This window comes from Flectobacillus rivi, from assembly GCF_030056655.1.
Taxonomy (GTDB): Bacteria; Bacteroidota; Bacteroidia; order Cytophagales; family Spirosomataceae; genus Flectobacillus; species Flectobacillus rivi.
Window position 1 is genome coordinate 230,686 of sequence record NZ_JASHIE010000010.1, and the last position, 57,671, is coordinate 288,356.

The 57,671-nt window shown below is 37.4% G+C and carries 58 protein-coding genes (2 of these 58 only partly in view); 37 read left to right on the forward strand and 21 right to left on the reverse strand.

Annotation, left to right across the window (positions count from 1 at the left end):
- From QM481_RS15305 to QM481_RS15320, 4 genes are all read left to right on the forward strand, one after another.
- On the forward strand, nucleotides 1-356 hold the 3' end of the coding sequence (locus QM481_RS15305) for an FKBP-type peptidyl-prolyl cis-trans isomerase (RefSeq protein WP_283382354.1). It extends 517 nt beyond the left edge of the window; only the last 356 of its 873 coding nucleotides appear in the window; its start codon lies off the left edge, out of view; the stop codon is at nucleotides 354-356.
- Nucleotides 357-566: 210 nt separating this feature from the next.
- Nucleotides 567-1,457, forward strand: a complete 891-nt coding sequence (locus QM481_RS15310) for an FKBP-type peptidyl-prolyl cis-trans isomerase (protein WP_283382355.1) — start codon at nucleotides 567-569, stop codon at nucleotides 1,455-1,457.
- Nucleotides 1,458-1,583: 126 nt separating this feature from the next.
- Complete coding sequence (locus QM481_RS15315; RefSeq protein WP_283382356.1) at nucleotides 1,584-2,165, forward strand: non-canonical purine NTP diphosphatase; 582 nt, start codon at nucleotides 1,584-1,586, stop codon at nucleotides 2,163-2,165.
- Nucleotides 2,166-2,571: 406 nt separating this feature from the next.
- On the forward strand, nucleotides 2,572-5,130 hold the full coding sequence (locus tag QM481_RS15320) for a DUF5686 and carboxypeptidase-like regulatory domain-containing protein (RefSeq protein WP_283382357.1): 2,559 nt from the start codon (nucleotides 2,572-2,574) through the stop codon (nucleotides 5,128-5,130).
- A gap of 482 nt (nucleotides 5,131-5,612) precedes the next feature.
- Here QM481_RS15320 and QM481_RS15325 read toward each other — a convergent pair whose 3' ends face one another.
- The 8 genes from QM481_RS15325 to QM481_RS15360 are packed head-to-tail and all read right to left on the reverse strand — an operon-like array spanning nucleotide 5,613 to nucleotide 7,510.
- Nucleotides 5,613-5,798, reverse strand: coding sequence for a hypothetical protein (locus tag QM481_RS15325; protein WP_283382358.1), 186 nt, complete (start codon nucleotides 5,796-5,798; stop codon nucleotides 5,613-5,615).
- A 59-nt stretch (nucleotides 5,799-5,857) separates the two neighbouring features.
- Nucleotides 5,858-6,043, reverse strand: coding sequence for a hypothetical protein (locus QM481_RS15330; protein WP_166550015.1), 186 nt, complete (start codon nucleotides 6,041-6,043; stop codon nucleotides 5,858-5,860).
- Between the two features lie 58 nt (nucleotides 6,044-6,101).
- Nucleotides 6,102-6,287 carry a hypothetical protein gene (locus QM481_RS15335; RefSeq protein ID WP_166550014.1) on the reverse strand — a complete coding sequence of 62 codons (186 nt, stop codon included), beginning with the start codon at nucleotides 6,285-6,287 and terminating at the stop codon, nucleotides 6,102-6,104.
- 59 nt (nucleotides 6,288-6,346) lie between these two features.
- A complete protein-coding gene (locus tag QM481_RS15340) occupies nucleotides 6,347-6,532 on the reverse strand; it encodes a hypothetical protein (RefSeq protein WP_166550018.1) in 186 nt (61 codons plus the stop codon).
- 58 nt (nucleotides 6,533-6,590) lie between these two features.
- A complete protein-coding gene (locus QM481_RS15345) occupies nucleotides 6,591-6,776 on the reverse strand; it encodes a hypothetical protein (protein WP_166550014.1) in 186 nt (61 codons plus the stop codon).
- Nucleotides 6,777-6,835: 59 nt separating this feature from the next.
- Nucleotides 6,836-7,021, reverse strand: coding sequence for a hypothetical protein (locus QM481_RS15350; protein ID WP_166550018.1), 186 nt, complete (start codon nucleotides 7,019-7,021; stop codon nucleotides 6,836-6,838).
- 58 nt (nucleotides 7,022-7,079) lie between these two features.
- Nucleotides 7,080-7,265: a hypothetical protein gene (locus QM481_RS15355; protein WP_166550014.1), complete on the reverse strand. Its 186-nt coding sequence runs from the start codon at nucleotides 7,263-7,265 to the stop codon at nucleotides 7,080-7,082.
- A gap of 59 nt (nucleotides 7,266-7,324) precedes the next feature.
- Nucleotides 7,325-7,510, reverse strand: a complete 186-nt coding sequence (locus QM481_RS15360) for a hypothetical protein (protein ID WP_166550019.1) — start codon at nucleotides 7,508-7,510, stop codon at nucleotides 7,325-7,327.
- Nucleotides 7,511-7,685: 175 nt separating this feature from the next.
- Here QM481_RS15360 and QM481_RS15365 point away from each other — a divergent pair, with 175 nt between their 5' ends.
- The 7 genes from QM481_RS15365 to QM481_RS15395 all read left to right on the forward strand — a co-directional run bounded on the left by QM481_RS15365 (nucleotide 7,686) and on the right by QM481_RS15395 (nucleotide 14,585).
- Nucleotides 7,686-8,828, forward strand: a complete 1,143-nt coding sequence (locus tag QM481_RS15365; protein WP_283382359.1) for a sensor histidine kinase — start codon at nucleotides 7,686-7,688, stop codon at nucleotides 8,826-8,828.
- Nucleotides 8,825-9,607 carry a LytR/AlgR family response regulator transcription factor gene (locus tag QM481_RS15370; RefSeq protein WP_166550021.1) on the forward strand — a complete coding sequence of 261 codons (783 nt, stop codon included), beginning with the start codon at nucleotides 8,825-8,827 and terminating at the stop codon, nucleotides 9,605-9,607. The genes QM481_RS15365 and QM481_RS15370 overlap by 4 nt, the downstream gene beginning before the upstream one ends.
- Nucleotides 9,608-10,121: 514 nt before the next feature.
- Nucleotides 10,122-10,763: a glycerol-3-phosphate 1-O-acyltransferase PlsY gene (plsY, locus tag QM481_RS15375; protein ID WP_166550022.1), complete on the forward strand. Its 642-nt coding sequence runs from the start codon at nucleotides 10,122-10,124 to the stop codon at nucleotides 10,761-10,763.
- Between the two features lie 161 nt (nucleotides 10,764-10,924).
- Complete coding sequence (locus QM481_RS15380) at nucleotides 10,925-12,286, forward strand: dipeptidase (RefSeq protein WP_283382360.1); 1,362 nt, start codon at nucleotides 10,925-10,927, stop codon at nucleotides 12,284-12,286.
- Nucleotides 12,287-12,616: 330 nt separating this feature from the next.
- Nucleotides 12,617-13,453 (forward strand): N-acetylmuramic acid 6-phosphate etherase, encoded by an 837-nt coding sequence (gene murQ, locus QM481_RS15385; protein WP_166550024.1) that lies wholly within the window; start codon nucleotides 12,617-12,619, stop codon nucleotides 13,451-13,453.
- A gap of 336 nt (nucleotides 13,454-13,789) precedes the next feature.
- Nucleotides 13,790-14,113 (forward strand): c-type cytochrome, encoded by a 324-nt coding sequence (locus QM481_RS15390; protein WP_095161374.1) that lies wholly within the window; start codon nucleotides 13,790-13,792, stop codon nucleotides 14,111-14,113.
- A gap of 181 nt (nucleotides 14,114-14,294) precedes the next feature.
- Nucleotides 14,295-14,585 (forward strand): hypothetical protein, encoded by a 291-nt coding sequence (locus tag QM481_RS15395; RefSeq protein WP_166550025.1) that lies wholly within the window; start codon nucleotides 14,295-14,297, stop codon nucleotides 14,583-14,585.
- Between the two features lie 62 nt (nucleotides 14,586-14,647).
- Here the strand turns inward: QM481_RS15395 and QM481_RS15400 are convergent, their stop codons facing one another.
- Both QM481_RS15400 and yihA read right to left on the reverse strand, forming a co-directional pair.
- Nucleotides 14,648-15,076, reverse strand: coding sequence for a DUF5606 family protein (locus QM481_RS15400; protein ID WP_166550026.1), 429 nt, complete (start codon nucleotides 15,074-15,076; stop codon nucleotides 14,648-14,650).
- Nucleotides 15,077-15,178: 102 nt separating this feature from the next.
- Nucleotides 15,179-15,781 carry a ribosome biogenesis GTP-binding protein YihA/YsxC gene (gene yihA, locus QM481_RS15405; RefSeq protein WP_283382361.1) on the reverse strand — a complete coding sequence of 201 codons (603 nt, stop codon included), beginning with the start codon at nucleotides 15,779-15,781 and terminating at the stop codon, nucleotides 15,179-15,181.
- Between the two features lie 360 nt (nucleotides 15,782-16,141).
- On the opposite strand from yihA, the gene QM481_RS15410 reads away from it, so the two are divergent.
- The 3 genes from QM481_RS15410 to hemE all read left to right on the forward strand — a co-directional run bounded on the left by QM481_RS15410 (nucleotide 16,142) and on the right by hemE (nucleotide 20,110).
- Nucleotides 16,142-18,358 carry a peptidoglycan-binding domain-containing protein gene (locus QM481_RS15410; protein ID WP_283382362.1) on the forward strand — a complete coding sequence of 739 codons (2,217 nt, stop codon included), beginning with the start codon at nucleotides 16,142-16,144 and terminating at the stop codon, nucleotides 18,356-18,358.
- A gap of 147 nt (nucleotides 18,359-18,505) precedes the next feature.
- Nucleotides 18,506-18,955 (forward strand): thioredoxin family protein, encoded by a 450-nt coding sequence (locus QM481_RS15415; protein WP_283382363.1) that lies wholly within the window; start codon nucleotides 18,506-18,508, stop codon nucleotides 18,953-18,955.
- A 123-nt stretch (nucleotides 18,956-19,078) separates the two neighbouring features.
- Nucleotides 19,079-20,110, forward strand: coding sequence for a uroporphyrinogen decarboxylase (gene hemE, locus QM481_RS15420; RefSeq protein WP_166550030.1), 1,032 nt, complete (start codon nucleotides 19,079-19,081; stop codon nucleotides 20,108-20,110).
- Between the two features lie 202 nt (nucleotides 20,111-20,312).
- On the opposite strand, the gene guaB is transcribed toward hemE, so the two are convergent.
- Nucleotides 20,313-21,782 (reverse strand): IMP dehydrogenase, encoded by a 1,470-nt coding sequence (gene guaB / locus QM481_RS15425; RefSeq protein ID WP_166550031.1) that lies wholly within the window; start codon nucleotides 21,780-21,782, stop codon nucleotides 20,313-20,315.
- A 668-nt stretch (nucleotides 21,783-22,450) separates the two neighbouring features.
- Here guaB and QM481_RS15430 point away from each other — a divergent pair.
- Complete coding sequence (locus QM481_RS15430; RefSeq protein ID WP_283382364.1) at nucleotides 22,451-23,440, forward strand: FAD:protein FMN transferase; 990 nt, start codon at nucleotides 22,451-22,453, stop codon at nucleotides 23,438-23,440.
- A 56-nt stretch (nucleotides 23,441-23,496) separates the two neighbouring features.
- Here the strand turns inward: QM481_RS15430 and QM481_RS15435 are convergent, their stop codons facing one another.
- The 3 genes from QM481_RS15435 to QM481_RS15445 form a co-directional block, all read right to left on the reverse strand.
- Nucleotides 23,497-25,689: a PepSY domain-containing protein gene (locus QM481_RS15435; RefSeq protein WP_283382365.1), complete on the reverse strand. Its 2,193-nt coding sequence runs from the start codon at nucleotides 25,687-25,689 to the stop codon at nucleotides 23,497-23,499.
- Between the two features lie 217 nt (nucleotides 25,690-25,906).
- A complete protein-coding gene (locus QM481_RS15440) occupies nucleotides 25,907-26,395 on the reverse strand; it encodes a DUF2271 domain-containing protein (RefSeq protein WP_166551723.1) in 489 nt (162 codons plus the stop codon).
- 4 nt (nucleotides 26,396-26,399) lie between these two features.
- On the reverse strand, nucleotides 26,400-27,959 hold the full coding sequence (locus tag QM481_RS15445) for an ankyrin repeat domain-containing protein (protein ID WP_283382366.1): 1,560 nt from the start codon (nucleotides 27,957-27,959) through the stop codon (nucleotides 26,400-26,402).
- Between the two features lie 559 nt (nucleotides 27,960-28,518).
- Between QM481_RS15445 and QM481_RS15450 the strand changes: the two genes are divergently transcribed.
- The 17 genes from QM481_RS15450 to QM481_RS15530 all read left to right on the forward strand — a co-directional run bounded on the left by QM481_RS15450 (nucleotide 28,519) and on the right by QM481_RS15530 (nucleotide 45,351).
- The gene (locus QM481_RS15450; protein WP_283382367.1) at nucleotides 28,519-29,523 is read left to right on the forward strand and encodes an FAD:protein FMN transferase; all 1,005 of its coding nucleotides are present in this window, start codon (nucleotides 28,519-28,521) and stop codon (nucleotides 29,521-29,523) included.
- 409 nt (nucleotides 29,524-29,932) lie between these two features.
- Complete coding sequence (locus QM481_RS15455) at nucleotides 29,933-30,877, forward strand: formylglycine-generating enzyme family protein (protein WP_283382368.1); 945 nt, start codon at nucleotides 29,933-29,935, stop codon at nucleotides 30,875-30,877.
- 207 nt (nucleotides 30,878-31,084) lie between these two features.
- A complete protein-coding gene (locus tag QM481_RS15460; RefSeq protein ID WP_166551719.1) occupies nucleotides 31,085-32,398 on the forward strand; it encodes a Gfo/Idh/MocA family protein in 1,314 nt (437 codons plus the stop codon).
- A gap of 210 nt (nucleotides 32,399-32,608) precedes the next feature.
- Nucleotides 32,609-33,112, forward strand: a complete 504-nt coding sequence (locus tag QM481_RS15465) for a hypothetical protein (protein WP_283382369.1) — start codon at nucleotides 32,609-32,611, stop codon at nucleotides 33,110-33,112.
- A 257-nt stretch (nucleotides 33,113-33,369) separates the two neighbouring features.
- Nucleotides 33,370-34,080 carry a Bax inhibitor-1/YccA family protein gene (locus QM481_RS15470; protein WP_374760913.1) on the forward strand — a complete coding sequence of 237 codons (711 nt, stop codon included), beginning with the start codon at nucleotides 33,370-33,372 and terminating at the stop codon, nucleotides 34,078-34,080.
- A 136-nt stretch (nucleotides 34,081-34,216) separates the two neighbouring features.
- The gene (locus tag QM481_RS15475) at nucleotides 34,217-35,593 is read left to right on the forward strand and encodes a neutral/alkaline non-lysosomal ceramidase N-terminal domain-containing protein (RefSeq protein WP_283382370.1); all 1,377 of its coding nucleotides are present in this window, start codon (nucleotides 34,217-34,219) and stop codon (nucleotides 35,591-35,593) included.
- 372 nt (nucleotides 35,594-35,965) lie between these two features.
- Entirely contained in the window at nucleotides 35,966-36,334 is a 369-nt protein-coding gene (locus tag QM481_RS15480; RefSeq protein ID WP_095161391.1) for an NADH-quinone oxidoreductase subunit A, read from the forward strand.
- Nucleotides 36,335-36,421: 87 nt separating this feature from the next.
- Complete coding sequence (locus QM481_RS15485; RefSeq protein WP_095161392.1) at nucleotides 36,422-36,970, forward strand: NADH-quinone oxidoreductase subunit B; 549 nt, start codon at nucleotides 36,422-36,424, stop codon at nucleotides 36,968-36,970.
- Between the two features lie 64 nt (nucleotides 36,971-37,034).
- Nucleotides 37,035-37,535, forward strand: a complete 501-nt coding sequence (locus QM481_RS15490; protein ID WP_166551715.1) for an NADH-quinone oxidoreductase subunit C — start codon at nucleotides 37,035-37,037, stop codon at nucleotides 37,533-37,535.
- Between the two features lie 52 nt (nucleotides 37,536-37,587).
- Nucleotides 37,588-38,823, forward strand: coding sequence for an NADH dehydrogenase (quinone) subunit D (gene nuoD / locus QM481_RS15495; protein ID WP_283382371.1), 1,236 nt, complete (start codon nucleotides 37,588-37,590; stop codon nucleotides 38,821-38,823).
- Between the two features lie 107 nt (nucleotides 38,824-38,930).
- Nucleotides 38,931-39,425 (forward strand): NADH-quinone oxidoreductase subunit NuoE family protein, encoded by a 495-nt coding sequence (locus tag QM481_RS15500; RefSeq protein WP_166551713.1) that lies wholly within the window; start codon nucleotides 38,931-38,933, stop codon nucleotides 39,423-39,425.
- 49 nt (nucleotides 39,426-39,474) lie between these two features.
- Nucleotides 39,475-40,500 carry a phytanoyl-CoA dioxygenase family protein gene (locus QM481_RS15505; RefSeq protein ID WP_283382372.1) on the forward strand — a complete coding sequence of 342 codons (1,026 nt, stop codon included), beginning with the start codon at nucleotides 39,475-39,477 and terminating at the stop codon, nucleotides 40,498-40,500.
- Nucleotides 40,501-40,557: 57 nt separating this feature from the next.
- Nucleotides 40,558-41,898 (forward strand): NADH-quinone oxidoreductase subunit NuoF, encoded by a 1,341-nt coding sequence (nuoF, locus tag QM481_RS15510; protein ID WP_095161397.1) that lies wholly within the window; start codon nucleotides 40,558-40,560, stop codon nucleotides 41,896-41,898.
- A gap of 92 nt (nucleotides 41,899-41,990) precedes the next feature.
- On the forward strand, nucleotides 41,991-43,007 hold the full coding sequence (locus tag QM481_RS15515; RefSeq protein ID WP_166551711.1) for an NADH-quinone oxidoreductase subunit G: 1,017 nt from the start codon (nucleotides 41,991-41,993) through the stop codon (nucleotides 43,005-43,007).
- A 50-nt stretch (nucleotides 43,008-43,057) separates the two neighbouring features.
- On the forward strand, nucleotides 43,058-44,224 hold the full coding sequence (gene nuoH / locus QM481_RS15520) for an NADH-quinone oxidoreductase subunit NuoH (RefSeq protein ID WP_283382373.1): 1,167 nt from the start codon (nucleotides 43,058-43,060) through the stop codon (nucleotides 44,222-44,224).
- A gap of 41 nt (nucleotides 44,225-44,265) precedes the next feature.
- On the forward strand, nucleotides 44,266-44,784 hold the full coding sequence (locus tag QM481_RS15525) for a NuoI/complex I 23 kDa subunit family protein (protein ID WP_095161400.1): 519 nt from the start codon (nucleotides 44,266-44,268) through the stop codon (nucleotides 44,782-44,784).
- A gap of 57 nt (nucleotides 44,785-44,841) precedes the next feature.
- Nucleotides 44,842-45,351 (forward strand): NADH-quinone oxidoreductase subunit J family protein, encoded by a 510-nt coding sequence (locus tag QM481_RS15530; RefSeq protein WP_166551708.1) that lies wholly within the window; start codon nucleotides 44,842-44,844, stop codon nucleotides 45,349-45,351.
- Between the two features lie 90 nt (nucleotides 45,352-45,441).
- Here the strand turns inward: QM481_RS15530 and QM481_RS15535 are convergent, their stop codons facing one another.
- Nucleotides 45,442-46,269, reverse strand: coding sequence for a hypothetical protein (locus QM481_RS15535; protein ID WP_283382374.1), 828 nt, complete (start codon nucleotides 46,267-46,269; stop codon nucleotides 45,442-45,444).
- A 369-nt stretch (nucleotides 46,270-46,638) separates the two neighbouring features.
- On the opposite strand from QM481_RS15535, the gene QM481_RS15540 reads away from it, so the two are divergent.
- Together QM481_RS15540 and QM481_RS15545 are read left to right on the forward strand one after the other, a co-directional pair.
- A complete protein-coding gene (locus tag QM481_RS15540) occupies nucleotides 46,639-47,052 on the forward strand; it encodes a hypothetical protein (protein ID WP_283382375.1) in 414 nt (137 codons plus the stop codon).
- Nucleotides 47,053-47,070: 18 nt separating this feature from the next.
- Nucleotides 47,071-47,553, forward strand: coding sequence for a hypothetical protein (locus tag QM481_RS15545; RefSeq protein ID WP_283382376.1), 483 nt, complete (start codon nucleotides 47,071-47,073; stop codon nucleotides 47,551-47,553).
- A gap of 116 nt (nucleotides 47,554-47,669) precedes the next feature.
- Here QM481_RS15545 and QM481_RS15550 read toward each other — a convergent pair whose 3' ends face one another.
- The 5 genes from QM481_RS15550 to QM481_RS15570 form a co-directional block, all read right to left on the reverse strand.
- The gene (locus tag QM481_RS15550) at nucleotides 47,670-49,241 is read right to left on the reverse strand and encodes a vanadium-dependent haloperoxidase (protein WP_283382377.1); all 1,572 of its coding nucleotides are present in this window, start codon (nucleotides 49,239-49,241) and stop codon (nucleotides 47,670-47,672) included.
- A gap of 80 nt (nucleotides 49,242-49,321) precedes the next feature.
- The gene (locus QM481_RS15555; RefSeq protein ID WP_283382378.1) at nucleotides 49,322-50,317 is read right to left on the reverse strand and encodes a transporter family protein; all 996 of its coding nucleotides are present in this window, start codon (nucleotides 50,315-50,317) and stop codon (nucleotides 49,322-49,324) included.
- 96 nt (nucleotides 50,318-50,413) lie between these two features.
- Nucleotides 50,414-51,382 carry a hypothetical protein gene (locus tag QM481_RS15560; protein ID WP_283382379.1) on the reverse strand — a complete coding sequence of 323 codons (969 nt, stop codon included), beginning with the start codon at nucleotides 51,380-51,382 and terminating at the stop codon, nucleotides 50,414-50,416.
- 240 nt (nucleotides 51,383-51,622) lie between these two features.
- On the reverse strand, nucleotides 51,623-52,123 hold the full coding sequence (locus QM481_RS15565; protein WP_283382380.1) for a hypothetical protein: 501 nt from the start codon (nucleotides 52,121-52,123) through the stop codon (nucleotides 51,623-51,625).
- Nucleotides 52,124-52,377: 254 nt separating this feature from the next.
- Complete coding sequence (locus QM481_RS15570) at nucleotides 52,378-53,772, reverse strand: vanadium-dependent haloperoxidase (RefSeq protein WP_283382381.1); 1,395 nt, start codon at nucleotides 53,770-53,772, stop codon at nucleotides 52,378-52,380.
- 309 nt (nucleotides 53,773-54,081) lie between these two features.
- On the opposite strand from QM481_RS15570, the gene dnaG reads away from it, so the two are divergent.
- From dnaG to QM481_RS15585, 3 genes are all read left to right on the forward strand, one after another.
- Complete coding sequence (dnaG, locus tag QM481_RS15575; RefSeq protein ID WP_283382382.1) at nucleotides 54,082-56,151, forward strand: DNA primase; 2,070 nt, start codon at nucleotides 54,082-54,084, stop codon at nucleotides 56,149-56,151.
- A gap of 70 nt (nucleotides 56,152-56,221) precedes the next feature.
- The gene (locus tag QM481_RS15580) at nucleotides 56,222-56,722 is read left to right on the forward strand and encodes a SixA phosphatase family protein (protein WP_166551698.1); all 501 of its coding nucleotides are present in this window, start codon (nucleotides 56,222-56,224) and stop codon (nucleotides 56,720-56,722) included.
- A 63-nt stretch (nucleotides 56,723-56,785) separates the two neighbouring features.
- The gene (locus QM481_RS15585; protein ID WP_166551697.1) at nucleotides 56,786-56,974 is read left to right on the forward strand and encodes a hypothetical protein; all 189 of its coding nucleotides are present in this window, start codon (nucleotides 56,786-56,788) and stop codon (nucleotides 56,972-56,974) included.
- A gap of 62 nt (nucleotides 56,975-57,036) precedes the next feature.
- On the opposite strand, the gene QM481_RS15590 is transcribed toward QM481_RS15585, so the two are convergent.
- On the reverse strand, nucleotides 57,037-57,671 hold the 3' end of the coding sequence (locus QM481_RS15590) for a trigger factor (RefSeq protein WP_283382383.1). The gene runs 700 nt beyond the window's last position; only the last 635 of its 1,335 coding nucleotides appear in the window; its start codon lies beyond the right edge, outside the window; it ends in the stop codon at nucleotides 57,037-57,039.

Sequence of the window (57,671 nt, forward strand, 5' to 3'; positions counted from 1 at the left end):
AGATCGCTGTGACTGCAAAATACAGTAATGGCTTACGTTATATCCGTACTCAAGATGGAACAGGAGACTATATGGCAAGTGGTAAAATTGCCAAAGTTAAATATACAGGAAAGCTATTGAATGGATTTATCTTTGATTCAAACGTTGCAAAAACCGATACCTTCAAAATTACCATTGGTGGGTCATCAGCTATTACTGGTTTCCAAAGAGGGGTAGAGTTGATGAAAGTAGGAGAAAAAGCAACCCTAATTTTCCCATCATCTATTGGTTATGGTACAACAGGTTCGTTACCAAAAATTCCAGGGGAATCACCATTGATTTTTGATGTACAAGTAATTGCTGTAAGCGATAATTAATAGTAAATATTATCTAAAGAGTTAGAAATTAGAGTAAGTAATCCTTTCAAAGAGATAAAGTTGTAAGGAATGGTCATTTGAATACAACCATTTTGCCAGCTTTGGAGTCTTTGGGATAAGATGCTCTAACATCTAACTCTTTATTTTTGAAAGCAGATGTATGCGAAGGCGTAACATTCGCAATTTTAAACCCCAATTATTGTATTTATTATGAAAAAACTCTTCTGGTTATTAACGATTGGTTATGCATTTTTGATGACTTCTTGTATGAGTAATGGCGATCCTGACCCAGCTGCAACAGAGAAACTCAAACAAAATGAAGCAGCAGTAAAGAAATATATCACTGACAACAATCTTGCTGTTCAACAACATGCCACGGGCTTTTATTTTCAAATCAATAACTCAAACCCATCGGGCCGTGTTCCTGTAGTAGGTGATTTGTCATCGATTAACTTCGTGATTAAAAATCTTGCAGGTACCATTGTTGATAGTTCAAGAGTTAATCAGAAAATTGCTTATGATTACATTTTTGGAGCTTATAACAGTGTATTCAATTATCCATTGAGTATCATGCGTGTAGGAGATAAAGGTAAATTTATTTTCCCTCAACTTCAAAGCAATGGCGATCCTGTGATTATTGAGATTGAGTTGTTGAATACGCTTACCGAAAATGAGAATATTGATAAGTATATCGCAACGAAATATCCTCAATTGTCATTTACCAAAACCTCTACTGATTTGCGTATTGCGATTACGACCCCTAATCCTACGGGAGTATCACTCACAGCAGGTAAAACAGTTACGTTGAAATATACAGGAAAGTTGCTTTTTGAAATGAGAAAAGTGGATGCCAGCAATAAACTTTATTACGATGCACAATTTGATGCAGGGACTTTCGATTTAACCCTTGGTGCAAATGGAGCTATCAAAGGGTTTGAAGAAGGTGTTTCAAGAATGAAAGTTGGCGAAAAAGCGATTCTTGTATTCCCTTCAAACATTGGATATTCAAGTAGTGGTAGTGTCAACCAAACTACTGGTGTATATGTGATACCTCCTTATGCTTCATTACAATTTGAAGTAGAGGTAGTATCAGTAAAATAATGACAGTCAGGGTAATACTCAACTGTTTTCTTTGTAGTTTTACAGAAAATATCAAAGCCTTCTTCTTAACAGAGGAAGGCTTTGATATGAAAGGTGTAGCCCGAAACTAAAATTTGAATGATTATTATGAAAAAGTTGTGTTTTGCAACGAACAATGCTCATAAGTTGCAAGAAATTCAAGCCATGCTCGGCGAGCAGTTCGAACTTATCTCTCTTGAAGCTACAGGATGTAAAGAAGAATTACCCGAAACAGGTAATACCCTAGAAGCCAATTCCCTACAAAAAGCTCAATACCTTTTTGATAATTATAACAATATCAACTGTTTTGCAGATGATACAGGTTTGGAAGTGGAAGCGCTCAATGGCGAGCCAGGAGTATACTCTGCCCGCTATGCAGGAGCTCATCGTAGTAATGCCGACAATATAGCATTGCTTCTGACCAATTTGAAGGATAAAGCAAGTCGTAAAGCAAGATTTAGAACTGTCATTACTTTGATATTAGATGGCGTAATTCACCAATTTGATGGTATAGTAGAAGGACAAATAATTGATGAATTAAGAGGCGAAGGCGGTTTTGGTTATGACCCTATATTTGTGCCAGATGGTTATGAACAAACATTTGCTGAGATGACGATGGAACAAAAAGCCAGTATGTCTCACCGAGGACGAGCCTTCCAAAAATTAGTCCAATTCTTGAAAGAAATTTAGAGAAGAGTGAAAACTTCTTTTTGATTTGAAATAAAAAATAACCTCAATGTTTAATTAACAGAATTGCATCCTCAAAAATATTCTACGCTCGTAAGCAACCAGTTATAACTTTTTCTTCGTACATATTCAATGTACGGCACATAAAAGGAATGAAGATTTGCTATAAAAGATTATAGACTTATCTTCAGTAAGTTAGAGGGGAAAGTGTCTTTTAATTGTCATACTAATAAATTGTATTTTTAAGTTTCTTTTTCCAAATTTGAATAAAAAATCTCTTTAAATTAATGGCTTAGACAGCCAACTATTTAGTTTTCCGTTTACAAAATATCTAATCACAGATTTAAAACATTATCGCCATTTAAGTTTTATCCGAGAAATGTTGGAATCAAAATCACTTGTCTTATACATGTGCACTAAAAACCTCTTTTTATTCACAAAAATTTTAACCATTATTATCTTAACAACCCTAACTACAAGAGCACAATTCGTTATAAAAGGTAGAGTTACAGATGCAAAAAATGGTGATCCGCTTCCTTTTGCCACAGTCGGTATCAAAGGTAAAAATATAGGTGCTCAAACCAACTTTGAGGGTATTTTTACTATTCGTGCAAAAGAACTCGGCGATTCTCTCTATGTAAGTACAGTAGGCTATAAAACTCGTACCAAAGCCATTGATAAAAAGTCAGCAAATCAAACTATTGATTTTCAGTTGGCGGGCGAAGCCAAGTCACTAGATGAAGTAATTGTTTATTCTGGAGAAAATCCTGCCTTTAAAATTCTTCGTAAACTTCGTGAGAATAGTGAAAAAAATGACCGCAAGCATTTGAGTGCTTATGAGTATGATTCCTATTCAAAAATGGAACTTGATGTAGATAATATTTCAGAAAAGTTCAAGAAGAAAAAGGTCATGAAGCAAATCCAAGGTGCCATTGACAAATTTGAAAAAATGGCAGGCGAAGATGGAAAGGCGGTTATTCCAACGTTTATTTCAGAAACAGTTTCTAAATTTTACTACCGTGAAAGCCCTTCTCGCAAAAAAGAAATGGTGCTCAAAAACAATGTAAAAGGAGTTGGTGTCAAAGAGGGAGGATTTGTGTCGCAATTGGTAGGAGGAAATCTTTTTGCCAACTACAACTTTTATAATAACTACGTCGCATTTCTAGGAAAAGATGTTATTTCGCCAATTGGTGAAAACTGGAAAGGTACCTATAAATGGTATTTGTCAGATACCACCGATATAGATGGACATATCTGCTATGGTATGGAGTTCGATCCTAAAAACGATAAAGATTTGGTATTTATCGGAAAAGCCTATATCGATACCACTACCTACGCTTTAGTACAGATAGATGCAACAGTAGGCAAAGAAGCCAATATCAACTTTATTGATAAGATTAAAATTTCTCAAGAGTTAACACAAACTTCTGAAGGAGCGTGGCTTCCTGCCAAAACACGTTTTTTGATTGATATTGCTGAAATTTCAAAGAATTCGGCTGGTATGCTTTTGAAAATGTATATCTCCAACAAGGACTTTGTGATTAATCAACCAAAGCCTCTAGCGTTTTACGATATTCCTGTCGAGGTAGCCGAGGATTCAAAAGAAACAGACCCTAAATTTTGGGAGCAAGCTCGTCATGAGCCTTTTAGTGCGCAAGATGTATTGGCCTCTAAGTTGATTGATACGGTTCGCAATGTCCCTATTGTACGAACGTATGTCGAAATTGCCGAGATTATTGCTAGTGGCTATAAGCGTTTCGACGGGTTAGAGATTGGACCATATTTGTATTCCATTGCTTTTAACCGTATTGAAGGAATGCGTTTGAGAATGGGCTTTAGAACTAATGCTGCCTTTAGCAAACGTTGGGTGTTTAAAGGATTTGCAGGAATTGGAACACGAGATTTGAAGATGAAATATGGTGCGGAAGCTAACTATATTTTGTCTAGAAGACACTGGACTGTTGCAGGAATTAAACATACCTATGACTTAGAACGCATAGGCTTAACACCTGAATTGATTTCAGATAATAAAATCTTCTATGCTTTTACGCGCTGGGGATTATATTCTGGAGCGTTTTATCGTCGAGAAAATGAAGCATTCATTAAAACAGAGCCAACAAAAGGAATTACTTTAACGGCATCTTTGATTCAACGAAATTTTGATCCTTTGTTTGCATTCAAGTACCGCACTAATCCCGAAATGAATCAACTGTCTCCTTCAAGAGATTATTATGATGATACATTTTTGACATTAGAAGCTCGTTTTGCTAAAAATGAAACCTATATCATGGATGGCAACGAACGAATCACACTCGATACTAAACGAGTTCCTGTGGTTACACTTACGTATCAACGAGGCTTGAAAGGATTTTTGAATGGCGATTTTGACTATCACAAATTTACAGCAAAAGTGTATCAAACATTTAGATTAGGTACACTTGGTCGTTCATCTTATTTGTTACAAGCTGGCTATACACCATCGAGTTTGCCTGCTCCATTATTGTATCCACACTTAGGAAACCAAACGCTATTCTTTAATAGAGCCGCATTTAATACAATGCACTATTTTGAATTTGTGAGTGATAAGTTTGTTTCTGTGCAATACAACCACAATTTTGAAGGATTATTATTCAATAGAATTCCTGCAATTCGTCAATTGAAATGGCGTCTTTTGGCAACAGCCAATATATTGTACGGTAGCCAAAAACAAGGGAATCAGCAATTGATGGATGATGCAATGCCAATATTTAATCCTCGACATCCTTCTAATATGCTTGAATCAAGGTTTAATTTTTCAAGCTTAGATCCAAATATTCCGTTTGTGGAGGTTGGTTATGGGATTGATAATATCTTTAAAATATTTAGAATTCAGGCATTTCATCGCCTCACTTACTTAGACCACTTGTCTCCATCGGGTAAATTACCAGATAAATTTACCATAAAAGGATCAGTACATTTTTCATTCTAAGTTATCAGCTCCTATTGAACGTAATGTTTGATAGGAGTTTTTTATTAAGTCCCTTGTTCTGTTATACCTTGTCAGACATCGAAAATGTCTTTGAGGAAGATAGTTTTTTTGCGATAAGGTATTTACTTTGTACAAAAAGTTTGTTTCAGCGCAGTTAATCATAGATAAGAAATGAACCTTTAGGCATATACGTATTGAGCAATGCGTATTACTGAGTATTTTCCATTATGTAAAATTACTGAGATTCTCCTCTGGTTCATTTCTATTGCATATCGCCATCTATGTGCCTCCTAAAGCCGAAGACATTAACTAGAAAATTTTGATGATTGATTGTCAAAAGCACCTTTTGACCGTATGTAAACTTGCGATTTGAAATTTAGACTATTGTAGATTTATAATTTTAAGTTTCGCATTTGAGCGGTTTTGCGAATGTCTACAAATTAAGGATTCTTTTTGTTTTGATAATTAGAGTAAACAACTGCTTAGAAATTCGAGATAATCGAAGCGGTCGCATTATCATTGAAATTCGAAATGATTGAAGCAGTGTACTGAGCGCCGAAGTTTGAGATAATCGAAGCCGTTTTATGGTTAAGTGTATCTTGGTTGTTGAATTTAGCAACCGTAGACTTAGAAACAGAAAGCTTGTTGTTAGTTGTGATAGTTTTCATGGCAATGAGAGTTTATAAATTTTTGAATGTTGTGTTATTTTCTGATAAAAGGGCTATTCTTAGAAATTCGAGATAATCGAAGCGGTAGCATTATCATTGAAATTCGAAATGATCGAAGCAGTGTACTGAGCGCCGAAGTTTGAGATAATCGAAGCCGTTTTATGGTTAAGGCTATCTTGGTTGTTGAATTTTGCAACCGTAGACTTAGCAACAGAGAGTTTATTGTTAGTTGTGATAGTTTTCATGGCAATGCGAGTTTATAAATTTTTGAATGTTGTGTTGTTACAGATAAAAGGGCTATTCTTAGAAATTCGAGATAATTGAAGCGGTCGCATTATCATTGAAATTCGAAATGATCGAAGCAGTGTACTGAGCGCCGAAGTTTGAGATAATCGAAGCCGTTTTGTGGTTAAGTGTATCTTGGTTGTTGAATTTTGCAACCGTAGATTTAGCAACAGAAAGCTTGTTGTTAGTTGTGATAGTTTTCATGGCAATGCGAGTTTATAAATTTTTGAATGTTGTGTTGTTACAGATAAAAAGGGCTATTCTTAGAAATTCGAGATAATTGAAGCGGTAGCATTATCATTGAAATTCGAAATGATCGAAGCAGTGTACTGAGCGCCGAAGTTTGAGATAATCGAAGCCGTTTTATGGTTAAGTGAATCTTGGTTATTGAATTTAGCAACCGTAGATTTAGAAACAGAAAGCTTGTTGTTAGTTGTGATAGTTTTCATGGCAATGCGAGTTTATAAATTTTTGAATGTTGTGTTGTTACAGATAAAAGGGCTATTCTTAGAAATTCGAGATAATTGAAGCGGTCGCATTATCATTGAAATTCGAAATGATCGAAGCAGTGTACTGAGCGCCGAAGTTTGAGATAATCGAAGCCGTTTTATGGTTAAGTGTATCTTGGTTGTTGAATTTTGCAACCGTAGATTTAGCAACAGAAAGCTTATTGTTAGTTGTGATAGTTTTCATGGCAATGCGAGTTTATAAATTTTTGAATGTTGTGTTGTTACAGATAAAAAGGGCTATTCTTAAAAATTCGAGATAATTGAAGCGGTAGCATTATCATTGAAATTCGAAATGATCGAAGCAGTGTACTGAGCGCCGAAGTTTGAGATAATCGAAGCCGTTTTATGGTTAAGTGAATCTTGGTTATTGAATTTAGCAACCGTAGATTTAGAAACAGAAAGCTTGTTGTTAGTTGTGATAGTTTTCATGGCAATGCGAGTTTATAAATTTTTGAATGTTGTGTTGTTACAGATAAAAGGGCTATTCTTAGAAATTCGAGATAATTGAAGCGGTCGCATTATCATTGAAATTCGAAATGATCGAAGCAGTGTACTGAGCGCCGAAATTTGAGATAATCGAAGCCGTTTTGTGGTTAAGTGTATCTTGGTTGTTGAATTTTGCAACCGTAGATTTAGCAACAGAAAGCTTGTTGTTAGTTGTGATAGTTTTCATGGCAATGCGAGTTTATAAATTTTTGAATGTTGTGTTGTTACAGATAAAAAGGGCTATTCTTAGAAATTCGAGATAATTGAAGCGGTAGCATTATCATTGAAATTCGAAATGATCGAAGCAGTGTACTGAGCGCCGAAGTTTGAGATAATCGAAGCCGTTTTGTGGTTAAGGGAATCTTGGTTGTTGAATTTAGCAACCGTAGATTTAGCAACAGAAAGCTTGTTATTTGTTGTAATATTTTTCATGGCAAAAATCTTTTATTTATTAAGTTATGTGTCTAGTAATTAGCTTCTTGCGAAGTGATGATACAAAGTTGTTCAAAAGATTTTGGCCTATTTATTTTATCGGATTAATCCGTTTATTATCAATCCGAATAGGAAGATTGTCTATTTTAATTTTTTAATTATCCTAAAAAATTCTATGTTGAATCGAACAGCAGATACACAGAAAAGGACTTCATGGGCTTCAAGGGAAGTAAGTACGCATGTGATGATTTGGGTCTTGTACACCATTTATTTTAGCTTACTACTTCATTTCTTTTATGGAGAGCCCATTACACCGAAGTTTATTCTACAGGCGATCGTGTATAGGATTGGCGATGCCATGCTGTTTTATGGGCTTGCGCTAATAGTTTTGCCCCGTTTTTTTTCAAAATCGAAAATTTTTCAGCTAATTCTGTCATTTTTAATATTGCTTGGTTTGTATTTAGGCTGGAGAGCATGGATAGAGTATATTTTGATGCCATGGTTGTTTAGCACGATAGGGACTAAAATAGCACAAATGATATCTTTGACTATCTTTAATGCCAATACTTATGTGATGTTTAGTGTGGGTTATTTCTTTGCTCTGAAGTCGATTAAACAGCAAAAAGAAATTGCTCATCAAGAAATTGCAATTGCGGAAAAAGATGCAGAAATTGCAAGACAAGACGCAGAACTGGCTATTTTAGCAAAAGAGAAAACTCTCGCCGAAATGGCATTTTTACGTGCGCAAATCAATCCTCACTTTTTGTACAATACCCTAAATATGCTGTACAGCAAAGTACGTGGTGCATCCAAAGAAGCAGGAAATATTATCCTGACATTTGCCGAAATGATGCGCTATGCTACCAGTACTCGTATGCAGCAAGATACCGTCGACTTAGAAGGGGAATTGGATTTTGTCAAGCAATATCTCGAACTACAAAGGCAACGTTTTAATAATAATATCTTTATTGATTATGAAGAACAAGGTGACTTCAGCTATTTTAGAATCATGCCAATGGTATTGATTACCATTGTTGAAAATAGCTTTAAACACGGCGAGCTTCATGACCCAGAGAGTCCTCTACAAATACGTGCGATTCTTGAAGATGATATTTTGACGTTCTCTACCTGGAACTTGAAACGAAAGGACGATAATCCTATCACTGATAAAGGTCAAACAGGTATTGGTATCGACAATATCAAAAAACGCCTTAAGGTTGTTCATGGCGATGCTCAAGAATTGAGCATAATTGATGATAAGGATGATTATGCTGTATTTTTTACCTTAAACTTTAACTATAACCCGAACGGAATATGATTAACTGTGTCGCAGTAGATGATGAGCAATCTGCCTTGGATATTGTGGTAGATTACATAAACGATACCCCATTTCTAAACTTAGTTGCGGCCACCACAAATCCCATGGAAGCGGTGGGTGTTTTACAGACTAAAGAAGTTGATTTGGTATTTGCAGATATTCAAATGCCTCGTATGAATGGCATGAACTTGGTGAGTCTTTTTGATGGTCGTATGAAATTTATCATGACTACAGGTTATCAAGAATACGCACTCAAAAGTTTTGAATATGGAGTACTCGACTATTTGGTGAAGCCGTTTTCATACCAAAGATTTTTGAAGGCTGTTAACAAAATGCCTTTTCACATGACCTTGGTTGAAGAGCCCAAACCTGCTGCTGCTCCAGAGCCACAGCCTGCCAAAAAAGAGGAATTCATTTTTGTGAAGGTAGATGTAAAAGGAAAATTCCATAAAGTGCTATTCAAAGATGTAGTGTACATGGAAGCCCAAAAAAATTATGCTTCTATTTACATGAAAGACGAACGTATTTCTACGAATTTAACATTGTCAGACTTAGAAAAACGTTTGCCTTCTGACAGATTTATGCGTGTACATCGCTCGTATATTATTTCGATGGAAAAAATTACAGGCATAGAGGGTGACGAAGTGTTACTCGATAAAGTAGTGCGTATTCCAATTGGTGATACTTATTCAGAAGAATTTACAAAAGTTATTGAAGGAAGTATTTTCTTTAAAGATAAAGATAGTGCTACCTTGATTGATAAACGATTGACAAATTAAGGTTTTCACGGTTATACCTGTTGTTAGGATTTTTCTGAAGAATCACAAAATCAAGGACTTAATTTTGTTCGAAAACCTCAATAGCTAAACCTAAAGATATTTATTTGTTTCAATATCCATGTTCTTAGAAAAGCTGTTTTGTAGCAATACAAACAGCTTTTTTCATGTAATTCCCACTTAATTTGTATTTATTTTGAACCCGTTGGATTATTCTAAGAACTTTTATTGCTTAATAGGTTTTGCATAAAGTTTCATTTATTTTTGTTTAGAGAGCAATTTATTATACAACAAAAGTGCTAAAATTTGAAATCGGATAGGTAAGTAGTAACTAATAGGTTATGAACTTAGAAATTCCAGTTGAACAGAAGTTATTCGGTGTTTTTATGGTAAAAATTAGAGATAAATCTTTACTCAAAATGCACAAATGAAAATCTTCTTGTTTCGAGAACCCAGATGTTAGACATTGCTTTTATTACAACATTCCGATTTTTACTTAATAATCTACTAGCAAAAAATGTTAACCCTACTCGTTGTTGTTTGTACAGTACTTGCCTATTTGTTAGGTTCCATCCCAACGGCTATTTGGTATGGCGAAGCTTATTTTGGAATCGACGTGCGCAAGCATGGAAGTGGTAATGCAGGCGCTACCAATACTTTTAGAGTGTTAGGTAAAAGAGCAGGAACTGTCGTGTTGTTGATTGATGCTATTAAGGGGTGGATTTCTACTTCGTTGGCATTGATGCTTTATTATGGTCACATGGTTGAATGGAACGAATGCCAAACTTTAAAGTTAATTTTTGGTTTTGCTGCTGTAGTTGGACATATTTTTCCTGTATTTTCAAATTTTAAGGGAGGCAAAGGGGTAGCAACGCTCTTGGGTATGGTAATGTCGGTGCATCCTGAGGCTGCTTTAGTATGTATGGTAATTTTCTTTGTAGTATTTATGTCGTTTCATTATGTATCATTGGGGGCTATTATTGCATCTTTAGCGTTTCCTGTGCTTTTATTGTTACGTACATTTGGTAAAGAAAATGAATCGGTAATTGTCTTTGGATTTATGCTTTTTGGGATGATTGTCATTACACATCGTAAAAATATTGTACGCTTAATGAGAGGACAAGAAAGTCGAATTTATCTAAGAAAAAAGAAAGAGTAATCTTTTAACTGGTAATATAATTCTGATGTAAATGTTTCCTTACGATTATGACGTCTGTTGATACCAAACTCGTAATGATAACTCCATAATAACTTACTATATTTGTACCTCCAATTACTAAGTAGTTGGAGGTATTTTTTTGAAATCAATCATCAACGTCTATGCAAGGCTATATTGAGCAAAATAAAGAGAAGTTTTTGAATGAACTTCTTGATTTATTGAGAATTCCATCGGTGAGTGCCGATTCAAAATTTAAGGGTGATGTACGTAAAGCAGCAGAATTTGTAGCCGAAAAAATTCAGGCAGCAGGAGCTGATTTAGTAGAGATATGCGAAACGGCAGGCCATCCTATTGTTTTTGGACAAAAAATTATTGATGAAACCCTTCCTACGGTGTTGGTATATGGTCACTACGATGTACAACCAGCTGATCCTTACGAATTGTGGAATTCTCCTCCATTTGAGCCAGTAGTAAAGGATGGTAAAATCTATGCTCGTGGAGCTTGTGACGACAAAGGCCAGTTTTATATGCATATCAAAGCTTTCGAAGCTATGATGGCAACAAATGCTTTGCCATGCAACGTAAAGTTTATGATTGAGGGCGAAGAAGAAATTGGTTCGGACAACCTTGGTATCTTTGTGGCGGCAAATAAGGATAGATTGAAAGCTGATGTAATCTTAATTTCGGATACTGCTATTATCGCTAATGATACGCCATCTATTGATGTTGGTTTGAGAGGATTGAGCTATCTTGAAGTTGAGGTAACAGGACCTAACCGTGATTTGCATTCGGGTGTATATGGTGGTGCCGTAGCAAACCCAATCAATGTGTTGAGTAAAATGATTGCTTCGTTGCATGACGAAAATAATCATATTACTATTCCTACATTTTACGATGATGTGATCGATTTGACAGCAGAAGAGCGTGCAGCAATGGCTCAAACGCCATTCAACTTGGATGCTTACAAAGAAGACTTAGATATTAATGATGTATATGGCGAAACAGGTTATTCGACTATCGAACGTGCCTCAATTCGTCCAACACTTGATGTAAATGGTATTTGGGGTGGTTATATTGGAGAAGGAGCCAAAACTGTTTTACCTTCTAAAGCATACGCCAAAATCTCAATGCGTTTGGTACCAAACCAACAGTCGGATAAAATTACAGCTTTGTTCACTAAACATTTTGAGTCTATTGCTCCAGCTGGTGTACAGGTGAAAGTTCGTCCTCACCATGGAGGAGAGCCTTATGTAACGCCAACCAATTCAGTTGAGTATTTGGCAGCAGCCAAAGCAATGGAGGAAGCATTTGGTAAAAAGCCTGTTCCAACACGTGGAGGAGGAAGTATTCCAATTGTGGCTTTATTTGAGAAAGAGTTACAAGTGAAAACGGTATTGATGGGCTTTGGGTTAGATTCAGATGCGATTCACTCTCCAAATGAGCATTATGGCTTGTTTAATTTTTATAAAGGAATAGAGACAATTCCATTGTTCTTTAAATATTACACAGAAATGGCTCAGTAATGAGCCTACAAGGGCTTTGCTTTGTTGTGGAGGTTTACCCATAAACAAAAGATTTGCTCTTATAGATGAAAACAAACTTTTAGTTCTGGACAAAGGGTTGATACTCGATAGCTAGAAACTAAATTTACGCAGGTAATAGCGCAGACATTGATTGAATCAATGCTGGGTGTAAAATAAATTTATTTAAAATTTACATTCATGATTCAGCACTATTACTTAATTGTCACTTTGTACAATATCGCTCAATTCGATACTATGGCGGTTTAGGAGTGGGAATCTATTTCAAACCCTTCTAGAAGAAACAGACCCAATATTTTGTTTTGTAAAACTATGTCACAAGAAATCAACTTAGAAACACTCACAACCGAGGCAAGTTCAAAATATAATAACCTCGATGAAATGTCTATTACGGCCATTTTGGAAGGTATTAACAATGAGGACAAAACAGTACCACACGCTGTTGAGAAGGCTATTCCACAAATTGAAGCTTTAGTTAGCCAAATTGTTCCAAGAATGAAGCAAGGCGGTCGCCTGTTTTACATTGGAGCAGGTACTAGCGGCAGATTAGGTATCGTAGATGCCTCAGAATGCCCTCCAACATTTGGTGTTCCTTTTGACTTGGTTATTGGTATCATTGCGGGTGGCGATACTGCTATTCGCAAGGCTGTAGAGTATGCCGAAGATGATGAAGAACAAGCTTGGAAGGACCTCGAACAGTACGATATCAACGAACTAGATACCGTAGTCGGAATTGCTGCTTCTGGGCGTACACCTTATGTTATTGGCGGTCTTCGTACTGCTCGTAACAATGGGGTATTGACTGGTTCGGTTTCTTGTAACATAGGAAGTGAAATTTCAAAAGAAGCAGAGTTTCCTATTGAGGTAGTCGTAGGGCCAGAGTTTGTAACAGGTAGTACACGTATGAAATCAGGTACTGCACAAAAACTGATTCTTAATATGATTTCGACCTCTGTAATGATACAATTAGGTCGTATTCGTGGCAACAAAATGGTGGATATGCAGTTGAGCAACCACAAATTAGTAGCAAGAGCCGAAAATATGATTATCAGAGAATTAGGAATCGATAGAACCCTCGCTGAAACACTCTTGCAAGAGCATGGTAGTGTGCGCAAAGCAATAGATGCTTATCGCTCTTCTTTACGTTAACAAACCATTAACATAGAGCTTAGTACTTTTAGCTTAATATTGTCGTTGAAAGAGTATAGAAAAAATTTGAGAAGTACAATTATAAGATTTTCAGAATTGACAAGGTGTTTAATAGAGTTATCTCTTTTGAAAACTAATTCTTAGGATTCTGTAGCTTTTAAAATTAAATTTTACCGAAAAATCAAGAAACACATAGGTAATGATAAATAAATCATCTTTTTGTCTTTATTTTGTATTTCGAGAAGATTGGTGAAATAATATTTGGTAATAGGCTTACTATCTTAAATTTTATTTTACTTTATTATTCAATTCCTTAAGAAACCCTTTGAATTACAAATGAAAAAAGTTGTTTTGAGCTCTCTAATACTTGCTGCATTTGCAATCAATGCAAAAGCAGAAGATTTCCCAGAAGACATCAAACCATTGATGACTAAATATACTTGTACTGCTTGTCACAAAGTAGATACTCGTTTGGTGGGTCCAGCTTACACAGATGTTGCTAAGAAAAAATATACTAACGAGAAAATCGTTGAATTGATTGCTAATCCAAAGCCATCAAACTGGCCAGGTTATCCTCCAATGGCAGCTATGAAAAACGTTCCAAAGGACGATGCTATCAAAATTGCTACTTGGATTAACTCGTTAAGAAAGAAGAAATAAGAATTATACGATTCTGTGAAAAACCTTGGTAATGTCATAATTACCAAGGTTTTTTGTTTTTTAAGTCTTGAAATTAGCAGAAAGCACAACTAATGGTCTCTTTTTTGTGTTATGATTAAAATCACTTTATGGTATATTGACTAATGAGTGGTTCAATGGTTTATATCTAATCGCTACGACTATGCACAAATATCAGGTAATATTTCAATTTGAACTGGACGAAGAGTTACTCTCAAAAGTACCTCAACATCGTAACTTTATAGGAGAGTTGATTCAGAAAGGAATTATAGATTCGTATGCGATTTCGGCCGAGTCTACGCAAGGCTGGATTATTATGAATGCTAATAGCAAAAAAGAGGTACTACAAACTTTAGAAAAGTCGCCCATATATCACAAGTGGGATGTAGAGGTCGAGCAACTAGTGATTTATGATTCACAGTTGTATCGTTTTCCCAAACTTGTAATGAATTAAAGTCATAAAAAAAGGAGTGATAGAAACCTATCACTCCTTTTTTATGACTTGTTCAATAACGACTATTCAGCAGCAGTTTCTGTTTTTACTTCAAATGCTTCTGGCAAGTTTTTCAAAAGTGTATTGAACCAGTTGATGATTTTCTTTACATCAGATGGGTAAACACGCTCACGGTCAAAGTCTGGAGCAACTTCGCTTAAAATTGCATAAAGCTCTTCGTCTGAGGCAGTTTTTGTATTTAATTCAACACCTTCGTTATATTTTTCTTTAAGAGCAAAGAAAATGTCAGCCAAAGGAACTGAACTATCTTGATGATCCGACATATATACTGAAATATCTTTCAAAACTGATACGCGTGCATTAGCTCCTACCACAGAACGTTCTTTTTTTCCATCAAGGCTTTCTACGATAACGCCAGTACGAGTAGGTTTTAAAATTCTGTATAATCCGCTTTTACCTGAAATATTAGCTACTTCTTTTAGTAATTCCATATGATATCTTAATAATTTGTTTTTACAAAATTAGTTATTTAAGGCTTTGACAAGTGTACTTGACAAGAGTATTTCGTCAAAAAGACCTAAAATTATTTCTAACTACGGCTTAAAGCCCTGATTAAGCTCGTCAATATATGCTAGAATCTCCTCACGACCAGTTCCATTAACGGATGACGTCACAAAATATTGTGGCATTTCTTCCCATGTTTCCAGCATGATTTGTTCATAAATAGCAAGATTTTTATTCACTGCCGTATTTGAAAGCTTGTCGGCTTTTGTGAAAACGATGCAGAATGGAAGTCCATTTTCTCCAAGTTTTTGCATAAACTCAACGTCTACTTTCTGTGGTTCATGTCTTACATCGATAAGTACAAAAGTACATACAAGATTGGTTCTGAGTGTAAGATATTCATTAATCATTTTTTCGAATTTCTCACGCTCAACTTTGCTCACTTTAGCATAGCCATATCCTGGCAAATCGACCAAATACCAGTCTTCATTGATAAAAAAGTGATTGATAAGTTGTGTTTTCCCAGGAGTTTGGGATGTTTTAGCAAGGTTCTTTTTTCTAACAATGCTATTGATAAGAGATGACTTTCCTACGTTGGATCTTCCGATAAAGGCATATTCAGGCTTATCAGCCTTGGGACATTGCTGATAAGTGGAATTACTCATTAAAAAAGACGCTTGAGTGATTTTCATGGCGCTAAATTTTATGGTGAAAAGCGATAAGCTCCTCTTTTTTTAAATTATGAATTTACTAAGTCTAGCATTTTGCAAGAAATAGTAATATATTAGCACAAATAATGCCCTCTCAGGGTGTCTTTGTGTCAAATAAGTTTGTTAGTTTTAACAAACATCCGCAAATTTACACAATTTTAATTATCCGCTCTCTTACTCTACATATAAGAGTTAATTGTAAAATATAGTGACAGATGGGATTTGGTTACGTCTATATGACGTAATTGTTGGTGACGTGGTTTATAAATGTCACTTTTTTTTTATTGTAACGACACGTAAATTTGTTATTAAATCCTTAACACCTGATAAATTTTTCTAACCATGAAGAAAAATTACTATTCGCTATTGTTAACGATAGCAACCCTAAGTATGGTCTCGACGGCAGTTGACGCCCAAAATGACCTACCGCCTAACGCTGTTAATGGCAAGTGTTATGCGAAATGTTTGAAGCCAGCACAATTTACCACTAAGTCACAACAATTTGTATCTAAAGAAGCAGGTAAAACTTTATCAGTAGTTCCTGCAGTATTAGGTACAGAGACAAAATCAATTGTTGTAAAAGAAGCTGCAAAACGCTTAGAAGTAGTTCCTGCTGCATACAAAACAGTTTCGGAACAAGTATTGGTAAAAGAAGCAGGTAAATCAGTTACAGTAATCCCTGCGGTTTACAAAACAGAAACAGAAACTATCTTGGTAAAAGAAGCTTCTAAAAAATTGGAAGTTGTACCTGCACAGTACAAAACAGTAACAGAACAAGTATTTGTAGGCGGATGTCCAACTGGATCTTATATGGCTGGTTCATGGGATAACCAACGCAGAGCTTTTGTTCGCCCAGATGGTTCTGAATTGACAGGCTCTCCTTGTAAAAAATTGGAAGTAGTTCCAGCAGTATTGAAAACTGAAACAGAACAATACGTGGCAAAACCTGCTTCAAAAAGCTACACTGTGATTCCTGCAGTGTACAAAACTGAAACAGAAAAATATGTGGTAAAACCTGCATATTCTCGCTTGGAAGTTATTCCAGCAGAGTTTAAAACTGTTACAGAAACAATTTTAGTAAAAGAAGCATCTAAAGTATTGACAGTCATTCCTGGAACTTTCAAAAAAGTAACAGAAAGACGTCTGACGAAAGAAGCGTCTAAAACTTTGACACCGAATGCCTTTACTTACAAGACTGTAACCGAGCAAGTATTGGTAAAAGAAGCTGCCAAAAAATTGGAAGTTGTTCCTGCTCAATATAAAACTGTAACTGAGCAAGTATTAGTGAAAGAAGCTACTACTGCTTTGGTGACAACTCCTCCAGTGTACGAAACAGTTACTGAAAAAGTAAAAATTCGTGATGAATATACAAAATACGAAAAAGGTAAAGCTGATCCATCATGTTTGTCTGCTAACCCTGATGACTGTCGTATCTTGTGTCTTGTAACGGTTCCTGCTGAATACAAAACAATTACTAAGCAAGTATTAAAAACTCCAGCTGGTACAAAAGAAGTAGTAACTCCTGCACAATACACTACTATCACTCGCCAGATTTTGGCTTCGCCTGCTACTGTGAAGGAAACAGTGATTCCTGCAGAATACAAAACTTTCTCAAAGCAAGTATTGGTAGCTCCTGCTGACTTAGCTTCTGCAAAAGACGTGGTTGCTGAGTACGAAACTTATACTAAAGAAGTTGTTGACCAACCTGCTAGAGTTGTAGAAAAAGAAATTCCTGCTGAATACAAAACTATCAGCAAAACCGTAATTGCAAAGTCTGCTTCAACTCGCGAAACAGCTATTCCTGCTGAGTATGCATCGGTAACTAAACAAGTTTTGGTAAAAGATGCTGAAGTAAAAGAACAAGTGATTCCTGCAGTGTATGCTACACGTACAAAACAAGTGGTAGGTACTCCAGCAAAATCTGTTGAAATTGATGTTCCTACGCCTTGCGTAGCACCTGGTACTACGCCAAATGCTGCTGTGGCAAGCATCAAGCTTCCAAACGGACAAAGCTGTTACCAAGTATTGACAAAGCAAATTGTAGCAGCTCCTGCATCTACTCGCGAAGTAGTGATTCCAGCAGTATATGCTACTCGTCAAAAACAAGTATTGGTATCTCCAGCTACAACAAAAGTTGTTGAAACTCCAGCTCAATACGAAACTCGCGTACGTCAGTTACTAGCGGCGCAAGCTACGACTAAAGAAACAGAGATTCCGGCTGAGTCAAAAACTTATACTCGTACTGTAGTTAAGTCTGCGGCTAAAACTACTGAAAAGACTATTCCTGCTGAGTATGGTTCATTCGTAACTACTACAAAAGTGGCAGACAATATGTACGCTGATTGGGTAGAAGTAATTTGTGGTAACAAATTGACAGTAGAAAAAATTATCCAAATCCAACGTGCTTTGAAAGTTAAAGGTTACGATCCAGGTCCTATCGATGATGTAATTGGACCAAGAACTCGTGCTGCCTTGACTCAATTCCAGAAAGATAACAACCTTCCATTGGGTAATATCAATATCGAAACATTGAAAGCCTTAGGCTTGAACGATAACTAACAGGGATTAGATAAGGATTTTAATAGCATAGCTCCGTAGCAACACTACGGAGCTTTTTGCGTTATAAAAGGTAGTACATTGGGTACAAAGATTTCTGGAAATTTGTAATTTGATGAATAATACCATTTTCTCTTGACATCCACTTCTATGAAACTGTTTACTTCTATACTAAGCTTATTGTTGTTCCTGAACCATTCGCTAAAAGCTCAGGACAAGATCATACCTATTGATAATATCCTAGATGCATCATTTTTTCAAGGTACCTATCAAGAAGCATTACAAGAAGCTAAAAAGTTGCGTAAACCTATCTTGCTTACTTTTTCGGCAAGTTGGTGCCAGCCTTGTCAAAAGCTTGAGGCAGAAAGCTTCTCAGAGCCAGAGGTAGCCTCATTGTTAAGTTTACGATATGTTTCTAAAATTGTAGATGTAGAACAATTTACAGGTATGGATGTGGCTGATATCTATAAAGTTTCGGAATATCCTATTACGATTATTTTGGATGAAAGGGGTAAAGAACTCGAACGCCTTAAAGGTTTTTTCCCTCCAGAATACCTGCTCAAAACCTTGTTGAAATACAAAAAGACTATCTCGAAATAGGATTCTTTGGGTTTATCTTCTTTTTCAAAATCCCATACCGAAATATTGCCGTATATTTGCGGTAATATTATACGAGCCGGCCTACTATGACATACATATCAAGGCACTCGAATTGCTGAATCAATGGAAAACTTACAGAACGATTTAATATTGAGAGCTGCGCGTGGGCAGCAAGTAGAGCGTGTGCCTGTTTGGATGATGCGTCAAGCGGGTAGAATTTTAGCTGAATATCGTGCCGTTCGCGAAAAAGCAGGGAGTTTTATTCAACTAGCGACAACCCCAGAATTAGCTGCTGAAGTAACGATTCAGCCTGTGGATATTTTAGGTGTAGATGCCGCAATTATTTTTTCTGATATTTTGGTAGTTCCCGAAGCTATGGGCTTACCTTATGTGATGGAAGAAAAAGTAGGTCCTATTTTTCCTACTACGATTCATTCGATGGCAGATGTGGAAAAGCTACGTGTTGCTAATCCAGAGGAGGAGCTTAAATATGTATTGGATGCCATCAAAATTGTAAAATCAGAATTGAATGGCCGTGTGCCTTTAATTGGCTTTGCTGGTGCACCGTTTACGTTACTTTGCTATATGATTGAAGGAAGAGGCTCAAAGACTTTTTCTAAAGCAAAAAAAGCATTGTACTCTGAGCCTGAATTATCACATGCTCTTTTACAAAAAATTACAGATACTACTATTGCTTACCTAAAAGCTCAAATTGCAGCAGGAGCTAATTTAGTTCAGATTTTTGACTCTTGGGCTGGTATCCTTTCTCCTGAACAATATCGTATTTATTCATTGCCGTATATTGCTCAAATTTGCGATGCTATTACCGAAGTACCTGTAACAGTATTTGCTAAAGGTGCATTCTTTGCTCGTGAAGATATGGGTAAATTGAATTGTGATGTTGTGGGTCTTGATTGGAATATGGATATTGCTGAATCAAGAAAATTGGTTGGCGATTCAAAAACATTACAAGGAAATCTTGATCCATGTGTATTGTATAGCTCATTTGACGAAATCAAAAAGCACACTCGTTCAATGATTCAGCAATTTGGAACACAGAAATACATTGCAAACTTAGGACACGGCGTATATCCAGATACTAATCCAGATAAAGTAAAATGCTTTATCGATACCGTAAAGGAATACCAAGCATAGAGAAAATTGCGGATTTCGGATTTCGGATGTTGGATTTCGGAACTATGACCCACTTTTTGGGGAATCTTTTTTATACTTCCGCAATCAGAAATCTCCAATCCGCAATTCTTTGACATTATCAAAAAGGCTCAGTACAAATCGTACTGAGCCTTTTGAATTTCTACAAAGCTATAATTATATGATTATAAACTGCGGATGTTGCTTACTTCGCGCTATAGTTTGGAGCTTCCTTCGAGATAGTAATATCGTGTGGATGGCTTTCTTTTACCCCTGCTGCTGTAATTTTCACGAAGCGTGCTTTTTGCATTTCAGTGATATTTTTAGCACCACAGTATCCCATACCTGCTTTCAAACCACCTACCATTTGGTAAATGATTTCAGATACAGAGCCTTTGAATGGTACACGACCCACGATACCTTCTGGAACTAGTTTCTTAATATCGTCTTCTGCATCTTGGAAATAACGGTCTTTCGAACCATCTTCCATTGCTTCTAGAGAACCCATACCACGGTATGTTTTGAATTTACGTCCTTCGAAGATAATCACTTCACCTGGAGCCTCGTCAGTACCAGCTAACATTGAGCCAATCATTACTGTACTAGCACCACCAGCGATTGCTTTTGCAATATCACCAGAGAAACGGATACCACCATCAGCAATAATAGGAACCCCTAAGTCAGCTACTGCTTTAGCTGCTTCGTATACGGCTGTAAGCTGTGGCATACCCACACCAGCAATAATACGAGTTGTACAGATACTACCAGGACCAACACCTACTTTAACAGCGTCGGCACCTGCTTCAGCTAGAGCTCTTGCGCCCTCGCCAGTAGCTACGTTACCCACGATTACGTCTAGGTCTGGGAATTGAGCTTTCACACGTTTCAAGGCTTCAATTACACCTTTAGAATGCCCGTGAGCTGTATCGATACTAATTACGTCAACTCCAACAGCTACAAGCGCTTGAACACGCTCCAACAAATCTGGAGTAACACCAACCGCAGCCCCTACGCGCAAACGACCTAATGTGTCTTTTGATGCGTAAGGATTATTTTTGCGTTTGATAATATCTTTATAGGTTACCAATCCAATCAACTTATTGTTTCCGTCAACGATTGGTAATTTTTCAATTTTAAATTCTTGTAAAATGCTTTCTGCATCGTCCAAAGAGATTCCTTTTTGAGCTGTAATCAAACCATCTTTAGTCATGATTTCATTGACAGTTTTGGTCAAATCTTTTTGGAAACGTAAATCACGGTTTGTTAAAATACCGATAAGTTTACCTTCTGAATCGATCACTGGAATACCTCCAATTTTAAATTCACGCATGATACGGTGAGCATCACCAAGTGTTTGACCGTCAGTAAGTGTTACAGGATCGATAATCATACCAGATTCCGAACGTTTTACTTTTCTTACTTGCGCAGCTTGCTGTGCAATGGTCATATTTTTGTGGATAATACCAATACCTCCTTCTTGAGCCATCGCAATAGCCAAATCAGCTTCGGTAACTGTATCCATAGCAGCCGAAATCATTGGAGTATTAAGCGTGATGTTGCGAGTAAGTTTGGTCTGAGTGCTAGTTTCTCTCGGAAGAATTTCTGAGTAAGCAGGAAGAAGCAATACGTCGTCGTATGTTAATGCTTCGTATAAGAACTTGGATGTGTCTAACATGGCAAATAGCTTTGATTTGTTATTTGCCAGACAAATTTACGACGAGTTTTGTACTTTTAAAAGAAAAATCAAAAAATGATTATTATTTTTTTGTAAAATTCGAAGTACGTCTTCATTTTATCTTGCCATATTATCTTCAAAATCACGCTATTTCGCTTTAAAGACACTTTTCTTACCTTCAAATCTCAAAATAATAGCAATATTCTTTTTAGTACATTTTTTAGATAAGCATCATCTCTATTTAATGGATTGTTAAAATCAATTCGTTAAATTTGCTATTATTTATAATCAATCTAAATAATTCAAGTTTTAATCAGGTTTAGAAATTAAACTTTTGATGATTTTGATGGTCATTGATAAAAGTAGAATGTCTGAAGCTATTGGGCAATTATACCTGCTCTAGGCTGTAAGCAATATGCCGTAAGCTAAAAGCATGAAGCGAATTAATGCAGGTAAGTAACAGGGAAGTATAAATTAATAATATAACTACGGTGCATATTGAATATATCCTTCTGATTATAAGTTCATTCTAATAACAGATTTACTATTAACTTCCTTATACTTAAAGTCAATTTTTGATAATAAAAAAATACATTCACAATTCACAACTCAAAATTCAGCACTACTATTTATTCACGATTATTGCTATAACGAAAGCTCCCAAATATATGCGTAAAATCCCTTTTGTATTTCTATTTCTTTTTTCAATTGCTTCTCAAGCTCAAGTTCTCAAAAAGAAAACTACCCTGCTGATGGGCGGAAGATTTGATATTACTGTTGTTGCGAAAGATACAGCCACTGCCAAACAAAGTATTGAGGATATCATTTCTGAAATTTCTAGGATAGAATATTTAATTTCAGATTGGAAAAGTACGACTCAAATTTCGGATGTAAATCGCAATGCAGGAATCAAACCTGTTAAAGTAGATCCTGAAGTATTTGAGTTGACAGAAAGAGCACTACATTTTTCGGAAATAACAAACGGTGCTTTCGATATTAGTTTTGCGGCAATGGATAGAATTTGGAAATTTGATGGTTCTATGAAACAAATGCCAACGCCAGAGGCAGTTAAAAAATCAGTAGAAAAAGTAGGTTACCAAAATATTGAGCTAGATAAGGAAAACAGTACAATTTTTTTGAAGAAAAAAGGAATGAAAATTGGCTTCGGAGCATTAGGTGAAGGCTATGCCGCCGACCGCTGTCGCGAAATGATGTTGGCAAGAGGTATTCAGGCAGGAATTGTTAATGGCTCTGGCGATATGAATACGTGGGGAAGCCAACCAGATGGCAAACCTTGGACTGTCGGAATTACTAATCCTATGAAAAAAGATACTGTTTTTGCTATCGTACCACTTGTTAAAAGTGCCGTAGTTACTTCGGGAAGCTATCAGAAGTTTGTCGTATTTAATGGAAAACGCTATTCGCACATTATCAATCCTGTAACGGGATACCCAGCTACTGGCCTTTGTAGCGTAACGGTGTTTGGTCCTAGTGCCGAAACAGCTAATGGCTTTAGTACTTCTGTTATGGTTTTGGGAAAAGACAAAGGTGTGAAGCTATTGAAAAAACACCCTGAATACAGTGCAATCTTGATTACTGATGAGGGAAAGGTGGTAACTACTAAAAACTTGAATATTAAAGATTTTACCTTGAAATAGGAGGGTGAAGATTTTTCGATTAGGGTACGACTTCAGTCGCACCCTAATCAAAAAAATTAATAACAATCCGAAAGAATTTGTTCGTGTGCTTGGTAGTGACTCAATGACTGAGAAAGCTCTTTTTCACAGATTTGTTCCAGTACGACCATCACATCTTTTTGCATAGCCAATGATCCACAAATCATAATTACGCCTCCATTCTTTAATATAGTGGCTATTTGATGGGCATCTTTTTTAATCAAATCTCCAACATACAACTTTTCAGTCTCACGTGACAAAGCAACGGCAAGGGTATTCAATTTCTTTTGTTGACTGTACTCGTCCAGCTGAGATTGATATAAACCGAGCGAAGATTTATCTCTGAACCCTGCATACAAGTGGCAAGGAACTTGTTTATTATTTTGGCTAAGCATTCCTAAAAATGGTCCAATACCTGTACCATTACAAATCATGATGACTTCTGGACTATTTTTAGGGAAATGGAAATGGCTATTTTGAACAATTTTAGCTTTGAATGTATCTCCAGCTTTGAGTCGATGCAAAAATCCTGAGCCTAGTCCATTTTCGTGTAATCTCACACTTAACTGAATATCACTTTTATCGACAACTCCAATCGAATATAAGCGTTCACGATGGTCGTTAGCTGGGTATATCGCCAGTAAATCCCCTGATTTCACTTTTGTCCATCTTTTCGTTTTAAACTTAATCAAGAAGGTATCGTCATGTTGATTAGAAGTATTTGACACTACTTCTAAATTCCTAAAGTTGTTGGGTTGTTTCAGCGGAGCTTTACTCGAAATACTGATGCCTGTTTTAGCTGACCAAGCTTCTGCCCAAAGCGCATAATCTTCCTCCGATTTATCATTTACTGTATGAATATCCAACAATGGCTTCGCCCAAGATTTACTGCCTAGAGAGTGATGTACCTCATAAGCAAATTGACAGAAATCTGGATAAGCACGAGACCCAAAGCCGACTACAGATATTTGAATAGAGGAAGGTTGAGAAATGTCAGTCGATAATAACTCTTGAAACTTGCTTGCACTATTGGGGGCATCACCCGCCCCATAGGTAGAGGTAAACACAACCAAATGCTCTGTACTTGGGTAGCTCTGATATTCGTTGAGTGTCGAGATATAGGTTTTCTCTCCAAGTTTAATCAATTGTTGATAAAAACCATTGGCAAAATCCCATGTACTGCCATTTTCAGAACCTACTAAGATAACAAAACGGCTTTCTTCAGCTGTAAATTGATTTTTAGATTTTCCAGAGAGTCTTTTAAACGTAATAGCAAAACCAGTGTATATAAAAAATAGAATATTACCAGAAGCAATAGCCAAAATGATAGCCAAGATGATGCTCGCTCTACCTGTGTGCAAATCGAGGCTGAGCGTACTCATAATTTGTGTAAAAGGATATGCCTGCTCAGCAAGAATTTCTCCCGTAATTTGGTTTACGGCAATTTCTCGGTCTTTGAGCTTGATGGTAAAATAATCTTCAGGATCTTCTGAAAAAGGAAATTCTATGCTTTTTACTTCTGAGAGCGATGTGTTTTTGAAGATTGGAAAATCTTCCAGTTTCTTTTGAGGAGTATCTTTTATTTTATCAAAATCAACCTCTAAGTTTACTTTAGCCGCAGGAAATACTTCGAAGCGAACTAATGAAAGATAAGCCCCTGTAAGCGCAATTAAAAGAATTGGTAGTAAAGACCAACGACTCAATACGACATGGTAATATTGTGCAAAGCTATCTTTAGGAATACCTTTAAAAAAGTTGCGTATTCCCTGCTGACGCTGAATAAGGAGTAAGATACCTGAAATAGTGATTAAGAATAGAAGAAATGCTGTGAGTCCTACAAAAAAACGTCCTAGTTCATGTAAAAATAAAGAGCGGTGTAAAGCGTTAACCCATTCAAAGAAGGCACCTTTCTGCTTGGTTGCTCCCAAAAACTCTCCAGTTTGGGGATGAATATATCCTTCCTGAATATCTTTTGGAAAATCAGAGCTTTTGGCTACTAAAGAATGAAAATCATCTACTTCTACCTGACTAATTGAAGGATATTGCTTTTTCCACACAGGAATACTTTCAGCCAAAGTTACTTGACTAAGAGATGGCGTTGTTGGTCTGTTGATTTTTTCTAAAGCTGGCTCAAACGACAGAATGATACCAGTAATAGCGGCAAGTGCTAGAAAAAGAAAAGAAGATACCGCCAACGTAAGGTGACTGTATCTCCAGATAGAGAGATTCATATTTTGAGAGTTGGTTGAATTAAATGCAAACGGAGAAATACATAAGAATCTTGAACAGTTGTTGTCTTTTCCTCGAATAGGTTACTCAATACATAAAACACTGCTCTAAAATTTTCCCATCAGTTGTCAATATAATTGATCAACTGATGGAAAAAACACAAAGTAAAGCCATGTTAGTGAATTACACGCTATTACTTTGTGTCTGTTGTCTCTTATTCTAGTTTGCAGGACTAAATCTTACATAACGGATATAACCCGTTCCTTCACTTTTAGCCGCTAAGCCATCAGTTGTTAGTGGAACCTCCAAATCTTTTACGTAATATGGTTTATCCTCAACGGCACTCTCAAAACGAATTTTGTAATTTGAGTTCAACTTCGCATTTTCAATTTCAAGAACAACCACACTACGGTCGCCACCTGTTACCGATGCACCTGTGATAGCGCTTAAGTTACTTGGCTTTTTTGAGAATGCTTTATGCCATTCTTTTAGGTCTTTGTACCATTTTTTGTCAGAACCTAATACATACAAAGTTTTGTCATAAGCTCCTTTAGCATCTACGATAGATACAACCATATAAGCGCCTTCGCCCATATAGTTAGTCATTTGAATCATACATTTGTATTTCGTTGTTTGTGCTTGTGTTGTGTTAGAAACACCCAACGATACGATTAATGCAATAACGGCTAGTTTTAAGAATTTGAACATTTTACTACTTTAAAAAAGTGATAGATATTTTAGATTTTGAAAGTGATTCGTTTTCTGAAGCTAAATCAAAAGCTGTTTCGTTGAAATTAGTAACGGCTTCTTTTTTAGCACCAATAGATACCAAGTATTTCATAACGGTATCGTCTTTAGCAATCATCGCAGCTTTGTGAAGCGCCGTGATTCCTTCCGAGTTTTTTGCATTTACGTCAATACCTAGTGCCTGAATACGTTTTAAAAGACCTAAGTCGTTTTTCATAACGGCCAAGTGATATAAGGTATTGCCATTTTTTTGTGGAGTGCTGGCTGTTAATCCTTTTTCTTCCAACATTTTTAGTTTGGCGTCAAAGTCTTCTGTTTTTGGCCCAAAGCCACCACGACCTTCACTACCACCTTGAGGTCCGCCTTGCGGAGCACCTTGTGGCCCTCCAGGACCGCCAAAACCACCTGCACTATAAGATTGTACCAAATAGGCTAACAAGTTTTCACCGTCTTTGTTTGTTACTTTTACATCAGCACCTTTTTCTATTAAAAACTTAACAACTTCAGGAGAGTTTCCTTTTACAGCTAGTGAAAGAGCCGATTCTCCTTTATTATTAGTCAGATTGATGTTTGATATTTTTGACGCAAGTAAGCCTAAGGTGGCTAAATCTCTGTTAGATGCCGCTGCAAATATAAACGGAGTATTACCTTCCTCATCTGCTTGGTTTACATTAACACCTTTTGCCAAGAAATGCTCGATAATTTCTTTTTGATTAGGTCTACGAACTAAGAAATGTAAAACGTTTTCGCCAGCTTTAGTTGTCGCTGTAGGTTTTACTCCTAAACTTTCTAAGTATTCAAAAAACTCTAAACTAAGGGTTGTTCCTCTTCTACCTCCTTGCGATGCAACCACAATAGCGTTGTCGTTTGGCGTGATACCTTTTTGTACTAAAGCTTTCAAAAGGTTAACGTTTCCACTACGAGCGGCATAACCAAAAATATTATTTCCATTTTTGTCAACACTTTTAATATCTAAACCTTTTGATACCAAATAATTAGTGATTGCCAAATCTTTGTCTCCAGCAACAGCAAGTAATAAAACGTTTGCACCGTCTTGGTTTACGTCTTTTTTCAAATTTGCTCCAGCTTTCACACAAAGGTCGATTACTTCTGGTGTAAGTCCGTTACCCGCAGCAAAGTTTAATGGAGTAGTTCCATGAGCATCAACCATGCTTGCTTTTGAACCCTTGTCGATCAACAACTGCATGATTTCGATATTGCCCTTTGCGGTAGCCCAGTGCAAGTAAATACGACCATCATGAGTAATTTTGTTTACATCATTTCCAGGTTGTTCCAACAAATACTTGATGGTTTCGTTCGGCGCGCCAGAGTTGATGGCCATTACTACAGCGTCCATCGCCTGACGGTTAAGTTCAGATGGGTTACTGCCTTTTGCTACCTCAGCTTTTACAGCTTCAGCATTTGGTTGGTTTCTCCAAAATGATTGTTCTAATAAGGTATTTCTTTGAGCGCTTGCAGCGAAACTGAAAAGTGCCAAAGATGCAGCAATGAATATTCTTTTCATTTGAAATATGTATGTTTTATCGGGTTGAAGTTTTGGGACTCAAAACAAATAAGCTTTTCTTATTTAGAATTAGTACAAATATAAATTAGAATCTTTGTTTAACCATAATACTCTATTTTAAATTTAGCTAAATCACTTTATTTACTTGAAAAGAGCATTTATTGGCTTTGACCATAAAAATGATGAAAAGTAAAATTCTGTAACATTTTTTTAGGAAAATGAACAACCTACTGACCAATCGATGGAAAGAGTCGATAATGCGTAATGAGATGCTTTAAGTCAATAGCCTGCATAAAATTAGAATAAAATCATCAGTACTGGTAAACACCCAGAGTCATTTCCTGCTAACAGGTGTATTTATTCGACCGAATGCCATATTGAATGTATGAATAACGAGATGTTTATTTAGATAATAGGGAGTAAAGAGGGTATTGTAGTCCAATTGTTTACTTATTTCGAATAGAACTGCGCAAATCAGGGCAAGTGAACAAATGGTTATTTCTTAACTTGTTGTACCATATTTGCGTTAACACTCACAAACCTCGAACATATTGATTCTGTGAAAACAAAAGCATCTTTGTTTATTCTTCTTTTGGTACTCTTTCATACAGCCCACTTACAGGCACAAGCGCCTATCCGCAAGTGGACTTTTACACAACCCAAAATGGGTTCTCCTTTCTCTATCGTGGTATATAGCAACGATTCTATTCAAGTTGCGGCAAGTATAAAAAAGGCTTATCTATTGGTGGATTCGCTTAATAGCATTTATAGCGATTATGATTTGCAAAGCGAATTGAGTGTATTATCACAAAAAGGCGAAAGCCCCAAAGTTTCGAATGCTTTATGGGATATTTTGGAGAAATCCCAATATGCGTTCTCGAAAAGCAATGGCACTTTTGATATTTCTATCGGACCTGTGGTCAGACTTTGGAGAAAAGCTCGAAAGCTCAAACAACTTCCCAGTGACTCTGCTATTCGAAATGCACAGCAGCGTGTGGGGTTTAAGTTTATAAAAATGAATCCTTCCACTCATGAAGTGAAGTTGCTTCGAAACAATATGCAACTCGACTTAGGAGGAATAGCAAAAGGATATATAGCCCAAAAAGTAGTAGATTTTTTAGCCAAAGAAAGTTTAGGCTCCTCACTAGTAGATGCGGGAGGAGACTTAGCCATGGGACAAGCACCACCAAGTAAAAAAGCTTGGAGTGTTGGAGTAAATATCCCTTCCTCCGAAGAATTATTACCTCGATATTTATTTCTTCAAAATACTGCTGTTGCCACATCTGGCGATATGTATCAATACGTAGAAATGGATGGAAAGCATTATTCACACATCGTGAATCCCAAGACAGGATTGGGACTTACACATCAACGTAATGTGACTGTTATTGCTCCCGACGGTGCTACTGCCGATTGGCTTGCTACAGCATGTAGTGTTTTGTCAATCAAAAAGGCTATCAAACTCTGTGATAGTTTTCCTAATACAGGTTTACTGATTGCAGAGAAGAAAGGTAAAGTGATTCTTAAATGGCAAAACAGCTATTTTGAGAAAATGATGGAATAGGGACAAAGTATCAAAGGCACATAGGCACAAAGTGTGTATCACTGTAGAGACGCAATGCTTGCGTCTCCAATTGAGTTTCCAAACCCTAATGCTTTTCAAATAGCAAAATAGTTAGTATTTAGGTACAAAGCGTCAAAGGCACATAGGCACAAAGTGTGTATCACGGTAGAGACGCAATGCTTGCGTCTCCATAGGTATATTCTAGGGCTCAGACGCAAACATTGCGTCTCTACTAATACTTTTAAAAATCATTCAACCACTCAATCACCAATCACTCAATAACCACAAACAAACTGTGAGGGTCTGTTGGGTAGTCTTAGAAAAAGAAAGAGTATTTTAATAAAACATATTTCTATTTAGTTTACAGTCATCTCAATTCAACTTTGCATATCAACCTCATAATTTTTCTATGAAAAAAACTCTTTTGACCTTGAGCTTATTTACCGCTGTTTTTGGTATCTCTGAAGCTCAAAACTTCCAATCTTATGAACAAACTATTCCTAATACTACTGTCAAATTTAAAATGGTAGCGATTCCAGCGGGAGAACTATCCTTAGGTAGCTCCGAAAGTGAGTTAGGACATGAGTCAGATGAATCACCACAAGTGAAGGTAAAGCTTTCAGCTTTTTGGATGGGAGCAACCGAAGTGACTTACGACGAATATCAACTGTTTTTTGAAGAGGAACGTGACCCTGAGCCAAAGCCCGATGCCATTACTCGTCCTAGTCCTCCGTACATTGATTTTACTTTGGGCATGGGAAAAGTAGGTGGTTTCCCTGCTAATTCGATGCAGCAGTATGCAGCTTTGATGTATTGCAAATGGCTTTATCATAAAACAGGAATTTTCTATCGATTACCTACAGAGGCCGAATGGGAATATGCTTGTCGTGCAGGAAGTAAAACTCGTTTCTTCTTTGGAGAAAATGAAAAAGACCTTGCTCAATATGCTTGGTATGGAGCCAATGCCGAAGGACATTATCATCGAGTAGGTGAGAAAAAGCCAAATCCTTGGGGATTATACGATATGTTGGGCAACGTAGCCGAATGGACAATGGACCAATACGATGAAGGATTTTATCAAAAACTAAGTGCAGGACAAGAGAATCCTTACTCAGAAAAGTTAAAACGCTATCCAAGTACTGTGCGAGGAGGCAACTATAAAGATGAAGCAAAAGAATTGCGAAGTGCTAATCGCCTAAAATCAGACCCTATTTGGAATCGTCGTGACCCACAAGTACCAAAAAGTAAATGGTGGAATGCCGATGCGCCTTTTGTAGGATTCCGTATTGTACAACCTCTACAACAGCCTTCGGCAGAAGAAGTCGAAGCTTTTTTTGCAAAAGTATTAAAGTAGGTTATGAGTGAACAGGAGCACAGGCACAAAGTGAAGACAAGTTGCCCTTACCGAAAGACCTAAAACTATTGCGGATTTGGGATTGCTGATTTCGGAAATATGGAAAATCACCTTTATTTTCTATGAAAAAGTACCATACAATTCCGCAATCCAACATCCCAAATCCAATATTAAAATACCTCTCATTTTCTAAAACTAATTCTAACTATGAGTCAAACTAGACGCGATTTTGTTAAAAGTACATCGCTAATTACTGGAAGTTTAATTGCTGCTCCGTTTTTGTCGGAAGCAAGTATGTTTAATAGTCTTGTCGACGATACCATCAAGGTTGCCTTAATAGGTTGCGGTGGACGTGGTACAGGTGCAGCAATTCAGGCGTTGAGCACTAAGCAAAATGTGAAATTGGTTGCAATGGCTGATGCCTTCCAAGACCGTTTAGACAATTGCTATAAAGAAATAACAGGAGATGATTTCGAAAATTTGAAATCAAAGATTGATGTCCCTGCCGACAGACGTTTTGTGGGATTTGATGCTTATCTCAAAGCAATTCCTTTGGCAGATGTGGTTATCTTGACTACGCCTCCAGGTTTCCGTCCTTTACATTTTGAAGCCGCTGTGAATGCAGGTAAACACATTTTTATGGAGAAACCTGTAGCCACAGACCCTGCTGGTGTACAACGAGTACTAGCGGCTGCCGAAAAAGCAAAAGCGAAGAAGCTGAATGTCGTAGTAGGTTTACAACGTCACTATCAAACTTCTTATCGTGAACTCATGAAGCGCCTTCAAGACGGCATGGTGGGAGATATTGTATCTGCTTCGGCTTGGTGGAATAATGATGGCGTGTGGGTAAATCCAAGAAAGGCTGGTCAAACCGAAATGGAATATCAAATGCGTAACTGGTATTATTTTAACTGGTTATGTGGTGACCATATCACCGAACAACATATTCACAATATCGATGTAATTAACTGGGTTAAAAACTCTTATCCTGTCAAGGCTAGAGGAACGGGTGGTCGTGAGGTACGAAAAGGAAAAGATTATGGCGAAATTTTTGACCATCATATCGTTGAGTTTGAATATGCCGATGGGACAATTCTCAATTCTCAATGTCGCCATATCAAGGGGACTTGGGCAAAAGTAGATGAATTAGTAGTTGGTACGAAAGGTAAAATTATGTTTGATGCAGGACATATTACCGACTACAAAGGAAATACCTTATTCAAACACAATGGTAGCAAAGACCCTAACCCTTACCAAGTAGAGCACGACGAATTGTTTGAAGCAATCGCCAAAGGGCAATATAAGTTTGCCGATGCCGAAAACGGAGCCAAATCAACCATGACTTCTATTCTTGGAAGAATGGCTACTTATTCTGGTCAGGTAATAACTTGGGACAAAGCTATAAATTCAGGCTTAGACCTAGCACCAAAAACATTTGCTTGGGATGCCGATATGCCACTCAAACCAGATGCAAATGGTTTGTATCCAGTAGCAATTCCGGGTAAAACTAAGTTTGTGTAATATTCAACTCTGAGTTATTAGTTTTCGGCTTTTCATTTTTTGTCGAAAACTAATAGCTCAAAATAGAAAACTACTGACCTATAGTGGTCAGTATGTTTATCAAAAGATTTATAAAGTTGTAGTTAAAATTATTTGTTTACATCTAGTCTATACAACTACCCTATGAAGTCAAAAATATGCATGCTCTCGATATTGCTAACTTACAGTCCCATGGTAAGGTCGCAAAGTAATAATCCTTTCAAGCTAGACTTATTAGTTGGTATAGCAAAATCATCCTCATCTTTTGGAGGAGGTATTTCTATTGAACCTAAATATTGCTTTAACGATAAGGTATCTGTAGGACTTAAATTTGAATCAGCTAATGCCTATGGTAGTATTTCTGCAACAGGTCCAATTATTTCAGGTCCAATAAATAGCGTATCATCCTATTTAATTACATCCGAATATTACATTGGAAATTATGGAAGACAGAAACGAACTCGACCTTTTTTCGGCGTAGGCTTTGGTATTTACAATGCAATTTTTGAGGCTGAAAATGCGAAACACAAATATGATAAAATGGGAGCCACTCTAAGAGGAGGAGTTGACATTAAACACTTCAGATTATCAGTAGAACAAAACTTCATACTTTCTTCTTCTCAATATGAACTTAATTTTCTTACACTTAAGTTTGGTGTCACAATTGGAAGTAGGAAAAATTCGATTCCTGAATAACTGATAGCTTGTGATTAAGCTCTTTATATTTTTATTATGATTGTAAAAAGGAGTTATTGAAATAGCACAAGTATTAAAATTGCTCGTTAGTAAAGAATGAATTATTGTTAAATTTTTGGCAATACCAACGAAGTTTAGTAACATAGTGTCCTCAGAGATAAATTTGAATCTTATGTTATATTTTCAATACTCCGTAGAATTTATAATACAGCTTTCTTAACATAAGATTCGCATTACAATCTAATTACAACAAGCTTATGCAAAACAATCAGTATTCACCTTATTACTCACAGGAGGCTGTTCAGTCCGAACAGGCTCGTTATATGACCAAAGTATTTGGTTGGATGTCTTTGGCTTTAATAGTTACAGCAGCGGTTTCATTTGGTGTAGCAAGTACGCCTCAAATCGTTGAAATTATTTTTAGTAGCAAGTTTACCTTTTATGGATTGATGATAGCTGAATTGGGGGTTGTGTTGTGGTTATCGTCGCGAGTGGCAACTATGTCGGCTACTTCTGCTACTGTCTGGTTCTTTCTGTATTCGATTTTGAATGGATTAACACTATCGGTCATTTTCTTTGTATTCACTGCTGATTCGATTGTTTATGTATTTGGTATTGCAGCCTCAATGTTTATGGCAATGGCGGCTTATGGCTATTATACCAAAAAGGATTTGACCTCTTGGGGTAGCCTTTTGATGATGGGTGTTATCGGTTTAGTAATTGCAGGTGTTGTCAATATCTTCTTGCGTAGCGATATGTTTGGAATGATAGTTAGTTCTATTGGTGTATTGATTTTTGTAGGCTTAACAGCGTACGATACTCAAAAAATCAAAGAGATGAATATCATCGGCAACGAAGGCACAGACGAAGATCATAAAGAAGCAATCATGGGGGCATTGACCTTGTATTTAGACTTTATCAACTTATTCTTATATCTACTTCGTTTACTCGGAAATAGAAGAGATTAATACAAAAGCATTTTTCTTAAAACTCCTCATCTAAACTTAGGTGAGGAGTTTTATTTTTGAAGAAAAGTACAGAAGTGTAATTGACTTATTCATGAAAATATGCTCAAACACTTATTGGTTTAATCACAAACTGCTCATGAAGATTTTCAGAAATATTATTTTAGGTTTCTTGGCACTAATTGTAATGGCCGCCATCGGGACTTTTACGACAGTAGACAGAACAGAATTGCACCAGACCGAGTTTTATGCTCAAATGCAAAACTGGTTGGCTAATTATACTCCAGATACTGAGCCACAGTATGATTCGGTATATGTAGGTTGGGCAAAAGTAAACCTAACACCCTCACAGCCATTGGCTACAGCAGGATATGGCAATCGCGATGGCAAACCTTATCAGAGCGTACATGACTCTATTTATGTGCGAGCAATGGTGTTTGATAATGGTCGTAAATTTGCGATGGTTTCTTGCGATATGTTGATTATTCCACCCGAGGTAAGATTGAGTTTGCAAGATAAACTCGGTAAAATTGGCTTTTCATGGGAGCATGTGTTTATAGGCGCTACACATACGCACAATAGCATAGGTGCATGGGGTAAAAATGCTATTGGAGAATTATTTGCTGGAAAATACCATCCTGAAGTGGTGGAGGATATTGCTAATAAGATTGTCAAGGCTATCCAATTAGCTGATGCAAATACGACCGCTGCTGAAATCGGCTATGGGCAAATAGACGCTCCAGAGTTGGTGTTCAATAGGTTGGTTCATGAAAAAGGTACGGTAGACCCGACTTTACGTGTATTGAAAATTCATAAAGACAATGGACAAAATGCCTTAATTTGTGTGTATTCGGCACATGCAACTACGCTTAATGCTGATAAAATGGTTCTGTCAAGAGATTATCCAGGGGTTTTGGTGGATAAGCTCGAAAAAGACCAAGCTAATTTTGCGATGTTTATGGCTGGCTCTGTTGGCAGTACAGGTCCAATAGGAGAGGAGATGAAAGATGATTATGCTCAACTCAATCGTGTGGCTGATGGTCTTTACCAAAAAATTGCTAAAGTTAGCCCACAAATTAAAACTGGGCTTGTGGATAACCTTCATGCTTCGGTGATTCCGTTATCGATGCGTGACCCACAAGTACGAGTATCGCAAGACATACGTTTTCGCCCTTGGGTATTTCAAACGTTTTTTGGAGAATATCCTGCCGAAATGAAGGTGTTCCAATTGGGTAATACCATTTTTGTAGGTACACCTTGTGATTACAGTGGCGAATTGATGCCAGAAGTCCTCAAAACCGCTAAGGCTCAGCATCTAAATCTCATTGTTACTAGTTTTGATGGAAGTTATGTAGGATATATTACCGAAGACAACCATTATGATTTGAATAAATACGAAACTCGAGTAATGAATTGGTATGGTCCTCAGAACGGGCAATATTTTCAAGAAGTGATCAATAGTATTTTGACGAAAAATGCGCCATCCGTTAAGATACAAGAGCCAGAAGAAAATTGATTTTAAAATTTGGTTATTTTACTGGAAGATTTCGGGAAAGAAAGGCAGATATTAATTCTATGTAAACAAAAGTAGTTGTCTAATTTAGAATAATTCTGAATTAGCTGAAATCCTGAAAAACATCTAAGTAATCATGCTCAAGCACAATAATTCCCGAGCTTTTTCAGGTAAAAAAAACACTTCATGTAAATTTTTATCAGTAAATTGCGACTTGATTTCTGAAATTGTTGCTATGCGACCATTAAAAAGCTGTGATAGCAAAAACAATCTCACAACGAGCAAAACACAAGTCTCTCATTCAGAATATATTGACTAAAAGCACCGAGAGAAAAGAGCCGTTGTAGGCAAATTTCAAAACTTAAAGACAAAGAAATGAACTATCAACCATCAGACTACCTTCCGATTATTGTCCAAATAGGGGCAGCACTTGCATTCATCGTATTGACAATGGTGGCTACTCACTGGTTAGGACCTAAAAGACATAGCAAAGCAAAAGACGATGTATTTGAATGTGGTATCGAGTCAGTGGGAAATGCACGCACGCCTATTTCTGTAAAATACTTTCTTGTGGCTATCCTATTTGTGCTTTTTGATGTAGAAATTATCTTTATGTATCCATGGGCTGTAAATTTTAAGACATTAGGATGGGACGGCTTCTTGGAAATGGTAGTTTTTATGGGTCTTCTTTTAGCAGGCTTTATTTATGTATTGAAAAAAGGAGTGCTTGACTGGGAAAAATAATTCTCAAAGCCTCTTTCTCTATAAAACCTTCTGCCTCAACAGCTAGTTAGGTAGTAAGACATCAAATATTATTAATTGAATAAGACAATGAGTGATAGAATAATAAAGACAGTAGATGCCCCACAGGGACTAGAAGGTCAAGGATTCTTCGCTGGAAAACTAGATGACTTGGTTGGTTTGGCGAGAGCAAACTCACTTTGGCCTTTACCATTTGCTACCTCATGTTGTGGTATCGAATTTATGGCAACCATGGCTTCGCACTATGACTTAGCTCGTTTTGGTGCAGAACGTCTTTCTTTCTCAGCACGTCAAGCCGACGTTTTGATGGTAATGGGTACCATTGCTAAAAAAATGGCTCCAGTTGTAAAACAAGTGTATCTTCAAATGGCTGAGCCTCGTTGGGTAATTGCTGTTGGTGCTTGTGCTTCGTCTGGCGGTGTGTTTGATACTTACTCTGTTTTACAAGGTATCGACCGTATTATCCCTGTCGATGTGTATGTACCAGGATGCCCCCCTCGTCCAGAACAAATCCTTGATGGCTTTATGGAAATTCAGGAGCTAGCTAAATCAGAACAAAGAAGAAGAAGAGAATCTCCTGAATACAAGGCGTTGTTATCTTCTTATGGTATTGAATAGTTATAAAGCAACACTTTATAACTAAATATCCCTTTTTCATTAGTCTATCATTTCAGCGTTTACAATGACAAACGAACAAATTGCTCAAGACTTAGTAGCGAAATTCGGAGAGGATAAAATTTACGGAATCATGGAAAATTACGGTCTTTTGAACGTAACTACCTCTGTAGATACTATTGTACCTCTTTTGCATTATTTATATCAACATCCCACTTTCAAGTTCCAATTTCTTACTGATTTAGCGGGTATCCACTTTCCCGATGCTGTAGGTCAGGAATTAGGTGTCATCTATCACTTGCATAGCCTCGAAAACAATGTACGATTGATTATCAAATTGTATGTTCCTATCGAGTCTCCAAAAGTGCCAACCATCACAGGGCTTTATGCTACAGCTAACTGGATGGAGCGTGAAGCATTCGATTTTTATGGAATTATCTTTGAAGGACATCCAAATCTTATTCGCATTTTGAATGTAGAAGATATGGACTATCATCCTATGCGCAAAGAGTATCCAATGGAGGATGCTACTCGTCAAGATAAGATTGATGCTTTATTTGGAAGATAATAATCGGTAACTATCGGGTTGCTATTCGGTAGCTCATTCACCCAAGCGAAATATGTCAGATGTTGCTTTAGTGTCGAGTCCTAATGTAGGAATCGCCAAATCAGAAGAAAACAAAAAATATGTTAATGAGTTGACCACCCTCAACCTTGGTCCTACTCACCCTGCCACCCATGGTATTTTCCAGAATATCCTTACCATGGACGGGGAGACAATCATCGATTCAGAACAAACTGTAGGGTATATCCACCGTGCGTTTGAAAAAATCGCTGAACGTCGTCCTTTTTATCAAATCACAACGCTTACCGACCGTATGAACTACTGTTCGTCACCAATCAATAATATGGGTTGGCACATGACTGTAGAAAAACTGTTGGGTATTGAAGTTCCTAAGAGAGCACAATATATGCGTGTGATTATGATGGAGTTGGCTCGTATTGCTGACCACATTATTTGTAACTCAGTACTCGCTGTAGATACTGGTGCCATGACTGGTTTCTTGTATGTAATGCAGTGGAGAGAGCATATATATGAAATTTACGAAGAACTATGTGGTGCTCGTTTGACTACCAACATGGGACGTTTTGGTGGTATGGAGCGCGACTTCTCTGCCGAAGCTATTCGTAAAATCAAACATTTCCTAAGTGAATTCCCTAAAGGTCTTAGAGAGTTTGAAAGTTTGGTTAAGCGTAACCGTATTTTCATGGATAGAACTACAGGAGTAGGTGCTATCTCTTCTGAAAGAGCTTTAAATTATGGCTTCACGGGTCCAAACTTACGTGCAACAGGTGTTGACTACGACGTACGTGTCATGAACCCTTATTCTTCTTACGAAGACTTCGAGTTTGAAATCCCAGTAGGTACAACTGGCGATACCTATGACCGCTTCTTGGTTCGTGGCGAAGAAATGTGGCAAAGTTTACGCATTATTCAGCAGGCCATGGATAACCTTCCAGAAGGACCTTATCATGCTGATGCTCCTCATTATTATTTGCCTCCAAAACAAGAAGTTTATAACAACATGGAAGCACTAATCTATCACTTTAAGATTGTGATGGGTGAAATTGATGCTCCTGTGGGTGAGGTTTATCATTCTGTAGAAGGAGGTAATGGCGAATTAGGTTTTTATTTAGTTTCTGATGGTGGACGTACTCCTTACCGTTTGAAATTCCGCCGCCCTTGCTTCATTTATTATCAGGCTTTCACTGAAATGATTAAAGGCTCAACACTTTCTGATGCTATCATTACGATGTCATCTATGAACGTGATTGCTGGCGAATTGGATACCTAGTGTATTACCATTTCATATAAATCGACCCAATAGTTTTAGTAGAAATATTTAGTTAGAAGCGAAAAGGAATATGCAAAAGTATTCCTTCCGAAATGCTAATACCGAACATGACGAACACACAAACCGTTCAGTTTCCAGCAGATACGTTGGAGAGGGTACACAAAATCATCAAACGTTATCCAGAAGGTAAACAAAAGTCAGCTTTACTTCCAATTTTGCACTTAGCACAAGCTGAGTGGCGTTGGTTGAGTTCTGAGGTAATGGACTATGTAGCTGGCTTATTAAATATTAAGCCAATCGAGGTTTATGAAGTAGCCACATTTTATACGATGTTCCACCTTGAGCCTGTGGGTGAGCATGTAATTGAATACTGCCGTACAGGTCCTTGCTGCCTAATGGGTGGTGGTGAAGTATATGACCATTTAAAGAAAAAATTAGGTGTTGATACTGGTGGTACTTCGGCAGATGGCAAGTTTACAGTAAAAGAAGTAGAATGTCTTGCTGCTTGTGGCTGGGGACCAGTCTTTCAAATTCGTGAGAAGTACTATATGAACCTTACGACTGAAAAGGTAGATGCCATTATCGAAGATCTTTCAAAATAATTATAATAAACCATTTGATACTTAATTCCTCTACCCAATGATAGCTTTTTTGAAAAATACCTTTAGAAGACCTTATCACCATATTAGACACTATGTTGCGCCTCAAGGACCAAAAGATTTTGATAGCGAAACATTACCACTAGTTGATAAGGATGTTTCTTTGGAACAAGTAATAAATAAAGTTAAAATTGAAGGGTCTTTACCTTTTGATTTAAAAGAAAAGCTAGCATTCTGGAGAGAAAATGGTTTTGTGGTTCTTGAAAATGTTTTGCCAACCCAATGGTTAGATAATCTTTGGAATGAAGTTGAAGAAACCATCGAGAATCATGAGAAGTATGATATGACAGCTTTGGTATATCAATTTAATAATACTAAGGATGCCAAGCTAAAGGATATACCAAAAGATAAGTTGAAAAGCATAGGTGCTCGTATTAATGATTACCATAATGCTTCGATTGGAGCAAAAAAAGTAATGACTCATCCCAATATTGTAGCCTTTTTGCGTGCCGTATTGGATAATGATCTTACTGCTTTTCAAAGTTTAATCTTTAAGTATAGTAGTCAACAAAGTACACATCAGGATTATCCTTGGGTAACATCGGGTGTTCCGAGCCATTTAGCTGCTGCTTGGATTCCCCTAGAAGATGTACACCCTGATTCTGGTCCTTTGTTCTATTATCCTGGCTCTCATAAATTGCCAAAGTTTCATTTTGGAGTTACAGGTATTTTGTACAAACACGGTTTGTCGCTGTTTAGCCCTGATCAATTTGGTAAGTATTTGGATAAAATATGCGCCAAGTTCGGAATTCAAAAGAAAGTACTTTTGATTAAAAAGGGTGATATTTTGATTTGGCACGGAGCATTAGCACATGGCGGAAGTCGTATCAATAATGCTGAAATGACACGCAAGTCATTTGTTTGCCATTATTCAACAGTACAGGCGCAACCTAAGCACCGTGCAGAAACTAAAGATGTGTCTCAGACAAGCTATTATAATGGGGTAGCAATCTATGCAAACCCTGCAAATTTGGCACAAGAAGATATTATTTCACAAGGAAAAGACTGGACAGAATAAGCACTTTTTACTTTTCTTGAAAATAACATTTCATGCTTTAATGTATTTTTTAATCACATGAAAATATTAACCCAACATATTGATGTACCTGGTATTGAAACCATCGACGTTTATCGTAAGCATGGTGGATATTCAGCGGTAGAAAAAGCCATCAAGACAATGGCGCCAGATGAAGTAACTGAAGAAGTGAAAAAATCAGGTTTGCGTGGTCGTGGAGGTGCAGGTTTCCCTGTAGGAATGAAATGGTCATTTTTGGCTAAACCAGAGGGTGTACCTCGCTATTTGGTTTGTAATGCCGACGAATCAGAGCCTGGTACGTTCAAAGACCACTATTTGATGATGAAGTCTCCACATACCTTAATCGAAGGTATGATTGTATCTTCTTATGCTTTGGGAGCCAATACTTCATATATCTATGTGCGTGGTGAGTTGATGTATGTGATTAACATCCTAGAAAAAGCGATTCAAGAAGCTTATGATAAAGGATTGTTAGGTAAAAACATCTTAGGTTCAGGTTATGACCTTGACCTTTTTGTACAACCTGGTGGTGGTGCCTATATCTGTGGTGAAGAAACAGCTTTGCTAGAGTCTTTGGAAGGTAAACGTGGTAATCCACGTAATAAGCCTCCTTTTCCTGCGGTAAAAGGTTTATATCAGTGCCCAACCGTAGTTAATAACGTAGAATCTATTGCCGCTACTTCTTGGATTGTAAACAATGGCGGTGAAGAATATGCTAAAATAGGCGTAGGACGTAGTGCCGGTACCAAATTGATTTCGGTTTCTGGACATGTGCGCAAACCTGGCGTTTATGAAATTCCACTAGGTATTACGGTAGAGGATTTTATCTATTCTGACGAATGGTGTGGTGGTATTCGTGATGGCCACAAGCTTAAGGCTGTTGTTGCGGGAGGTTCGTCAGTACCCATCTTACCAGCAGAATTAATCTTGAAAACAACCAACGGTGAAAATCGTTTGATGACTTACGAATCGTTATCTGATGGTGGTTTTGCTACAGGTACAATGTTAGGGTCAGGTGGTTTTATCGTAATGGACGAAACTACTTGTATCGTACATAATACGTTAACATTTGCTCGTTTTTATCATCACGAATCATGTGGACAATGTTCTCCATGTCGTGAAGGTACAGGCTGGATGGATAAAGTAATTCATCGTATTGAGCATGGCAAAGGTCGTATGGAAGACATTGATTTGTTGGTTGATGTTGCGAAGAAAATCGAAGGAAATACCATTTGTCCATTAGGTGATGCAGCAGCATGGCCTGTGGCAGCAGCCATCCGTCATTTCCGTGATGAGTTTGAATGGCACGTAAAACATCCAGAAGAAGCTACAAAGCCTGGTGCGGTGTTTATGCGTGAAGGTGCTAGTTGGACATTGTAAGATTTGCCCATATTTTTCTATTAATAAGTCTTTTTAAATTTGATTATTTAAGGCAAAACCTTCAAATTCTCAAATCTTCAAATAAGAGAACAATGAAAGTAACTATTGATAACATCACTATTGAGGTAGAACCGGGTACCACTATTATGCAGGCGGCTCGTCAAATCGGTGCGCATGTTGCCCCTCCAGCGATGTGTTACTACGAACCACTTAAGGGTTCGGGTGGTAAATGCCGCGCTTGTTTGGTGAAAGTAACTGCAGGTTCTGAAAAAGACCCTCGTCCAATGCCAAAATTAGTACCTTCTTGTATTACTCAAGTTCAGGATGGTATGATTGTGGAAAACACAACCAGTCCACAAGTACTTGAGGCTCGTAAAGGTGTAGTAGAATTCTTATTGTTGAACCACCCTCTTGATTGCCCTGTGTGTGACCAAGCTGGGGAGTGCCACTTACAAGATTTTACTTTCGAACATGGTGTTTCTAAAACTCGTACCATCGAAGAACGTAACACTTTCGAACCACAGGATTTAGGTCCATACATTCAATTGAATATGAACCGTTGTGTGCTTTGCTATCGTTGCGTGTACACAGCAGACCAAGTTACTGAAGGACGTGTTCATGGGGTAATGCACCGTGGTGACCATGCCGAAATTAGTACTTATATCGAGAAAGCGATTGATAACGATTTTTCAGGAAACGTGATTGATGTTTGTCCAGTAGGTGCTTTGACTGATAAAACGTATCGTTTCAAAAACCGTGTATGGTTTACTAAGCCTGTAGATGCTCACTGTGATTGTGGCAAATGCTCAGGTAAAGTAACATTATGGTATCGTGGCGATGAAGTAATTCGTGTAACTGCTCGTAAAAATGAGTGGGGTGAAGTACAAGACTTTATCTGTAATACTTGTCGTTTTGAACGTAAGAAAACTTCTGATTGGACTATCGAAGGACCAATGAAAGTAGCTCGTCATTCTGTGATTTCAGCAAATAAATATGGTGCAAGCTCTATCAAACCTGCTTTCCCATTGAAGCAAGCAGCTGAACAGTATAAGCAAATTGACGATAATCGTGACCGTTCATTTTTAGAACCACAAAAGCAGTTGAAATAATTTTTGTCGCTACTGTCAACAGTAGTCAATAGCACTAATATTGTATATTCATGGAACTTACATCCACAGTATTTACCGCAAAAGCCATATATGTAGGTGTTATCTTTGCTATCACCTTGGGCGTAGCAGCGTACTCTACTTATTTCGAGCGTATTTTTGCTGCCTTCTTTCAAGACCGTGTTGGTCCAGATAGAGCGGGACCATTTGGTATCTTACAGCCTCTTGCTGATGCTGTAAAGATGTTTATGAAAGAAGATTTTATTCCTGCTAATTCAAGTAAATGGCTCTTTATTCTAGGTCCATGTTTGTCTATGTTTACAGCACTTATGACTTCTGCTGTAATTCCTTTTGGCGATACTATTGACTTAGGTAATGGTGTGAAATTTGACTTGCAAGGTATCGATGTAAACATTGGTATTTTGTGGGTATTTGGTATCGTATCGCTTGGTGTTTATGGTATCTTAGTAGGTGGTTGGGCATCTAACAACAAGTACTCTTTATTGGGAGCTATTCGAGCAGCTTCGCAAAATATCTCTTACGAATTAGCAATGGGTCTTTCAATCATCTCTATCTTGATGATGACAGGTTCTTTGTCAACCAAAGCAATCGTTGAAGCGCAACAAAATGGACACTGGAATATCCTTTACCAACCAGTAGGGTTTGTTCTTTTCATTATTTGTGCTTTTGCAGAGTGTAATCGTACTCCATTTGACTTACCCGAATGTGAAACTGAATTGATTGGTGGTTACCATACAGAGTATTCTTCAATGAAATTAGGTTTTTATTTGTTTGCAGAATACATCAACATGTTTGTTTCAGGCGCAGTAATGGCTACTTTGTATTTTGGAGGTTATGACTATCCATTCTACGAAACAGTAGTCAATTCATTTGGCGAAAATGTTGCAAACTTCATTGGTTTCGGCGCATTAATCGGAAAAGCACTATTCTTTGTATTTGTGTTCATGTGGGTGCGTTGGACATTGCCACGTTTCCGTTATGACCAATTGATGAACTTAGGTTGGACAGGTTTGATTCCAATCGCCATGTTCAATGTAGTGTGGACAGGTCTTATCATTTTGTTACCAGCTGAATTTAATTTGTCAAGCTTGGCTTCAATCGGTATCGCTATTGCAGGTATTCCTGTTTTGGTTGTAGGTTTGTTTATTTATCATTCGATTGCTGGAGGAAAGAAAAAGAAAACAGCATTGGCTCGTTAATCCCCAATAGCCTTCAATATCCCAACTTTTACTGACTTAGTATGAAATTAAGTAATAGAACGAAAGTATTAGAACAAGAAGAATTGACGCTAGCAGAGCGTATATATTTGCCAGCGATTGCAGGTGGGATGTTAACTACCCTCAAGCACTTCTTTCAAAAGCCAGTAACAATTCGTTATCCTGAGCAAAAAAGATATTTAGGTCCTGTGTTTCGTGGGCACCATATCTTGAAAAGAGATCAAAACGGAGCAGAACGCTGTACAGCTTGTGGTCTTTGTGCCGTAGCTTGTCCTGCCGAAGCAATCTCTATGGTTGCCGAAGAACGTAAAAAAGGAGAAGAAACTTTGTACCGCGAAGAGAAATACGCTAAAGTATATGAAATCAATATGCTTCGTTGTATCTTCTGTGGACTTTGCGAAGAAGCTTGTCCTAAAGAGGCTATTTTCTTACGCCATGACAAAATGGTACCTGTTTTCAACGACCGTAACGAAGTAATTTTCGGTAAAGATAAACTCGTAGAAAAAATGGATGACCGTTATCTACGTGATGGTTGGAAATAAGAAACATTTATAGATTTAACAGCAGAAGGTATTTTTACCTGTTTAAATTCGAAAAATATGCAATTTTGGTACTTTCTTACAGCCCTTACGTTAATTAGTGCGTTGATGGTTGTACTTTCCAAAAACCCAATTCACAGTGTATTGTATTTGGTGTTTACGTTCTTTTGTATTTCAGGACACTATGTATTGCTCAACGCGCAGTTCTTGATGGCGGTTAATATCATCGTTTATGCTGGAGCTATTATGGTATTGTTCTTGTTTGTAATCATGATGCTCGATCTACGACGAAACTCCCCTGATTCGAAAACCAACTTAACAAAGTTGGCTGGGGCTGTTGTAGGTGGTACTGTCTTAGTAATTTTTATTGCAGCAACACGCAAAATCAATCTAGGTACAGGTGCTGATAATGCTTTATATGATTCTCAAACGGGTATGGTTGAGAATTTAGGTAAGCTCTTGTATCGCAACTATCTTCTTCCTTTTGAGTTAGTATCAATCTTGTTCTTTGTAGCAATGGTGGGTGCAGTAATGCTAGGTAAGAGAGAAGCAGGAGAAAGAAATTTCTAAATTTTAGATATATCAACAAAAAAGGGAGCTTTCGGCTCCCTTTTTTGTTGATATATTTTTTAATAAAATGTTAAGTTATAGTCTAAAATTCTAGAAATCATATCCAATCGAGAATCCTGTTACATTGGCTTTGGTAGAAGGTTGTGTAACACCTTTTAATGAGTCTGTAGAGCCTAAGTTAAGTCTTTCATACCGAATCTTTATCGTAAGCTTTTTCATCTTTGCAGAAGCCTCTATTGAAGGCGATAAGTGCTTAGACAAGTTAAATTCAGTATTAGGAGCAGTAAGGTTTTTTTCATCTGTTTTGAGCTTTGATAAAGCTGGATAGCTAACACCTATTCTTAAAGTTAATTTGACTTTTGATTTAGAGGTATAATTCAATTTGGCACCAAGACTTGGGGAGAGAAACTTATATTTTTCTTCAAAAACTGTTTGTTCGCCTTCCTGTCCATATACCAATGAACGGCTCCACACTTTGCCTTCTAAACCGATAAATGGCTCTATGCTTATTTTTGAGGTATCACTAAGTTTGAAAGGAACACCTGCATCTATATTAGCATAAAAACCAGAGAGATTAGCCTTCGGTTGATTATAAAGCGGATTAATACTAGCAGAGTAGGGCGGAGCTGTTTTATAATCACTAAAATTTATGCTTAATGCGTTTCCACTAGACTGCGTTGCATAAGGTTTATTGATATTTTTATAAGCCCCTAAATCCAAATTGATATTTAGCTTGCTTGAGGGTTTTAGCTCAAACTTTATTCCTGCTTTTCCTGTCGTATAATTTTCAATCCAGTTAAACTGTTCAATAGATACTTGAGGTGTGATAGTCAATGGCTTTGAATCATCCACGGACTGAGCAATTGTGCCTGTACTTGCACCTCCCAGTAGTAAACTTACGAGTAAAGCCTTTTTCATGAATGTATAATTTGTTTGAATATGTAAAAAATTAGGTCAGTAATTGACGCTCAACTAGGTACGATTCTGTACGTATACTTTATTATAACACAAAGTTGGAGAAAATATTTGATACTTTGTGTTAAAAATTCTTAAGTGTAGATATAGATATTGATTTTGGTTAGAATGATTCTGTATAACCAGTTGAAAAGCCACTCCAAATTTGGAAACACAGGCGATAATCCTTAGTTTTACTATAGTTATCAATAAACCATTTTGTTGTCTTATAACCGTGCAAAATAAGCGGTATAGGCATTTTAATTTATATTTCCGTAGGGAAAATTACATCAAAACCAAATAAGTATATTGGAGCCGTCAAACAATAATCTATTGGGAAAAAAGTTAGCTGTTTACTCTGATCATTTGTCTATGTATGATCAGTATGGAGCACTAGCTTATGGGGTAATTCTTCAAATTATTCCAAACGAACAACTAGCACAGGAGGTGCTGGTATCGTTATTTAGTTCTATATCCTTGCAAGGATGTAATGAAAATGTGGTGAATAAAACTATTTGTATTATACGTAATGCAAGAGCAAAAGCTGTTGAATATAAAACAAAATATGCAAGTTCAACTTCACCTCCCATTAACGAAAACCTAGTTTCGGAAGATACCATCCCAAAACTAGTATTTGACTTATCGTTTAGACAGGGCTTAAAGCCTGAAGTGATTGCCGAAAAACTCAATATCTCAAGAGAAAGAGTATTGAAGGCTTTCAACGAGTATTTTAAACTATTTCGTTAATCCTAATTTTGAACTAAATTGAATACACAAACATACATAGAAAGTGGTGTTCTGGAAGCATATCTGTTGGGTGTGGCTAATGAGTCCGAGCAACAACAGGTAGAGCAATATGCCTATGAATTTCCAGAAATTGCCGATGTCCTAAGCCAACTAAGCGTTACAATAAATCAGCATTTTATGGTACAAGCCGTACCACCTCCCCCAGCTATTCGTGATAGATTGAAATATAAAGAAGAAACGAATGACCTCAAAAAATGGGAGTTTACTGAACAAGGAGGGCATCATGAAGAAAAACCTAAAGCAGATACAAGTTATCTGGAGGTGGAATACGATAATACACACATAAAAGTGCATAAATTTTGGCGACCAGCCTTCATTGCTGTATTCGTGTTGTCAAAGATATTTTTGATTTTGGCAGTGTACTTTTATTTCAAAGCAGATTCTCTGATAAAAGAAAATGCCAAACTTCATCAAGAAATGGAAACAAAGGTAAATCATTAGTAAAAGAAACACCTGCCCAGAAAATCCAGACAGGTGTCGTTCACTAACCATTTATATTATTTTGTTTATCTAGAGGTTAAAGCACCTATCTTCCCAAGGATAGGTGCTTTTTTTGTTTATTTCACTCCGTCTTGTTGCCCACGAGCTACTGCTTTAGCGCCTATAAGCTTCCCATACTTTAAGCCGCTTTCACAGTCCATACGATAGTGAATACCTCCCATTAACCTAGACATTGATGCTTCTGAAGCCATTGAATTAAATTTAGCTTCGTCCGAAGGAAATAAATAACCTAATACTGTTGCTGCCGCAGCAGAGAATGTTGAGTGCCCCGAAGAAAACGCTGGAAAGTTTGGTACTCCTGTCAAGGTTTTAATACTTGGGTCAGCCTGACTAGGACGTGGGAAGTAGTAGTACGATTTGGTGTACCAACAACTAATCGCAGCGTCCATCATAGCTGTATTTAGCAAGGCATAGTTACGTGCTGCACGGAATTCTGACTGTTTATCTGCCACAATATATTTTTCTGCAATAGCATTCCAGTGACCTGGAGGTGTGTAAGTTCCCGCTCCATCTGCCCAGAAATGTACAATAGCAATATTTTCACGAGTAGCATTGGTCGTAACATACTCTTTTACTTCTGCTACTTGCTTTTTAAATTCCGCAGAATTGTAAGAGAGTGGAGGATACTGAATACTCAATTGCTGTAACTCAGGGTTGGTCATGTTCCAAGGTTTAACATTACCAAAGAATGGAAGCATTGGTGGACGAGGAGCATCTTCTAAAGATTTCCAAGCTACTTCACCTTTTTCTTCAACTCTTTTTGAAAGACTATCCCATTGTGCTTTTACACCAATAGCATTACGCATACCGTCTGAACTGTAACGAGCTAGAATTTTTGTAGCAATCGCTTTTCCTAATTTTTCACCAGCTTCAATATCTGAGCGAGTAGACGCACCAGCCCAAAGCTTAAACCATTTTTGCTCTTCTTTCTTTTTGTAAAGGAACAAAGTATCTTCTGTAGAAGGGAAAAGACGTTTCAAGAATTCATACGAAACGGCTGCCATTACTGCATCTTCAGATGGATACGAAGGAAGAGTAGATTTGCTTACAATAACAGGAGTAATGCTAGCATCTACCTGATAAGGTGCTTTTCTTTTGTATTGTTGTTTGTAAGCCATAGCCGCAACCAATGCATCATATTGTGCCACAGATACATACGCATACGAGCGTGATGCATAAGGAGGGTTGGCAAATGGAAATATCGGATCAGCATTAGGGTTTGCCGAATTCGGAATCGGATATTCACCTGTGGCATTTTCGGCAGGAGGAAGGTTACGCTTTGCCACCAAACTACGCATAATCTGATTCCAGCGCAAAATGCCGCCGCCAGCCCAATAACGAATAGCCAAACGTTGATCATCGCTGATATTTCCCATGGCTGTTTTTACTTCCTGAAGTTCCTTTTGATAGTTCGCCGAACTTACATCTTCGGGTGCTGTCAATGCTACTTCTGTAGCTGTTTGTAAAATATATGGTTTCCAAGTTCCAGCATCAGCGTCAACTTTTGTTGGAACAAGGGTATCTAATTCGGTACCGTCTCTTTCTAAGCTTTTTTCACAAGCCCAAATAACTGCTAATGCTGCCGTTGCTGCAATTAGTTTTTTTATAGATAAAAATGAAGATTTCATGATTCAAGAATTATAATTTTTAAAGAGAATAAAAAAAGTCATCAATGTTTTGATAAACTATCTATGCATACACTGATTTATTAATGACCACTTTTATGCTCATCTGTCGACATATTACCTGCATGGTTAGTATCTCCTGGACGACAAATTGGCCCAGTTGGGATACCGCCACCTCCTTTATTTTTGCGTAAGTCAATATATTGAAGAATACTAATAGAGAAAGTTGTAGATTTTCCTACGTTTCTACCTGCAACTACCTGTCCGATAGTCCCCATAATTTGTAAGTCTTTCAATTGTGGAATGCGATATGCTGCCACCAAGCCAATACGAGTTAAGTCCATTTTAGCACACAAACCTGGCATATCATTTCTACGAATGTCAATATCACCATTTACGATATTTTGCTCATAAGTAGCTTCCAATTGCCAACGATATGAATAGTGACCAAACTTAGCTCCCAAGTTTACCACATCTGGCATCATCATTTCATTCGTGAAATATGCTTGGTCAGAAAAATACATCTCACGGTCAACACGAACATTACTACGATGAATATAAGCGCCTTGAGCTGTAAGCGCCAGTTCGTGAGGAAGTGTGTAATACAAAATTCCACGAGCAAATACTGTCTTACTTTGCATACCTATCGACAATGGCAAGAAGTCAGCAACATAATTGTTTGTAGGAAGAGAACCACCCACAGAGCCAATTACTGACAAGTTCTTGATTTGCGCAAGTCTATATTTCAACGCTAGCGTAAGGTCTTGTACTCCACTCATGCCTTTCAAAGTACCTTTTGTTGCTTCTGTTTTTACATAAGGAAGCATAAATAGTACATTGAATCGATCTGAGATACCATAGTTACCCATGGCAGTAATCATTTGGGTATTTACATTACCTAAGTTTTTATTTTCTCTGAAAAGTGAGCCTTCCCAGTATTTATTCCATGTGTCGTGCGTATAGCCAATTCCACCACAAAAATTCTTTTTTGCCATGAAAATACCATCTGTCATATTTTGTGCAAAAAGCGATGAGCTAAATGCAAGAATGCTTGATACGAGTAATAGTCTAAATTTCATACTGTTATATATAAATTGGAATTTTGCTATCAAAATAGTTAGTAATTGGGTCATAGGGTGCATCAAAAAGTGCACCCCGACCCGTCTAAATAGAGTTTAGAAGCGATGAGAAAGGGTTGCCGAAATAAAGTAATCCGCAAAAGCGGCATCGCCATGCTTACCGTATTTCAAGTCAGCTACACTCTGGATTCTGTTGCGAGTAGTAGCTATAGGTACTGTGAGAGCAAAAGTGTTTTTCCCTTTTGAGTAAACAACACCAGGCTCTACTGATATGATATAGCCAGGACGGCGGAAGCCTTCGCTTTTGCCAAAAACATCATGAGCAGGAACGCCTTCAATACGGCCTCCAAAACTTACTGATAATCCAGCTTTTGATAAAAGCGCATAACTTGCACCTACACGTGCCGCAAATTGATCTGCAACAGAGTGATACACCACAATCTCATTGGCTGCAGCTTCTTTGGTTCCTGACGTTAAAGTATTGTTTACATTACGTGGGTTGAATAAATAAAACCCGTTGAAATAAAGAACAGTCTTAGGGAGTACTTGTTGATAACCTTGAATTTCTACGTTTGCGCCCCATCCGCCATCTCCAAGCTGAATCGATTGGTCTACAGCTTTAGTAATCAGATATTCTTTTCCTTCTTTATCTAGTTTGTGAAACTGGTCTTGTACATTCGAATTGCCAGTCGGTGCTTTTACACCAAGACCTAAAGCAATATTGCCTTTTGCATGATCTAATGGATCTAATAACCAGTAAGTAGCTGTCAAACGCATATCACCAATACCTGTTGAGTGAGTATCAAAGTATTGTGTATTGGCAGCAGTGTTACCATAGTGTTCGTATTTAGATGCACGAACATTGACAGCAAATGGAATATTTAGAGCAAAACTTAAGCGGCTGTTGTAAGCATAAGAGATACCTAAATCAAATCCTTGAGAATCGTTGATTACTTCAGTATTGTTTAAGGCTCTTTGAGTTTGCTCTTCTGTACCCACAAAGTGCCTGTGAGAGTGAAGGTTTCTAAACCCTAATGAAACCTGCCATTGGCCAGGTTGTAACATTGATGAAGAACTAGTTCCGTTACCAGTTGAGCAGCTCATGTGGCGAACAGCAACGCATCCTTGTGAAAAATTTTTAAAATTTATTAGAAAAATACAAAAAAAAGTAATTGCGATAGAGGAGAATTTTTTCATGTAATGCTGAATTTAAGCGTTTTGTATGGACATAGAGAAACTGTTGGGTGAATTTTACCCAAAACAAACTATGCAATAGCAATTGCTACTGCCAACAAATCGTACAAATTAGCATTGCCGGGGTGGCGGTGATTGAGTATCTACAGAACGAGTTTCTGGTGTGAATAAATGAATGTGATTTTGACGTGGTTGTACCCAGTCAATGACGAATACGATATGCTTCTTGTCAGAAGACATGTATTCCTTCAAGAAGTTTTTGAGTAATTGAGAAGATGACTTTTTAGAGAAGTCGCCAGCTTTGTCAGCCACGTGCTCGTTGATATGCGAAGCAAGGTTGAAAAAGCGATCACGAGCAGATTGGTCTATTTTACAAACCGTATAAAGGGTATCATTGACTAATTTCTGAGAAATCATCTGATAATGAATATCTCCTTGTCGGATGGTACCACTTACTTTTTTATCTGTGCTCCAATCTGTTTGATAAGGAAGTGACAATGGCATTTTGAGAAGCACATAATCTTCTTTACCCGAAACAGGCTGAACCGTATGCGCAAACGAACTTTCGGCTCTATTGGTCTCAAACCAATAGACTACCGAATACCCCATCATGTTATACAGAAGGAGGCCAACCAGTAATATGGAAAGAATACGTTTCAACGGATAGATATTTGCACAATGATTCTAGAACAAATTTACAGAAAAATATACCAAAAAAATCAGGGTAAAATTCGATTCTTAGGAATGTACAAGTTTTATTGAGAGCCTGAAGGAGGTAAAAACTGTTTTGTCTGATTATTTTGATCATATAAAAGCCCCAATCAATTGTTATGATTAGGGCTTTTGAAAGAAAAATACATGCTAGATTATTTCAGGAAAGCTAAACTATTAACATTTCTGCCTACTTTTTTTCCTTCTTTTAACCCAACTTCATTATCTTGACGAGTATGAATTCCTCCATAAAAGCGTGACATAGCTGATTCGTCGGCAAATTCATAAAAGTTATTAAAGCTTCTTGCTTTGAATGGTGTACCTGTAGCAGCATCATTTCCTCGGCCTACGTGCGAATTGTCTACGAACTTAAAATTATTTCCATACACATACGTCAATACTTCGGCAGCAGCACCCGACTGTGTCGCATGGCCTGAAGAATAACCTGGAAAAGGTGGAGCTGGCCAAAATGGCTTCCATGAAGGATCTATGGCTCTTCTTACCATGGTGTAAGGGCGTTCGTTATTGAACAAAAATTTGCATTTCCAACAAAGAATAAAAGCATCGGCAACGGCGATTCCTGTGCGAGCAAATCCCTCAACAGCTTTTCCTAAGGTACTTTTTGAAGTTTTGGCTGCGATATTGGCTAAGTTGTATGAATGTCCTGGTGGCGTAAAAGTCTCAACAGGGTTATCTGCCCACCAAACGGCAATTTCTTTTTCCTCAGAAGTTAAAGTTCTATTTTTGGTATAAACCTCAAGATATTGAGCAAAGTACTGTGATGTAATACTCGTTGAAAAAGCAATTGGTGCTGGAGGAACAAGTGTGGTATTTACAGGAACAAAAGTACGATTGTTGCCCCAAGTCGGTTGCATAGGAATTTTCTGTCCATTCTCGGTAGCCTGCCAAGCCCCAGGAAAAATAGGCACTATGTAGCTTGAAGGGAAATTACGCTTATAACCTTCATGTCCACCGTCGGTTTTTGACCATTCGAAAATGGCATTAGCAATATTTTTTCCAAAAGTAACGGAGCGTTCTATTTCGTCTGTGTTTGAGCTACCTTTAAAAGAGGCAGTCATTGCTGTTTCTAGCGAATCTATTTTTTTCTGATTATTGGAAGCTTGTGCTAAAGAGCTTTCGGCATAGAGCGCTTTTAAAATAGTAGCTTGCCCTGCATTGAGTGCCAATGCCCAGTTATAGCTTTTTCCAGATTCGATGGTAGGAAGTTTACTTAAATTAGAAAGCTGACCCGCTAAGGAGTTATGGTCCAACAATCCTGGAACGATAGATTCGTACATCGTAAGTCCACCTAGTCCATAAGCTCGTGCAGCCACAGGGGGAGTGTAACCACTTGTACTTTTGGTTAAATTGAGCTGAAGCTCTGCCCAATTAGAGGCTATTTCATACGTAAAGGCATCGGCTGGGTTGGCCGTATTTGAAGGATTGACATCTGAGTTTTTAGAACATCCAGCAAGAAAGACTGAAAAGAGGCTAAGTACAAATAGCTGTTTGAGTACAGACAATCTGTAGTTGAGTAATTTTTTTTTCATTATATTTTTCAATAAGCTACTACTAAAAGCAGTGTGATTTGGATTCGGCGGTTGATTGCGTAAGTATTATTGTGCAAAAATAATGCCTAAGAACGCGTTGTTTTGATGATATAAATCAAAACGATGGTTTGGTAAATGTAACTTTCTAAGAAGATACACAAACGAAAAAATATACCGTTTTATGGAATAACTAAGGATTTCGACAAAATCTATGAGACATTCATTAATTTAGTATTGTTTTTAGTAAAGAAGACATCGTGCTTGTAAAAGCGAATCCTTAAGTTGTAAGTATTTTTAGAAATTTTTGAAATGAGACTTGACCAAGAAACCATAGAGCGAATTAAACAGGCTGCGCAGGTTGCAGATGTGATAGGCGACTATGTGTCGTTGAAGAAGAAAGGGGCGAATTTATGGGCTTGTTGTCCTTTTCATGGCGAAAAATCACCTTCTTTTTCCGTATCGCCAGCCAAAGGTATTTATAAGTGTTTTGGCTGTGGAAAAGCAGGAGACTCGGTGCGCTTTATAATGGACATCGAAGGTTTAGGATATGGAGAAGCGCTTCGTCACCTTGCCAAAAAATATAATATAACTATTCAAGAATCTCCGTTGACGGATGAACAACTACAAGCACAAAATGCTCGTGAGAGTTTGTACATCGCCTTGAATTATGCCAAAAATTATTATCAAAATAACTTATTTCAACACGAAGAAGGGCAGTCGATAGGCTATCCTTATTTCAAAGAAAGAGGCTTTTCTGATAAAACTATTAAAGCTTTTGAGTTGGGGTATAGTCTTGATATTTGGGATGCTTTTACCAAAGATGCACTCAAAAATGGCTATAGTATTGATGTACTTGAAAAAGCGGGGTTGACAATTCGGAAGCCAGAAGAAAACAAAATGTTTGACCGATTTCGAAATCGTGTCATTTTCCCTATTCATAATGTATCGGGTAAAACGATTGCTTTCGGTGCGAGAATCCTTCGAGCTGATAAAAATCAACCTAAATATCTCAATTCTCCAGAAACCGAAGTTTATCACAAATCCAATATTCTTTACGGAATCTATCAAGCCAAAAATGCTATCCGTTCAAAGGATGTTTGTTATCTGGTAGAGGGATATACTGATGTGATTTCGTTGTACCAAGCAGGTATCGAAAACGTAGTGGCTTCCTCAGGGACATCTTTGACGCTCGAGCAAATACGTTTGATTGCAAGATTTACGCAAAATATTACTGTTCTTTACGATGGTGACCCTGCGGGTATCAAAGCCTCACTGAGAGGAATGGACATGATTTTGGAGGAAGGCTTGAATGTAAAATTGGTAGTTTTTCCACAAGGAGAAGACCCAGATAGTTATGTTCAAAAAATTGGTTCTGATGCATTTGTGCAATATATCTCAGACCATTCGTCCGATTTTATTACTTTTAAAGCTGAATTATTCCTGAAAGAAGCAGGTAACGATCCATTCAAGCGTGCCGAGTTGATTAAGGATATGGTTGGAAGTATTTCCAGAATTCCAGACTCTATTAAGCGTTCGGTGTTTTTTCAAAAAACTGCGAGCTTGATGCAAATCGATGAAGGGTTATTGATTACAGAAAGCAATAAGCTAGCACTTGAAAAGGTCAAACAAAAAGAGAAAGACGCTCAAAGGGATAATAACCGCCAACGACTTCAAAGTGACTTGCCTTCGGGAATAACCTTATCGACTTCAACCAATAACTTGCCTTCTTTTGATGAAGGTATGATGAGCTTTTCGGAAGAGGATAATTTTGGTTATGAAGAGTTTGGAGGAGCACCAGCCACCGTGCTACCAACGCCTGAGCCTAGCCCTTTACCTCAGATAGCGAATTACGCTACTACTTTACATGAACAAGAGTGTATTCGTTTATTGATCAATCATGGTACACGAGAGGTAGATCCAGCGGTAGCACCAGGAATTACCCTTATGCAATATGTCTTAGGGGAAATAGATGGTTTACAATTTAATACACCTATTTATCAGGAAATGCTGATGCTTTGTCGCCAGAAATTCCTCGAAGGTACGGTGGCAGATACTCAATACTTTTTATCCCATCCGATTGCAGAAATACAATCCGAATCAATTAACCTAGTAGCAGAAAAACACTCGGTTTCAGAAGCATGGTTGAGTAAGCATGAAATATTTGTACCAACTGAATTAGATAAACTGGCTGATATGGCCTATACGAATATCTTACGTTTGAAAAAATCATTTAATGACGATCATCTAAGTTCATTAATGAAGCAACTTGCACAAACCAAAGATCCTCAAGAACAAAATACTTTGTTGATGCAATTTATGCAGGCCAAAGAAGTAGAGAAGCAAATTGCTAAAGAATTAGGAACTGTAGTAGTTCGATAAAAACATATTTTACATAACAGATCCTGTTAACAAATAATCGTTACCAACAATTTTAAACCGCTATTGGTCTATGAAAAAAACACTTTTTTTGGTGCGTCATGCACAAGCATCGAGCTCGGTAAGTCCAGATATATTTCGTCCACTCACACCCAGTGGAATGATTGATGCCGCACGCATGAGCAGACATTTGGCTGATAAGTTGACAGGAATTGAATTAATTCTTACATCCAATTCAGAACGTACACGGATGACAACACAAGTTTTTTGTGAACAACTGAAGTTGGATGAAGGCATGATTCAAGAAGAGGCTTCTTTGTATGAAAGCACCCCCAAATATTATCTCGATGCCATTAATGCTATACCAGAGAACATTACAGTGGCAATGTTGGTAGGACATAATCCAAGTATCAGTTATTTTGCTGAATATCTAACACATGAAGATATCGGTTCAATGCCAACTTGTGCAGTCGTAGGAATGACTTTCGAGAATTTAACATGGGCAGAGGTATCCAAGAGAACAGGACACATGTTTATATATGATTCACCTGATTCGATTATTAGTATAACCTAAAATTTTGATATAAAAGAAGAGGTTTTCTTTATATCAAATCAATTTATAAAACCGAGTGATACGATGAATAAGAATCAAAAAATCCTTCGTTGGGTATTTGTTATTTTTACAACTATTGTCGTAATTCTGGCTATTGATATGGCTCGAAATACCACAGCACCGTGGAATAAGAAGAAACAACTTGTAAGGGCTTGGGGAGGAGATTCGACTAGTACCAGTACACAAACAGATACGGTTGCAAACACCAAGTAAGAGTCAATAAAAAAGGCTAAATCTCATAAGATTTAGCCTTTTTTATTTTTCAAAAGTCTTAATTATGCACCAGCGATAGTTTTGAATTCTTCAACATCGATAGCTTTTTTCTCAACTTTTACTTTTTCAACAATTACAGCAGCAATTTTATCTGCATATACTTGGTTGAACATATTCATAAAGTTGTCTTTCTTCGATTTGTCAGTCAAGTAACCGTTAGCGATACGCTCGATCATTTCTTCCATTTGAGCATCGCCAGGACCGTACATACCGAATTGACCACGAACCATATCTTTAGTTTTTTCGATTACCTCAGGGTAATCTACTTTTACTTCAAATTTGTCAGCGATTTCGTTTTTGATAAAGTTCCAACGAACGTCACGTTTTACAGCTTCGAAATCTGCTTCGATTTGTTCCATTGTAAATTTACCTTCGTTTACTTTCACCAACCACTCTTTCAAGAATTCTTCTGGAAGTTCGATAGAGATGTTTTCAAGAAGTGCTTTTTCAGCATCGATTCTCAACAAATACTCAGATTCACGAACGTAGTTAGATTCGATGATAGAAAGAATTTCTTTTCTGAATTCTTCTTCTGAAGATACTTTACCAGCACCTAATACTTTGTCGAACAACTCTTGGTTCAATTCAGCAACTCCTTGACGAGTGATATCTTCGATAGCGAAAGATACTTCACCAG

Bases quoted from the DNA above. Each gene is read 5' to 3' on its own strand.
- QM481_RS15455 (WP_283382368.1), top strand. From the start codon at position 29,933: ATGAAAAAAACTCTTTTGACCTTGAGCTTATTTACCGCTGTTTTTGGT.
- QM481_RS15460 (WP_166551719.1), top strand. From the start codon at position 31,085: ATGAGTCAAACTAGACGCGATTTTGTTAAAAGTACATCGCTAATTACT.
- QM481_RS15515 (WP_166551711.1), top strand. From the start codon at position 41,991: ATGAAAGTAACTATTGATAACATCACTATTGAGGTAGAACCGGGTACC.
- QM481_RS15500 (WP_166551713.1), top strand. From the start codon at position 38,931: ATGACGAACACACAAACCGTTCAGTTTCCAGCAGATACGTTGGAGAGG.
- QM481_RS15435 (WP_283382365.1), bottom strand. From the start codon at position 25,689: ATGAATCTCTCTATCTGGAGATACAGTCACCTTACGTTGGCGGTATCT.
- QM481_RS15480 (WP_095161391.1), top strand. From the start codon at position 35,966: ATGAACTATCAACCATCAGACTACCTTCCGATTATTGTCCAAATAGGG.
- QM481_RS15565 (WP_283382380.1), bottom strand. From the start codon at position 52,123: ATGATGGGGTATTCGGTAGTCTATTGGTTTGAGACCAATAGAGCCGAA.
- nuoF (WP_095161397.1), top strand. From the start codon at position 40,558: ATGAAAATATTAACCCAACATATTGATGTACCTGGTATTGAAACCATC.
- nuoD (WP_283382371.1), top strand. From the start codon at position 37,588: ATGTCAGATGTTGCTTTAGTGTCGAGTCCTAATGTAGGAATCGCCAAA.
- QM481_RS15410 (WP_283382362.1), top strand. From the start codon at position 16,142: ATGAAGAAAAATTACTATTCGCTATTGTTAACGATAGCAACCCTAAGT.
- QM481_RS15525 (WP_095161400.1), top strand. From the start codon at position 44,266: ATGAAATTAAGTAATAGAACGAAAGTATTAGAACAAGAAGAATTGACG.
- QM481_RS15535 (WP_283382374.1), bottom strand. From the start codon at position 46,269: ATGAAAAAGGCTTTACTCGTAAGTTTACTACTGGGAGGTGCAAGTACA.
- QM481_RS15320 (WP_283382357.1), top strand. From the start codon at position 2,572: ATGTGCACTAAAAACCTCTTTTTATTCACAAAAATTTTAACCATTATT.
- guaB (WP_166550031.1), bottom strand. From the start codon at position 21,782: ATGTTAGACACATCCAAGTTCTTATACGAAGCATTAACATACGACGAC.
- plsY (WP_166550022.1), top strand. From the start codon at position 10,122: ATGTTAACCCTACTCGTTGTTGTTTGTACAGTACTTGCCTATTTGTTA.
- QM481_RS15560 (WP_283382379.1), bottom strand. From the start codon at position 51,382: ATGTTACAACCTGGCCAATGGCAGGTTTCATTAGGGTTTAGAAACCTT.
- QM481_RS15550 (WP_283382377.1), bottom strand. From the start codon at position 49,241: ATGAAATCTTCATTTTTATCTATAAAAAAACTAATTGCAGCAACGGCA.
- QM481_RS15340 (WP_166550018.1), bottom strand. From the start codon at position 6,532: ATGAAAACTATCACAACTAACAACAAGCTTTCTGTTTCTAAATCTACG.
- QM481_RS15390 (WP_095161374.1), top strand. From the start codon at position 13,790: ATGAAAAAAGTTGTTTTGAGCTCTCTAATACTTGCTGCATTTGCAATC.
- QM481_RS15345 (WP_166550014.1), bottom strand. From the start codon at position 6,776: ATGAAAACTATCACAACTAACAATAAGCTTTCTGTTGCTAAATCTACG.
- QM481_RS15365 (WP_283382359.1), top strand. From the start codon at position 7,686: ATGTTGAATCGAACAGCAGATACACAGAAAAGGACTTCATGGGCTTCA.
- QM481_RS15370 (WP_166550021.1), top strand. From the start codon at position 8,825: ATGATTAACTGTGTCGCAGTAGATGATGAGCAATCTGCCTTGGATATT.
- QM481_RS15325 (WP_283382358.1), bottom strand. From the start codon at position 5,798: ATGAAAACTATCACAACTAACAACAAGCTTTCTGTTTCTAAGTCTACG.
- QM481_RS15570 (WP_283382381.1), bottom strand. From the start codon at position 53,772: ATGAAAAAAAAATTACTCAACTACAGATTGTCTGTACTCAAACAGCTA.
- QM481_RS15490 (WP_166551715.1), top strand. From the start codon at position 37,035: ATGACAAACGAACAAATTGCTCAAGACTTAGTAGCGAAATTCGGAGAG.
- QM481_RS15445 (WP_283382366.1), bottom strand. From the start codon at position 27,959: ATGAAAAGAATATTCATTGCTGCATCTTTGGCACTTTTCAGTTTCGCT.
- yihA (WP_283382361.1), bottom strand. From the start codon at position 15,781: ATGAAAATCACTCAAGCGTCTTTTTTAATGAGTAATTCCACTTATCAG.
- QM481_RS15555 (WP_283382378.1), bottom strand. From the start codon at position 50,317: ATGAAATTTAGACTATTACTCGTATCAAGCATTCTTGCATTTAGCTCA.
- QM481_RS15330 (WP_166550015.1), bottom strand. From the start codon at position 6,043: ATGAAAACTATCACAACTAACAATAAACTCTCTGTTGCTAAGTCTACG.
- QM481_RS15585 (WP_166551697.1), top strand. From the start codon at position 56,786: ATGAATAAGAATCAAAAAATCCTTCGTTGGGTATTTGTTATTTTTACA.
- QM481_RS15580 (WP_166551698.1), top strand. From the start codon at position 56,222: ATGAAAAAAACACTTTTTTTGGTGCGTCATGCACAAGCATCGAGCTCG.
- QM481_RS15400 (WP_166550026.1), bottom strand. From the start codon at position 15,076: ATGGAATTACTAAAAGAAGTAGCTAATATTTCAGGTAAAAGCGGATTA.
- QM481_RS15380 (WP_283382360.1), top strand. From the start codon at position 10,925: ATGCAAGGCTATATTGAGCAAAATAAAGAGAAGTTTTTGAATGAACTT.
- QM481_RS15395 (WP_166550025.1), top strand. From the start codon at position 14,295: ATGCACAAATATCAGGTAATATTTCAATTTGAACTGGACGAAGAGTTA.
- murQ (WP_166550024.1), top strand. From the start codon at position 12,617: ATGTCACAAGAAATCAACTTAGAAACACTCACAACCGAGGCAAGTTCA.
- QM481_RS15310 (WP_283382355.1), top strand. From the start codon at position 567: ATGAAAAAACTCTTCTGGTTATTAACGATTGGTTATGCATTTTTGATG.
- QM481_RS15335 (WP_166550014.1), bottom strand. From the start codon at position 6,287: ATGAAAACTATCACAACTAACAACAAGCTTTCTGTTGCTAAATCTACG.
- hemE (WP_166550030.1), top strand. From the start codon at position 19,079: ATGGAAAACTTACAGAACGATTTAATATTGAGAGCTGCGCGTGGGCAG.
- QM481_RS15350 (WP_166550018.1), bottom strand. From the start codon at position 7,021: ATGAAAACTATCACAACTAACAACAAGCTTTCTGTTTCTAAATCTACG.
- QM481_RS15485 (WP_095161392.1), top strand. From the start codon at position 36,422: ATGAGTGATAGAATAATAAAGACAGTAGATGCCCCACAGGGACTAGAA.
- QM481_RS15475 (WP_283382370.1), top strand. From the start codon at position 34,217: ATGAAGATTTTCAGAAATATTATTTTAGGTTTCTTGGCACTAATTGTA.
- QM481_RS15470 (WP_374760913.1), top strand. From the start codon at position 33,370: ATGCAAAACAATCAGTATTCACCTTATTACTCACAGGAGGCTGTTCAG.
- QM481_RS15355 (WP_166550014.1), bottom strand. From the start codon at position 7,265: ATGAAAACTATCACAACTAACAACAAGCTTTCTGTTGCTAAATCTACG.
- QM481_RS15430 (WP_283382364.1), top strand. From the start codon at position 22,451: ATGCGTAAAATCCCTTTTGTATTTCTATTTCTTTTTTCAATTGCTTCT.
- nuoH (WP_283382373.1), top strand. From the start codon at position 43,058: ATGGAACTTACATCCACAGTATTTACCGCAAAAGCCATATATGTAGGT.
- QM481_RS15530 (WP_166551708.1), top strand. From the start codon at position 44,842: ATGCAATTTTGGTACTTTCTTACAGCCCTTACGTTAATTAGTGCGTTG.
- QM481_RS15315 (WP_283382356.1), top strand. From the start codon at position 1,584: ATGAAAAAGTTGTGTTTTGCAACGAACAATGCTCATAAGTTGCAAGAA.
- dnaG (WP_283382382.1), top strand. From the start codon at position 54,082: ATGAGACTTGACCAAGAAACCATAGAGCGAATTAAACAGGCTGCGCAG.
- QM481_RS15415 (WP_283382363.1), top strand. From the start codon at position 18,506: ATGAAACTGTTTACTTCTATACTAAGCTTATTGTTGTTCCTGAACCAT.
- QM481_RS15465 (WP_283382369.1), top strand. From the start codon at position 32,609: ATGGTAAGGTCGCAAAGTAATAATCCTTTCAAGCTAGACTTATTAGTT.
- QM481_RS15360 (WP_166550019.1), bottom strand. From the start codon at position 7,510: ATGAAAAATATTACAACAAATAACAAGCTTTCTGTTGCTAAATCTACG.
- QM481_RS15440 (WP_166551723.1), bottom strand. From the start codon at position 26,395: ATGTTCAAATTCTTAAAACTAGCCGTTATTGCATTAATCGTATCGTTG.